Source organism: Streptomyces speibonae (assembly GCF_984686075.1).
Map to the genome: position 1 here is coordinate 7,656,596 of NZ_OZ480260.1, position 56,793 is coordinate 7,713,388.

General features: G+C 73.9%; 47 protein-coding genes, 1 tRNA gene and 1 pseudogene (1 of these 49 running past the window's edge). 25 read left to right on the plus strand and 24 right to left on the minus strand.

What is annotated here, in order from left to right; genetic code table 11:
* The first annotated feature begins 34 nt into the window (after positions 1–34).
* Positions 35–823 carry a putative protein N(5)-glutamine methyltransferase gene (locus tag AC5L3C_RS34130; RefSeq protein WP_493652964.1) on the plus strand — a complete coding sequence of 263 codons (789 nt, stop codon included), beginning with the start codon at positions 35–37 and terminating at the stop codon, positions 821–823.
* Between the two features lie 51 nt (positions 824–874).
* Here the strand turns inward: AC5L3C_RS34130 and AC5L3C_RS34135 are convergent, their stop codons facing one another.
* Positions 875–2,956 (minus strand): SpoIIE family protein phosphatase, encoded by a 2,082-nt coding sequence (locus tag AC5L3C_RS34135; RefSeq protein WP_493652965.1) that lies wholly within the window; start codon positions 2,954–2,956, stop codon positions 875–877.
* Positions 2,957–3,212: 256 nt separating this feature from the next.
* Between AC5L3C_RS34135 and AC5L3C_RS34140 the strand changes: the two genes are divergently transcribed.
* The 3 genes from AC5L3C_RS34140 (at position 3,213) to AC5L3C_RS34150 (ending at position 6,321) form a co-directional block, all read left to right on the plus strand.
* Positions 3,213–3,584 (plus strand): hypothetical protein, encoded by a 372-nt coding sequence (locus AC5L3C_RS34140; RefSeq protein WP_493652966.1) that lies wholly within the window; start codon positions 3,213–3,215, stop codon positions 3,582–3,584.
* 114 nt (positions 3,585–3,698) lie between these two features.
* Positions 3,699–5,714: an FAD-dependent oxidoreductase gene (locus AC5L3C_RS34145; RefSeq protein ID WP_493652967.1), complete on the plus strand. Its 2,016-nt coding sequence runs from the start codon at positions 3,699–3,701 to the stop codon at positions 5,712–5,714.
* Positions 5,715–5,745: 31 nt separating this feature from the next.
* A complete protein-coding gene (locus tag AC5L3C_RS34150; protein WP_493652968.1) occupies positions 5,746–6,321 on the plus strand; it encodes a PadR family transcriptional regulator in 576 nt (191 codons plus the stop codon).
* Positions 6,322–6,410: 89 nt separating this feature from the next.
* On the opposite strand, the gene AC5L3C_RS34155 is transcribed toward AC5L3C_RS34150, so the two are convergent.
* Together AC5L3C_RS34155 and AC5L3C_RS34160 are read right to left on the minus strand one after the other, a co-directional pair.
* The gene (locus AC5L3C_RS34155; protein ID WP_493652969.1) at positions 6,411–6,941 is read right to left on the minus strand and encodes a hypothetical protein; all 531 of its coding nucleotides are present in this window, start codon (positions 6,939–6,941) and stop codon (positions 6,411–6,413) included.
* Between the two features lie 214 nt (positions 6,942–7,155).
* Positions 7,156–8,169, minus strand: a complete 1,014-nt coding sequence (locus AC5L3C_RS34160) for a fibronectin type III domain-containing protein (protein WP_493652970.1) — start codon at positions 8,167–8,169, stop codon at positions 7,156–7,158.
* 420 nt (positions 8,170–8,589) lie between these two features.
* On the opposite strand from AC5L3C_RS34160, the gene AC5L3C_RS34165 reads away from it, so the two are divergent.
* Positions 8,590–9,354 carry a glycoside hydrolase family 75 protein gene (locus tag AC5L3C_RS34165; protein ID WP_493654143.1) on the plus strand — a complete coding sequence of 255 codons (765 nt, stop codon included), beginning with the start codon at positions 8,590–8,592 and terminating at the stop codon, positions 9,352–9,354.
* A 30-nt stretch (positions 9,355–9,384) separates the two neighbouring features.
* On the opposite strand, the gene AC5L3C_RS34170 is transcribed toward AC5L3C_RS34165, so the two are convergent.
* The 3 genes from AC5L3C_RS34170 to dhaK are packed head-to-tail and all read right to left on the minus strand — an operon-like array spanning position 9,385 to position 11,452.
* A complete protein-coding gene (locus tag AC5L3C_RS34170) occupies positions 9,385–9,795 on the minus strand; it encodes a PTS-dependent dihydroxyacetone kinase phosphotransferase subunit DhaM (RefSeq protein WP_493652971.1) in 411 nt (136 codons plus the stop codon).
* Positions 9,788–10,405 carry a dihydroxyacetone kinase subunit DhaL gene (gene dhaL, locus AC5L3C_RS34175; protein WP_493652972.1) on the minus strand — a complete coding sequence of 206 codons (618 nt, stop codon included), beginning with the start codon at positions 10,403–10,405 and terminating at the stop codon, positions 9,788–9,790. Before dhaL ends, AC5L3C_RS34170 begins: the two co-directional genes overlap by 8 nt.
* A 54-nt stretch (positions 10,406–10,459) precedes the next feature.
* Positions 10,460–11,452 carry a dihydroxyacetone kinase subunit DhaK gene (gene dhaK, locus AC5L3C_RS34180; protein WP_493652973.1) on the minus strand — a complete coding sequence of 331 codons (993 nt, stop codon included), beginning with the start codon at positions 11,450–11,452 and terminating at the stop codon, positions 10,460–10,462.
* A 407-nt stretch (positions 11,453–11,859) separates the two neighbouring features.
* Between dhaK and AC5L3C_RS34185 the strand changes: the two genes are divergently transcribed.
* Both AC5L3C_RS34185 and AC5L3C_RS34190 read left to right on the plus strand, forming a co-directional pair.
* On the plus strand, positions 11,860–12,246 hold the full coding sequence (locus tag AC5L3C_RS34185) for a BlaI/MecI/CopY family transcriptional regulator (protein WP_493652974.1): 387 nt from the start codon (positions 11,860–11,862) through the stop codon (positions 12,244–12,246).
* A 6-nt stretch (positions 12,247–12,252) separates the two neighbouring features.
* Positions 12,253–13,185: a M56 family metallopeptidase gene (locus AC5L3C_RS34190; protein WP_493652975.1), complete on the plus strand. Its 933-nt coding sequence runs from the start codon at positions 12,253–12,255 to the stop codon at positions 13,183–13,185.
* A gap of 66 nt (positions 13,186–13,251) precedes the next feature.
* Here AC5L3C_RS34190 and AC5L3C_RS34195 read toward each other — a convergent pair whose 3' ends face one another.
* A complete protein-coding gene (locus AC5L3C_RS34195; RefSeq protein WP_493652976.1) occupies positions 13,252–13,707 on the minus strand; it encodes a tellurite resistance TerB family protein in 456 nt (151 codons plus the stop codon).
* 258 nt (positions 13,708–13,965) lie between these two features.
* Between AC5L3C_RS34195 and putP the strand changes: the two genes are divergently transcribed.
* The 4 genes from putP (at position 13,966) to AC5L3C_RS34215 (ending at position 21,165) form a co-directional block, all read left to right on the plus strand.
* A complete protein-coding gene (putP, locus tag AC5L3C_RS34200) occupies positions 13,966–17,529 on the plus strand; it encodes a sodium/proline symporter PutP (protein ID WP_493652977.1) in 3,564 nt (1,187 codons plus the stop codon).
* A gap of 85 nt (positions 17,530–17,614) precedes the next feature.
* Positions 17,615–18,610, plus strand: coding sequence for an Acg family FMN-binding oxidoreductase (locus AC5L3C_RS34205; RefSeq protein WP_493652978.1), 996 nt, complete (start codon positions 17,615–17,617; stop codon positions 18,608–18,610).
* 195 nt (positions 18,611–18,805) lie between these two features.
* Positions 18,806–20,143, plus strand: a complete 1,338-nt coding sequence (locus AC5L3C_RS34210) for a hemolysin family protein (protein ID WP_493652979.1) — start codon at positions 18,806–18,808, stop codon at positions 20,141–20,143.
* Entirely contained in the window at positions 20,140–21,165 is a 1,026-nt protein-coding gene (locus tag AC5L3C_RS34215; RefSeq protein ID WP_125509138.1) for a hemolysin family protein, read from the plus strand. The genes AC5L3C_RS34210 and AC5L3C_RS34215 overlap by 4 nt, the downstream gene beginning before the upstream one ends.
* A gap of 5 nt (positions 21,166–21,170) precedes the next feature.
* On the opposite strand, the gene AC5L3C_RS34220 is transcribed toward AC5L3C_RS34215, so the two are convergent.
* On the minus strand, positions 21,171–21,557 hold the full coding sequence (locus AC5L3C_RS34220) for a hypothetical protein (RefSeq protein WP_493652980.1): 387 nt from the start codon (positions 21,555–21,557) through the stop codon (positions 21,171–21,173).
* Positions 21,558–21,904: 347 nt separating this feature from the next.
* Here AC5L3C_RS34220 and selA point away from each other — a divergent pair, with 347 nt between their 5' ends.
* Both selA and AC5L3C_RS34230 read left to right on the plus strand, forming a co-directional pair.
* Positions 21,905–23,224 (plus strand): L-seryl-tRNA(Sec) selenium transferase, encoded by a 1,320-nt coding sequence (gene selA, locus AC5L3C_RS34225; protein WP_493652981.1) that lies wholly within the window; start codon positions 21,905–21,907, stop codon positions 23,222–23,224.
* 4 nt (positions 23,225–23,228) lie between these two features.
* Positions 23,229–24,983: pseudogene (locus tag AC5L3C_RS34230) on the plus strand (SelB domain-containing protein); the annotation flags it as partial.
* 38 nt (positions 24,984–25,021) lie between these two features.
* Here the strand turns inward: AC5L3C_RS34230 and AC5L3C_RS34235 are convergent.
* Positions 25,022–25,114, minus strand: a tRNA-Sec gene (locus AC5L3C_RS34235).
* A 55-nt stretch (positions 25,115–25,169) separates the two neighbouring features.
* On the opposite strand from AC5L3C_RS34235, the gene selD reads away from it, so the two are divergent.
* Positions 25,170–26,195 (plus strand): selenide, water dikinase SelD, encoded by a 1,026-nt coding sequence (selD, locus tag AC5L3C_RS34240; protein ID WP_493652982.1) that lies wholly within the window; start codon positions 25,170–25,172, stop codon positions 26,193–26,195.
* Between the two features lie 3 nt (positions 26,196–26,198).
* On the opposite strand, the gene fdh is transcribed toward selD, so the two are convergent.
* From fdh to AC5L3C_RS34270, 6 genes are all read right to left on the minus strand, one after another.
* Positions 26,199–29,456: a formate dehydrogenase gene (gene fdh, locus AC5L3C_RS34245; RefSeq protein WP_493652983.1), complete on the minus strand. Its 3,258-nt coding sequence runs from the start codon at positions 29,454–29,456 to the stop codon at positions 26,199–26,201.
* Positions 29,457–29,522: 66 nt separating this feature from the next.
* Complete coding sequence (gene nrfD, locus AC5L3C_RS34250) at positions 29,523–30,524, minus strand: NrfD/PsrC family molybdoenzyme membrane anchor subunit (protein WP_493652984.1); 1,002 nt, start codon at positions 30,522–30,524, stop codon at positions 29,523–29,525.
* Positions 30,521–31,420 carry a 4Fe-4S dicluster domain-containing protein gene (locus AC5L3C_RS34255; protein ID WP_125509153.1) on the minus strand — a complete coding sequence of 300 codons (900 nt, stop codon included), beginning with the start codon at positions 31,418–31,420 and terminating at the stop codon, positions 30,521–30,523. Before AC5L3C_RS34255 ends, nrfD begins: the two co-directional genes overlap by 4 nt.
* 60 nt (positions 31,421–31,480) lie before the next feature.
* Positions 31,481–32,587 (minus strand): CapA family protein, encoded by a 1,107-nt coding sequence (locus tag AC5L3C_RS34260; RefSeq protein WP_493652985.1) that lies wholly within the window; start codon positions 32,585–32,587, stop codon positions 31,481–31,483.
* A gap of 444 nt (positions 32,588–33,031) precedes the next feature.
* Positions 33,032–33,382, minus strand: a complete 351-nt coding sequence (locus AC5L3C_RS34265) for a DUF8129 domain-containing protein (RefSeq protein WP_493652986.1) — start codon at positions 33,380–33,382, stop codon at positions 33,032–33,034.
* Positions 33,383–33,454: 72 nt separating this feature from the next.
* Positions 33,455–33,817, minus strand: a complete 363-nt coding sequence (locus tag AC5L3C_RS34270) for a DUF6479 family protein (RefSeq protein WP_493654145.1) — start codon at positions 33,815–33,817, stop codon at positions 33,455–33,457.
* 127 nt (positions 33,818–33,944) lie between these two features.
* On the opposite strand from AC5L3C_RS34270, the gene AC5L3C_RS34275 reads away from it, so the two are divergent.
* Both AC5L3C_RS34275 and AC5L3C_RS34280 read left to right on the plus strand, forming a co-directional pair.
* The gene (locus AC5L3C_RS34275) at positions 33,945–34,316 is read left to right on the plus strand and encodes a four-helix bundle copper-binding protein (protein WP_493654147.1); all 372 of its coding nucleotides are present in this window, start codon (positions 33,945–33,947) and stop codon (positions 34,314–34,316) included.
* A gap of 47 nt (positions 34,317–34,363) precedes the next feature.
* Positions 34,364–35,929, plus strand: coding sequence for a phytoene desaturase family protein (locus tag AC5L3C_RS34280; RefSeq protein ID WP_493652987.1), 1,566 nt, complete (start codon positions 34,364–34,366; stop codon positions 35,927–35,929).
* 43 nt (positions 35,930–35,972) lie between these two features.
* On the opposite strand, the gene AC5L3C_RS34285 is transcribed toward AC5L3C_RS34280, so the two are convergent.
* Positions 35,973–37,778: a serine hydrolase domain-containing protein gene (locus AC5L3C_RS34285; RefSeq protein ID WP_493652988.1), complete on the minus strand. Its 1,806-nt coding sequence runs from the start codon at positions 37,776–37,778 to the stop codon at positions 35,973–35,975.
* Between the two features lie 182 nt (positions 37,779–37,960).
* On the opposite strand from AC5L3C_RS34285, the gene AC5L3C_RS34290 reads away from it, so the two are divergent.
* Positions 37,961–38,551 (plus strand): TetR/AcrR family transcriptional regulator, encoded by a 591-nt coding sequence (locus AC5L3C_RS34290; RefSeq protein WP_493652989.1) that lies wholly within the window; start codon positions 37,961–37,963, stop codon positions 38,549–38,551.
* 13 nt (positions 38,552–38,564) lie between these two features.
* Here the strand turns inward: AC5L3C_RS34290 and paaK are convergent, their stop codons facing one another.
* Both paaK and AC5L3C_RS34300 read right to left on the minus strand, forming a co-directional pair.
* The gene (gene paaK, locus AC5L3C_RS34295) at positions 38,565–39,848 is read right to left on the minus strand and encodes a phenylacetate--CoA ligase PaaK (RefSeq protein ID WP_493652990.1); all 1,284 of its coding nucleotides are present in this window, start codon (positions 39,846–39,848) and stop codon (positions 38,565–38,567) included.
* A 167-nt stretch (positions 39,849–40,015) separates the two neighbouring features.
* Positions 40,016–41,821, minus strand: coding sequence for an alkaline phosphatase family protein (locus tag AC5L3C_RS34300; RefSeq protein WP_493652991.1), 1,806 nt, complete (start codon positions 41,819–41,821; stop codon positions 40,016–40,018).
* Positions 41,822–42,076: 255 nt separating this feature from the next.
* Here AC5L3C_RS34300 and AC5L3C_RS34305 point away from each other — a divergent pair, with 255 nt between their 5' ends.
* The 4 genes from AC5L3C_RS34305 (at position 42,077) to AC5L3C_RS34320 (ending at position 44,613) form a co-directional block, all read left to right on the plus strand.
* The gene (locus AC5L3C_RS34305; protein WP_004991796.1) at positions 42,077–42,319 is read left to right on the plus strand and encodes a DUF397 domain-containing protein; all 243 of its coding nucleotides are present in this window, start codon (positions 42,077–42,079) and stop codon (positions 42,317–42,319) included.
* Between the two features lie 152 nt (positions 42,320–42,471).
* Positions 42,472–43,371, plus strand: a complete 900-nt coding sequence (locus AC5L3C_RS34310; RefSeq protein ID WP_125509168.1) for a universal stress protein — start codon at positions 42,472–42,474, stop codon at positions 43,369–43,371.
* An 84-nt stretch (positions 43,372–43,455) separates the two neighbouring features.
* Positions 43,456–44,058 carry a CGNR zinc finger domain-containing protein gene (locus AC5L3C_RS34315; RefSeq protein WP_493652992.1) on the plus strand — a complete coding sequence of 201 codons (603 nt, stop codon included), beginning with the start codon at positions 43,456–43,458 and terminating at the stop codon, positions 44,056–44,058.
* 57 nt (positions 44,059–44,115) lie between these two features.
* Positions 44,116–44,613, plus strand: coding sequence for a hypothetical protein (locus tag AC5L3C_RS34320; protein WP_125509172.1), 498 nt, complete (start codon positions 44,116–44,118; stop codon positions 44,611–44,613).
* A gap of 56 nt (positions 44,614–44,669) precedes the next feature.
* Here the strand turns inward: AC5L3C_RS34320 and AC5L3C_RS34325 are convergent, their stop codons facing one another.
* Both AC5L3C_RS34325 and AC5L3C_RS34330 read right to left on the minus strand, forming a co-directional pair.
* Positions 44,670–46,595: an N-acetylmuramoyl-L-alanine amidase gene (locus AC5L3C_RS34325; protein ID WP_493652993.1), complete on the minus strand. Its 1,926-nt coding sequence runs from the start codon at positions 46,593–46,595 to the stop codon at positions 44,670–44,672.
* 202 nt (positions 46,596–46,797) lie between these two features.
* Positions 46,798–47,931: an aminoglycoside phosphotransferase family protein gene (locus AC5L3C_RS34330; RefSeq protein ID WP_493652994.1), complete on the minus strand. Its 1,134-nt coding sequence runs from the start codon at positions 47,929–47,931 to the stop codon at positions 46,798–46,800.
* 234 nt (positions 47,932–48,165) lie between these two features.
* Between AC5L3C_RS34330 and AC5L3C_RS34335 the strand changes: the two genes are divergently transcribed.
* Positions 48,166–49,656: a DNA-binding protein NsdB gene (locus AC5L3C_RS34335; RefSeq protein WP_493652995.1), complete on the plus strand. Its 1,491-nt coding sequence runs from the start codon at positions 48,166–48,168 to the stop codon at positions 49,654–49,656.
* Between the two features lie 30 nt (positions 49,657–49,686).
* Here AC5L3C_RS34335 and AC5L3C_RS34340 read toward each other — a convergent pair whose 3' ends face one another.
* Both AC5L3C_RS34340 and AC5L3C_RS34345 read right to left on the minus strand, forming a co-directional pair.
* Entirely contained in the window at positions 49,687–51,096 is a 1,410-nt protein-coding gene (locus AC5L3C_RS34340) for a PP2C family protein-serine/threonine phosphatase (protein ID WP_493652996.1), read from the minus strand.
* Between the two features lie 295 nt (positions 51,097–51,391).
* Positions 51,392–52,486: a baeRF3 domain-containing protein gene (locus AC5L3C_RS34345; RefSeq protein ID WP_493652997.1), complete on the minus strand. Its 1,095-nt coding sequence runs from the start codon at positions 52,484–52,486 to the stop codon at positions 51,392–51,394.
* Between the two features lie 110 nt (positions 52,487–52,596).
* Between AC5L3C_RS34345 and AC5L3C_RS34350 the strand changes: the two genes are divergently transcribed.
* Positions 52,597–53,001: a hypothetical protein gene (locus AC5L3C_RS34350; RefSeq protein ID WP_493652998.1), complete on the plus strand. Its 405-nt coding sequence runs from the start codon at positions 52,597–52,599 to the stop codon at positions 52,999–53,001.
* Between the two features lie 4 nt (positions 53,002–53,005).
* Here AC5L3C_RS34350 and AC5L3C_RS34355 read toward each other — a convergent pair whose 3' ends face one another.
* On the minus strand, positions 53,006–54,613 hold the full coding sequence (locus AC5L3C_RS34355; RefSeq protein ID WP_493652999.1) for an alpha/beta fold hydrolase: 1,608 nt from the start codon (positions 54,611–54,613) through the stop codon (positions 53,006–53,008).
* Positions 54,614–54,868: 255 nt separating this feature from the next.
* Here AC5L3C_RS34355 and AC5L3C_RS34360 point away from each other — a divergent pair, with 255 nt between their 5' ends.
* The gene (locus AC5L3C_RS34360; RefSeq protein ID WP_493653000.1) at positions 54,869–55,501 is read left to right on the plus strand and encodes a chaplin; all 633 of its coding nucleotides are present in this window, start codon (positions 54,869–54,871) and stop codon (positions 55,499–55,501) included.
* 63 nt (positions 55,502–55,564) lie between these two features.
* On the opposite strand, the gene AC5L3C_RS34365 is transcribed toward AC5L3C_RS34360, so the two are convergent.
* Positions 55,565–56,050, minus strand: a complete 486-nt coding sequence (locus AC5L3C_RS34365; RefSeq protein WP_493653001.1) for a nucleoside deaminase — start codon at positions 56,048–56,050, stop codon at positions 55,565–55,567.
* A gap of 82 nt (positions 56,051–56,132) precedes the next feature.
* Between AC5L3C_RS34365 and AC5L3C_RS34370 the strand changes: the two genes are divergently transcribed.
* On the plus strand, positions 56,133–56,793 hold the 5' portion of the coding sequence (locus AC5L3C_RS34370) for a GNAT family N-acetyltransferase (protein WP_493653002.1). It continues 128 nt past the right edge of the window; the window shows 661 of its 789 coding nt (coding positions 1–661); it begins with the start codon at positions 56,133–56,135; its stop codon lies off the right edge, out of view.

Here is a 56,793-nt window from a genome sequence, read left to right on the forward strand (position 1 = left end):
CCACCCCTCCGCACCGCCCTCCCGGGACGCCGTGGTGACCGCACTCCGGTCCGCCGGATGCGTCTTCGCCGAGGACGAGGCAGAACTGATCATCGCCGCCGCGCCGACCCCGCGTGACATCGCCGCGCTGGTCGAACGCCGGGCAGCCGGGCTGCCCCTCGAGCTCGTCGTCGGCTGGGCGGAGTTCCGCGGCCTGCGGATCACCGTGGAACCGGGTGTCTTCGTACCCCGCCGGCGCACCGAGTTCCTCGTCGAACAGGCCCTGGCCGAGACACGGCCCCAGTCCCAACCCAGGGCCGGAACCCGAAGCCGAACCCGGGCGACCGTCGTCGTGGACCTGTGCTGCGGCTCGGGCGCGGTCGGCGTGGCCCTGGCGGCCGGACTCGGCCGGGCGGAGCTGCACGCGGCGGACATCGACCCGGCCGCCGTGCGCTGCGCCCGCCGCAATGTCGCCGCGCTCGGCGGACAGGTCCACACCGGCGACCTGTTCGACGCGCTCCCCGGCGGTCTGCGGGGCCGCGTCGACATCCTCGCGGCGAACGTGCCGTACGTGCCGAGCGACGAGATCGGTCTGCTGCCCCCGGAGGCCCGCGACCACGAGCCGCGCGTCGCGCTCGACGGCGGGGCGGACGGCCTCGACGTGCTGCGCCGGGTCGCCGCGGGGGCGCCCGGATGGCTGGCGCCCGGCGGCTGTCTCCTGGTGGAGACGAGCAGCGGTCAGGCCCCCGCCGCGGTCGCCGCCTTCACGGACGCCGGCCTGCGCACCCGCCTGGCCGTGTGCGAGGAGCGCCACGCGCACGTCGTGATCGGAGTCAGGACGTAGAACAAGAGGGACACCAGGCCGTACACCAGGCCGTCCCCCCGCCCCCGCCGCTCAGCCCCCCGGCATGATCGCCCGGGCGATCAGCAGAGCGACGTCGTCGAAGTTGTCGGGTTCGTGCAGCGTGCGCAGCAGCAGGTCGCAGACCTCCTCGAGGGAGCGACCGGGGCTGTCCAGCAGCGTGAGCAGCTGGTCCAGGCGCTCGTCCAGCGGATCCCGGCGCGTCTCGACGAGGCCGTCGGTGTAGAACACCAGCCGGTCGCCCGGCGCCAGCTCGACGACGGTCGTGGAGAACGCGACCCCGCCCACTCCGAGCGGCACCCCGGTGGGCAGATCGAGCAGTTCGGGCGCGTGACCGGCCCGCACCCGGGCGGGCGGCAGATGCCCGGCGTTGGCGATGACGCACTGCCGCTCGCGCGGGTCGTGCACGGCGTAGACGCACGTGGCGATCGCCTGGTCCAGCCCGCAGGTGATCCGGTCCAGGTGGTCCAGGAGGACGGCCGGGTCGAGGCCGAGGGAGGCGAGGGTGTGGGTCGCCGTGCGCAGCCGGCCCATGGTGGCCGCGGCGGGGATGCCGCTGCCCATCACGTCGCCCACGACGAGGGCGGTCCTGTCCTCCCCCAGCGGGATCACGTCGAACCAGTCCCCGCCCACCTCGCTGGTGGCTCCGGCCGGCTGGTAGCGGGAGGCGACCTCCAGCCCGCCGGTCACCGGCGGGTGGCTCGGCAGCAGGCTCCGCTGCAGGGTGAGGGCGGTGTCGCGGGCGTTCTGGTACCAGCGGGCGTTGTCGATCTGCACGGCCGCGCGGGAGGCCAGCTCCCGGGCGAGCAGCAGGTCGTCCTCGTCGAAGGGACGGGGGTTGCGGGTGCGGGTGAGGTCGAGGGCGCCGAGCACCTCGCCGCGGGCGATCAGCGGCACGGCGAGATACGAGTGGACACCCGAGCGGGCCAGCACTTCGGCCGCCTCCGGGGAACGGGCGATTCGCGCCAGGTCCTCGTCCTTCGTCTGCGGAACCATCACAGGCAGCCCGGTCCGTACGCACTGGGTGATCAGGCGGTCCGGCGCGTACCGGGTCACCTGCCCCGGCGGGTCGGCCGCCGGCAGGACGCCGGAGACGTCCACCGAGCGCACGGCCAGTGCCCGGATCAGCGCGGGCTCGGCGGGGCCGAGGGTGCTGCGACGGCCCCGCACCACCGCGTCGAGGAGATCCACCGCGGCCGCGTCGGCCAGTTCCGGCACGGCGACGTCGGCGAGCTCGCCGGCCGTCCGGTCCAGCTCCAGGGTGGTGCCGATCCGGGCGGAGGCGTCGGCGATCACGGCGAGCCTGCGCCGTGCCGTCTCGGCCTCCAGGTTGACCCGGTGCTGCTCGGTGATGTCGACCACCGAGACGGCCACCCCCAGTACCGTGCCGAGCGCGTTCTCCAGCCGGTACAGCGAGACCGACCAGGCGTGGTCCTGGTCGGGATCGGCCGGGGTACGGCCGGTGGTGGCCCGCGCGACGGAGGGCCGGCCGGTGTCGAGGACCTGGCGCGCGGCCTCCTCGATCGCGTCGGCGTCGACCAGGGGCAGCACCTCCCGGATGGTGCGGCCCAGGTGCTCCTCGGCCGGGATGCCGTTGATCTGCTCCAGCGCCGGGTTCACCGATACGTACCGCAGATTGCTGTCGAGGACGGCGAGTCCGATGGGGGACTGGGTGACGATCCGGGTGGACAGGGCCACGTCCTGCTCCAGCCGGCGCACGGTCGACTGGTCCACGGCGAGGCCGAGGGCGTACACCTCGCCCCGTTCGTCCAGCAGCCGCATGTTGCGGAACTCCACCAGACGGGTGCCGCCGTCCTTGCGGCGGATCGGGAAGGCGCCGGCCCAGCTGCGGCCGGTGCGCATGACATCGGCGAACAGCTTCACCACGAGGTCGAGATGCTGTTCGTGGACCATGATCCGGGCGGCGTACTGGCCGAGCGCCTCCTGCGCGCTGTACCCGAACAGTTCCTCGGCCTGCGGGCTCCACAGCATCACCCGCCCCTCGGTGTCCAGGACCACCGAGGCCACGCGCAGCACGTCGAGCAGCCCGCTGGGACGCACCGGCCCGCGTACCGGCCCGTCACCGCCGGCCGGGGCCGGCCCCGCTGCATTCATCCCACGCCCCGCCTTCGCCGATTCCACGGCACGCCGTCACCGTGCCGTCACCCCTTGTTCTACCGCGTGCGAGGGCTGATTTCCGCCGCTCCTGCTGTCCGGTTCCAGCTTCTCCCACCATCGTGGCGGGTACCCCGGGACGGTGTCACCGCCGCAGCGGTGCGCGGGTAGTGCTCCGGCGCGTGTGGTGCTTTGCTGATGAGGAGCGGAGGGCCGGGGGAGGGGACGGCAGGGGGCCACGAAAGGAGCGATCACGATGGGCACCCGGCAACCGCATCCGGAATCCGTCTCGGTCGAGATCAGCGGATGCAGCAAGGACGACGCCCGGATCGTCTTCGACACGCTGCGCGCGTGCTTCGCGTCCGACCGGTGCGCGGACGACGTACCCGAGGAGTTCCACGAGACGCGGCCCACGGTGTGGCTCGGCACGTTCGACGTCGCCGACGCGCACGAGGGCGGTGCGGGACCGGTCAGGCTGTCGTCGTCGGTCGACGCCGACGTGCACGGCGGCTACTGGGCGATCGACCGGTTCCGCGACACCCTGGACTCCTTGTTCACCGTGCACGACCTGAGCACGGTCCCCGGTGACCAGGAGGAGGAACTGCACGTCCGCCTGGAAAGCCGGTGACGCCCCTGGCACCTCGTCGGCCCCTGTGCCCTCCGTCCCGCTTATGCAACTAGTTGCATAAAACCGTGCGCGTGCCTTACAACTACAGGCACGACACCGCGCACGGAGGGCCCGATGAGCCGTTACCCCCACCTGCTGACCCCGCTGGACCTGGGCTTCACCACGCTGCCCAACAGGGTCCTCATGGGCTCCATGCACGTCGGTCTCGAGGAGGCCGCGAACGGGTTCTCCCGCATGGCCGAGTTCTACGCCGCCCGCGCCCGCGGCGGCGTCGGCCTCATCGTCACGGGCGGCATCGCCCCCAACGACGAGGGGCGGCCGTACGAGGGCGGCGCCCGGCTCACCACCGAGGCGGAGGCCGAGCGGCACCGGACCGTCACCGAGGCCGTGCACCGCGAGGGCGGCCGCATCGCGATGCAGATCCTGCACTTCGGCCGGTACGCCTACCACCAGGACCTGGTCGCCCCCAGCCCCCTCCAGGCGCCGATCAGCCCCTTCCCGCCCCGCGAGCTCACCGACGCCGAGGTGGAGCGCACCATCGACGACTACGTCCGCGCCGCCCGCCTCGCCCGGCAGGCCGGCTACGACGGCGTGGAGATCATGGGCTCCGAGGGCTATCTGATCAACGAGTTCACCGCGGCACCGACCAACCGCCGCACCGACCGCTGGGGCGGCTCCTACGAGAACCGGATGCGCTTCCCGGTCGAGATCGTCCGCCGGGTGCGCGAGGCGGTCGGCGAGGACTTCATCGTCATCTACCGGCTCTCCATGCTCGACCTGGTCCCCGGCGGTTCCACCCTGGACGAGGTGATCACCCTCGCCAAGGCCGTCGAGGCGGCCGGCGCCACCCTCATCAACACCGGCATCGGCTGGCACGAGGCCCGCATCCCCACCATCGCCACCTCCGTACCGCGCGGCGCCTACACCTGGGTCACCAAGCGCCTCATGGGCGAGGTCTCCGTCCCGCTCGTCACCACCAACCGCATCAACACCCCCGAACTCGCCGAGCAACTGCTCGCCGACGGCACCGCGGACATGGTGTCCATGGCCCGCCCGATGCTCGCCGACCCCGACTTCGTCGCCAAGGCCGCCGACGGCCGCCCCGAGGCGATCAACACCTGCATCGGGTGCAACCAGGCCTGCCTCGACCACACCTTCAGCGGGCAGATCACCTCCTGCCTGGTCAACCCGCGCGCCTGCCACGAGACCGAACTGGTGCTCTCCCCGACCCGCCGCCGCAAGCGCCTCGCCGTCGTCGGCGCCGGGCCGGCCGGCCTCGCCTGCGCGGTCTCCGCCGCCGAACGCGGCCACGACGTCACCCTGTTCGACGCCTCGAGCGAGATCGGCGGTCAGCTCAACGTCGCCCGCAAGGTCCCCGGCAAGCAGGAGTTCGACGAGACCCTGCGCTACTTCCGCACCCGCCTCGCCGACCTCGCCGTCGACGTACGCCTGGACACCCGGGTCACCGCCGACGACGTCACCGGCTACGACGAGGTCGTGGTCGCCACCGGCGTCACCCCGCGCGTCCCCGAGATACCCGGTGTCGACCACCCGAGCGTCCTCGGCTACCTCGACGTGCTCCGCGACGGCGCGCCCGTCGGCGACCGGGTCGCCGTCCTCGGCGCGGGCGGCATCGGCTTCGACGTCGCCGAGTTCCTCACCGACGGCGGCGACAAGGCGCACGAAGACCCGGCCACGTACTTCCGGCAGTGGGGCGTCGACCTCGACTACCGCGGCCCCGGCGGCCTCGCCGCACCCGAGCGGCCCGCCCCGCCGCGCACCGTCCACCTGCTCCAGCGCAAGACGTCCAAGGTCGGCGCCGGACTGGGCAGGACCACCGGCTGGATCCACCGCACCGAACTCAGGCACCGCGGGGTCACCATGGTCCCCGGCGCGCGCTACGACCGGATCGACGACGCCGGGCTGCACCTCACGGTCAACGGCGAGAGCACCGTCCTCGAGGTGGACACGATCGTCCTGTGCACCGGTCAGGAACCGCGCCGCGACCTGTACGACGCCCTCGTCGCCGCCGGACGGCCCGTCCACCTGATCGGCGGCGCCGACGTGGCCGCCGAACTGGACGCCAATCGCGCCGTCAAGCAGGGCACGGAGCTGGCGGCGGCGCTGTAGGGCAGGCGCGGCCCGTCCCTAGGATGAGCCCATGTCACTCCCGCACGCGATCCTCACCGCCCTGCTCGAGAAGCCGTCGTCGGGGCTGGAGCTGACCCGCCGGTTCGACAGGTCGATCGGCTACTTCTGGTCCGCCACGCACCAGCAGATCTATCGCGAGCTCGGGAAACTGGAGGCCGAGGGCCTGATCAGAGCCCTGGCCCCCGAGCAGCCGGCCAGGGGCCAGAAGAAGGCGTACGAGGTACTGCCGGCGGGACGGCGGGAGCTGGCCCGCTGGACCGCGGCGTCCCAGGACCCCAAGCCGCTCCGCGACGCGATGCTGCTGCGGCTCAGGGCGGCGGCCGTGGTGGGGACCGAGGGCCTGGAGACGGATCTGCGCCGCCACCGGGAGCTGCACGCACGGCAGCTGGAGACCTACCGGGAGATCGAGCGGCGCGACTTCCCGCCCGGCAGGGACGAACCCCAGGACCGGCTGCGACACCTGGTGCTGCGGGCCGGTATCGACCTGGAGACCTTCTGGACCCAGTGGCTCGACCACGCGCTGTCGGAGTTCTCCCGCCTGCCCGGCGAGGGGGAGCCGGAGCGGCCCGGCGCCCGGGAGACGTGACCGCCGCACAGGGGGGCGCCGCACGGAGACGGGGTGGCGCCGGCCGCCCGACCGGAGCGCATCGGACGTGATGGCGGCCGGCGCCCGCTCTAGAGGCGGCGCGGCTTGGCGCGCCGGCGCAGGTACCAGGCCGTGGCGAGCAGGCCGGTGCCGACCAGCGAGCCACCCGCGATCAGGGTGAGCGTGCCGTAGTCCGTCGAGCCGCCGCCGAGGCCGCCCATCACTCCGCGGGTCGGGGACGCGGTGGGGGTGACCGACGGGCTGGGCGCGGGCGTGACGACGACGGCCTGGGTGCCGGCGGTGCTGCCGTTCGAGCACACCACGATCACCGTGTAGGTGCCCGCGCCGACGTTCGACCAGGCCGCGGACTGTCCTGCGGTGGTTCCCGACAGCGCCACCTGCCGGCCCTGCGAGAAGTCCGTCTGGCTGCTGTTGAGCAGCGATGCGGTGCCCCAGTTGCTGTTGATCTGGGTGCACGCACTGGTGGTGACCGAGACCGTCGACCCGCTGGTGCTGACGGAGATCCCGGCCGCCGCGGCCGGGACGGCCGAGGTCAGGGCGAGCGTGGCGGCGGCTGCCACGACCGGCCCGGAGCGGAGCAGGGGCTTCGAGATGCGCATGTGGACTGCCTTCCGGCGGCACGGCCGGCGGTACATCCCTTGCGCCGCCGAGGTCGGGGAGCGCCCGTGCTGCCACGAGGCAAGCCAACGGGCAGCCGGAGCCGGGCGCACTCCGGCGGCATCCGGGCAGGTGACGGCGTCCTCCGTGCGGCCGAGGGCGCGGGGGATCCGGCCGGTCGAACCGGTCGGGCCGGCACGAGACCCTGAGGGCCCGTCAGCCGCCGGAGCCCGTCGTCACCGTGCGCTCCGCCGAGAAGCCGCCCCAGGTTCCGTCCGGCAGCTTCGCCCGGATCCGCACCCGGTGCGTGACCCCCGCCTCCCGGCCCAGGTAGCAGCGGTACGTCGCCCGGTCGCGCGGTGGCTCGCCGCCGTACACGAGGGAGGTGGCGTTACGGCCGTCCAGGTGCACCTCGTACTCGGTGACCGCGCCGTCCACGCGCGGGGGCGCCCAGGTGAGCACCAGATGGTGGGCGCCGTCGGACCACTCGGTCGTGGCCCGGAAGCCGGTGGGCGCGGTGCCGGTGCCGGTGCCTGCGCCGGCCGCCGCGTCGCCCGCGGTGGTGAGACGGACGGCGGCGCCGGGCGGGGAGAGATGGCCGGCCGCGTCCCGGGCCCGGACGGTGAAGACATAGCGGGTGCCCGGACGCAGACCGGTGACCACGGCGGAGGTCTGGTTCCCGCCCACACTGTGGATCTTCGTGCCGCCCTGATGGATGTCGTACGACACCACGTCCCGGTCGTCCTTCGCGGCGGACCACGACAGCTGGACCGTCCGGCTCCCGAGCACCCGGCCCCGCGACCTCTCCGGCCGCGTGGGCGGGGAGCCGTCGGCGGCGGCCGCCGGGGGCGTCGTCGCCCGGACCTGCCGGCTGGGCGGGCCGAGCCGCCCGTCCGTGTCCCGGGCCCGCACCGTGAACACATGGGAGGCCGCGGGCTCGAGCCCGGTCACATCCACCATGTGCGCGGAGCCGGGTACGTCCTTGACCTTGGTGGTGCCCCGGTACACCTCGTACCGGCCCACCTCCGCGCCGGCGGCGGCGACCGCGTTCCACATGACGTGCACGCTGGTGGCGCTGCCGGCCTGGGCCGTGACACCGGTGGGTGCTCCGGGCGGCCGCTCGCCGCCCGCGTCGTCCTGCCCTCCCCAGCGGCAGGAGACGGCCAGCAGGAGGACGGCGCAGAGCGCGAGGAGGCGGCGCGGGGACACGGCTGGGGGAACGCCACGCACGACTCTGCCTCCCGGGGTGGAGCACGGACCGGTCCGCACAATGGTCTGTACCAATATGCGGCGCCGGCACGGTCGCATCAAGAGGAGCGGGTGGTCGGAGCATTGCCGCGCATTACGTATGCTGAAGCTCTGAACGGGTCGAACCGCCTTACGTCGCAAGGGAGTTCGATCTACGGGCGCGGACCGCTGTCGTCGCAGATCCCGTGCCGGTGCGGGCGGCCGGGCGGCCCGAGCGGAGCAGAGCTCGGGCCCCGGCCCCCTGTCGCCCTCACTGGTGCGATCGTGCGCCGTCCGGCCCTGTCGAGACCGTCAATCCGTCCCATTCTGCGTATATCGGGCAAAGTGCCCGTGAGTGTGCGTCAGTGTCCCCGACGGAAGGCCCCCTTGAACGTGTCCCGTGTCCAGTCGATCACCCTGGCCATGGCCGGTGTCGCCCTGCTGGCCCCGCCGGCACCCCCCGCCGCGCCCCAGCCGCGCACCGAACCGGTCGCACGCCGTGCCGAGCCCGTCTCCGTGCGACGCCCCGCCCCCGCACTCGTACGCCGCCCGGATCCCGCCCCCACCCGGCAGGCGGACCGCGGGACACCCCGGCACGCGGAGCCGGTCACCGCCGCCGAACTGCTGGCCGAGGTGAGCGCGTGCACGCCCGTCTCGCGCGGCCGCTACCGCAAGGACCAGAGCTCCCGGGCCACCGTACGCGTGTGCGGCACCCCTGACGCCGTCTTCTGGAAGGCCGACATGGACATCGACTGCGACGGCCGCCCCGGCCGCCGCTGCAATGCCTCCACCGACCCGTACTTCTCCGCCTCCACCGCCTTCGCCCAGTCCGACGGCCGGCCGCTGAGCTCGGAGCGGCTGCCCTATGTGGTGGTGCCCGCCCCCAGCACCGTGTGGAACCACCGCGCCCACGGCGTGCGCGGCGGATCGGTCGCGGCGATGGTGTACCGCGACCGGGTCCGCTACGCGGTCGTCGGCGACACCGGACCCGCCGGCATCATCGGCGAGGCGTCGTACGCCGCCGCCGAGTCGCTCGGCATCGACCCGGACCCGCGCTCCGGCGGCACCCCTTCCGGGGTCACCTACATCGTGTTCAAGAACAGCAGGGCGACCCCCATCGAGGACCCCGGGGCCGCGGTCGCGCAGGGCGAGCGGCTGGCCCGCGAGTTCGTCGGCGGTGACGGCTGACCGGGAACGGCACGGCCGCACCCGCTCCCCTCACACCTTCCGGTACGCGTACGCCTCCGTCGCGGCCGCCTCCACCGCGGCCAGGTCCGCCCCCGTCGATGCCGTGACCACCGCGGCCACCGCGCCCTCGACGAACGGCGCGTCCACCAGCCGGGTGTGCGCGGGCAGTTCGTCCCCCTCGGCGAGCAGCGCCTTCACGGTGAGCACCGCACTGCCCAGATCGGCCAGCACCGCGACCCCGGCCCCGCGGTCGGCCGACGCCGCCGCCGCGGAGATCAGCTCGGCACTGGTGCCGAAGCCGCCGCTCTCCGTGCCGCCCGCGGGGACCACCGGCACCTCGCTGCCGGCGCCTGCCAGCCCCTTGGCCAGCTCCGCCACCGAGGCCGCGACCGTCGCGCTGTGCGACACCAGCACGACCCCCACCCGTTTCCCGTCACTCACCACCGGCCTCCGGGGCCGCCGCGGCGTCGACGAGCGCGGCGATCAGCAGCGCCGCCGAGGTGGCGCCCGGGTCCTGGTGCCCGATACTGCGCTCGCCCAGATAGCTCGCCCTGCCCTTGCGCGCCCGCAGCGGCGTGGTCGCCACCGCACCCGCCGCCGCGGCGTCCCGGGCCGCGGTGAAGGAGTCGCCGAGCGCGTCCACCGCGGGCATCAGCGCGTCGATCATCGTCTTGTCGCCCGGCGCGGCGCCGCCGAGCTGCATCACCGCGTCCACCCCGGCGCGCAGCGCCTCGGCCAGGCTGCGCTCGTCCACCTCGGACGCGTCCCCGAGCGCCTTCCCGGTGCGGCGCAGCAGCGTGCCGTACAAGGGACCGGAGGCGCCGCCCACCGTCGAGACGAGCAGACGTCCCGCCTGGATCAGCACCGTCCCCGGGGTGGCCGGCGGCTCCTTCTCCAGCGCGTCGCGCACCGCCCGGAACCCCCGCTGGAGGTTGCTGCCGTGGTCCGCGTCCCCGATCGGCGAGTCCAGGGCGGTGAGCCGCCCCGCCTCCCGGTCCACGGCAGCGGCGGTGACCGTCATCCAGCGGCGGAAGAAGTCGGCATCGAGCAACGGGAACTCCTTGCGTGGTAGGGGTATGTCCGAACGGCGCGGTGCCCGCTTCCCTCACATGCCCCAGCGCAGCCCCGGAGTGCGCACCGGCGCGTCCCACAGCCCCAGCAGCTCCTCGTCGACCTGACACAGGGTGACCGAGGCGCCCGCCATGTCGAGGGACGTGACGTAGTTGCCGACGAGGACGCGGGCCACCGGGACGCCGCGCTCACCGAGCACCCGCTGCACCTCGGCGTTGAAGCCGTACAGCTCCAGCAGCGGGGTGGCGCCCATCCCGTTGACCAGCACCAGGACGGGGTTGCGCGGAGTGAGGTCGTCCAGGATCGCGTCCAGGGCGGCCTCGGCGATCTCGCCGGACGTCATCATCGGCCGCCGCTCCCGGCCGGGCTCGCCGTGAATGCCGATGCCCAGCTCCAGCTCGCCTTCGGGGAGGTCGAAGGTGGGGCTGCCCTTGGACGGAGTGGTACAGGCGCTCAGCGCCACGCCGAAGGTGCGGGAGTTCTCGTTGACCTGCCGGGCGATCGCCTCCACCCGCTCCAGCGGCATGCCCGCGTCGGCCGCGGCGCCCGCGATCTTCTCCACGAACAGCGTGGCACCGGTGCCGCGGCGGCCCGCCGTGTACAGGCTGTCGGTCACCGCCACGTCGTCGTTGACCAGCACCTTGGCGACCTGGATGCCCTCGTCCTCGGCCAGCTCCGCGGCCATGTCGAAGTTGAGCACGTCACCGGTGTAGTTCTTCACGATGAACAGCACCCCGGCGCCGCTGTCCACGGCCGCAGCGGCGCGCACCATCTGGTCGGGCACGGGGGAGGTGAACACCTCGCCGGGACAGGCCGCCGACAGCATCCCCGGCCCGACGAACCCGCCGTGCAGCGGCTCGTGACCGGAGCCCCCGCCGGACACCAGGCCCACCTTTCCGGCGACCGGGGCGTCCTTGCGGACGATCACGCGGTTCTCCACGTCCACCGCCAGTTCGGGATGCGCCGCCGCCATTCCGCGCAACGCGTCCGCGACCACGGTCTCCGGAACGTTGATCAGCATCTTCATCGATACCTCCTGGTGAGACGAGCGGGCGGCCCCCAACCGGTATTTTACCTGGTCAGAGTAGGTACTGCTCGGTTGTCGATCCTGGTCGTCCCGGGGCTGGTCGGCCGGATTCCCGGGGTGTCGATGCCGATGTCGGGGACGGGGCGTCCGTGGTGGCCGGTCACGCACTCATCATGGGACGCGCCGGCGCCGATGAGAAGTCGGCCGACCCGTCGGGCCGGCCGTCCCGCGCAGCCCGTCGCTCCTCCTCATCCACCTTCACCGCCTTCCCGAATGTCCGATTCATTACGCTCCCCTCGGAGAGTGACGAGTCCCGCCCGGGTTCCCGGGGCCCGCGCGGACCGTGCCGGCGGGCGTCTATACGATGACCGCCCGGGTGACCGGAGGTGACGGAAGGGAGGCACGGAGTGGCGGAGCGGCAGCGTTCCCGGCGCCGGGGGCAGGGCGAGCTGGAGTCGCTCGTCCTGGCGGCGCTGCGGGAGGCGGACGGCCCGGCGACGGCCGGCTGGGTGCGGCAGCGCCTCGGCGGGGATCTCGCCCATACGACCGTGATCACCATCCTGACCAGGCTGCTGGCCAAGGGCGCGGTCACCCGGGAGCGCACCGGCCGGTCCTTCGCCTGGACCTCCGCGTCGGACCGGGCGGGCCTGGCCGCCCACCGGATGCGCAGGGTCCTCGACGCCGAGAGCGACCGGGAGGCCGTGCTGGCCAGCTTCGTCACCGGCCTCTCGCCCGACGACGAACGCCTCCTGCGGGACCTGCTGACCCGGCAGGGCGACGAAGGGGACGACTGAGCCGTCATGGGCGTGTTCGTCTTTCTGCCGCTCGTGCTGCCCCTGACGGCGTGGCCGATCGCCCGCCTCGCGGAGCACCGGCTGCACCCGCGCACCGCGACCCGGCTGCTGACCGGGGTGGCGGCGGTGATGGCGGTGTGCAGCACGGTCTGCCTGGCGCTGGTGATGGTGGTCGGCACCGCCCAACTGCCCGGGAACCCGCTGCCCGACGGCTGGTCGGACCCCGAGGTGCGCGCCGCGGTCCCCTGGGACGAGGTCGTCGGCAAAGCCGCGATCCCCGCCTTGGGCGCGGTGCTGGGGGCGTGCGGCCGGACGCTGTGGCGGCACGCCCGGGTGCGCCGCCGCGCCCACCGGGCCCTGGCCGGGCTGCGGGGGACACGGGTGGCGGTCCTGCCGGACGCCGAGCCCTACGCCTATGCGCTGCCGGGCCGGCGCGGGGGCCGCGTGGTGGTCACCACCGGGATGCTGCGGAGCCTCGCACCGGCCGAGCGCCGGGCGCTGTTCGCGCACGAACGGGCCCATCTCGCGGCCGGCCACCACCGCTTCCTCCTCGCCGTCCGGCTGGCCGCGCGGGTCAACCCCTTCCTGCGGCCGCTGCGCACGGCGGTGGCCTACACGGCGGAGCGGTGGGCGGATGAGGACGCGGCACGGAGCGTCGGCAGCCGCCGCACCGTGGCGCAGGCGATCGGCAGGGCGGCCCTGGTGTCGCGGGGCACCCCGGTCGCCACCCTGGCGTGCTTCGCCGCCCCCGGGCCGGTGCCGCGCCGGGTGGCGGCGCTGCTCGCGCCCGCCCCGGCGGTACGGCGCTGGCCGCCCTTGTTCACCCTGGTGGGGCTGGCCGCGTGGGGCGCGGCCGCGGGGGCGGCCCTGTCGGCGATGGCGTCGGCGAACTCCACGGTGACGATGGTCCGCATCCTCTACGCGGCGACCCCGCTGTGACCCGGGCGGCGGCGGTCCACGGCCGGGGCGGACCGCCGGCGGCCCGCCGCGCGCGCCCCGGGACGGTCAGAGGTCGAACTCGTGCGGCGGCAGGTCGAGGGCGTAGCACGCCTCGCGGACCACGGCGCGCTCGTTCTTGTCGAAGTCGCCGTCGGCGCCGCCGATGACGATGCCGATCTGGATCACGGCCCGCGCCTCCGCGGGCTTCTTCTTCGCCTTGGCGACCTCCTGAAGGACGCTCACCTTGCCGAAGGCGAAGTCGGCGGTGAGCTTGCCGAGGTTCTCCTCGAAGCGGCGGCGCAGGTCGTCGGCGGGGAAGTTCTGCAGCACCTCGTTGGTGGCGATGAGCTGGGCCACGCGCTGCCGCTCGGACGGGTCGACCGTACCGTCCGCGGCCGCCACCAGCGCGCACATCGCCATGCTCGCGTCGCGGAACGCACCGCTCTTGAGGTCGTTCTTCTTCGCCGTCAGCTGGGTCTGCATCTGGGACGCAGACTCCTTGAGGCGGTCCCACAGGGCCATGAGAACTCCGTACGTGTCGGGAGGGGCGCCCGGGGCGTGCCGCTCCGGACTCCCGCCGTTTCTACAGTGATGTAGAAGCTATCAGGAGGTGGTGCGAGAAATGGTTCCGGGCCGTCGTCCTGTGGTCAGGAAACCCGTGAACCGGGCATCCACGTGGTTGTAGATGTTCTCTATCTGTAGATTTGACGCCAAAGTGCGGAACCGCCGGCCCGACCGATGGGTGTGCCCCTGATCGGGGACAGCCCGGGCGAGGACCCTATGCTCAACTTGAGTGCGCCGATCGTCACCATGTTCGCGCTGTACGTGGTCGTCATGGTCGCCACGGGTGTCTGGGCCTGCACCCGCACGCGCACGTTCTCCGACTTCGCCCTCGGCGGGCGCCGCCTCCGGCCGCCCGTCGCCGCCCTGTCCGCGGGGGCCAGCGACATGTCCGGCTGGCTGTTCCTGGCCCTGCCCGGCGCCGTCTACGCGGCGGGCATCGGCTCCGCGTGGATCGCGCTCGGTCTGGCCGCCGGCACCTATCTGAACTGGCTCTTCGTCGCGCCCAGGCTGCGCACCTACACCGAGCGGGCCAGGAACGCGGTCAGTCTGTCGGCCTATCTGGAGGAGCGGTTCGAGGACCGCACCCGGACGCTCAGACTCGTCTCGGCCGCGGTGACGCTGGTCTTCTTCACCCTCTACGTCAGCAGCGGTCTGGTGGCGGGCGGGCTGCTGTTCAACACCGTCTTCGACGTGCGTTTCGGGCTGGGCGTCACCGTCACCGCCCTGGTCATCGTCATCTATTCGGCCCTGGGCGGCTTCCTGGCGGTGAGCCTGACCCACGTCCTGCAGGCGACGCTCATGTTCGTCGCCCTGGTCGTGCTGCCCGCGACCGCCATCGCGTCCCTCGGCGGCTTCGGCGGCCTGGGCAAGGCCCTCGACAGCAGGGAACCGGCCCTGCGGGACCCCGGAGCCCTGGTCGACTACGGGGGCGGTCTCTGGTCGGCCGACGGCGCCCTGGGTGCCGTGGCGATCGTCTCGCTGCTCGCCTGGGGCCTCGGATACTTCGGGCAGCCCCACATCCTGGCCCGCTTCATGAGCATCCGCAGCGTCCGCGACGTTCCCGCCGCTCGCCGCATCGGCACCGCGTGGGTCGTGGTGGTGCTCGCCGGCGCCACCCTCGTCGGCCTGACCGGGATCGGGGAGCTGGTCCCGTCGCTGTCCGACCCCGACACCGTGTACATCGAACTGGCGCGGACGCTGCTCAACCCGTGGGTCGCCGGCGTGATGCTGATCGCCGTGCTCGCCGCCGTCATCTCCACCGCCGACAGCCAGCTCCTGGTGTCGTCCGTGGCCCTGACCGAGGACTTCTACCGGGCCTTCCTCAATCGCCGCGCCGACGACCGGACACTGGTGTGGGTGGGGCGCGGCACGGTGGTCCTGGTGATCGTCGTGGCCTTCGCCATCGCCTTCAGAGGTGACGCCGTGCTGAGTCTCGTCGCCCACGCCTGGGCCGGCTTCGGGGCCGCCTTCGGCCCGGTGGTCCTGCTGTCGCTGTACTGGCCCCGCATGACCTGGGCCGGAGCCATGGCCGGCATCGTGTCCGGCGCCGGCACGGTGCTGCTGTGGGGCCGGATCAACCCGCTGCTCGGACCGCTGGAATCGGGGGTCTACGAAATGGTCCCGGGCGTCCTGGTCGCCACGGTCGCCGCCCTCCTGTTCGGCCGGTACGTCGGCCGGCCGCCGAAACGGGCCTTCTGGCGCATGCCCGGGGGAGGCATGAGCCAGCTGATGCTCACCTCGTTCCTCGCCCACGCCCCGGTCGGCCTCGCGGTCCTCGACACCGACCTGCGCTACGTCTGGGTCAACGAGCCCCTGGACCGTCTGGTCCCCCTGGGGGACCGGCTGGGACGTCAGGTGCACGAGGTACTGCCGCCCGCGGAGGCCGCCCTCTTCCAGGAGAAGATGCGGACCGTCCTCCAGACGGGGCGCCCCGTGATGGACTGCGAGTTCGTCACCACCATCAGCGAAGAAGGCGAGCACGCCCGTGCCATGTCCGCGTCCTTCTTCGGGATGCGGGACCGCCGCGACCGCACCGTGGGCATCCTGTACATGCTCATCGACGTCACCGAACGCCGGCGGGCACAGCAGCGGCTGGCGCTGCTCAACGACGCCGGCGCCCGCATCGGCAGCACCCTGGACGTGCGCCGGACCGCGCAGGAACTGGCCGACGAGGCCGTGCCGGCCCTCGCCGACTTCGTCGCGGTCGACCTGCTGGACTCCGTGATGCGGGGCGAGGAGCCCGCCCCCGGGCCGGTCGGCCTCGCGCCGGTGATCCGCCGCGCGGGCCAGGCGTCCGTGCGCCCGGGGTGCCCCGAGGGCAGCCTGGCCGTCGGCGAGGCCGTACGCCGCGCCCCGTCCTCGCCCGTGACCCACTGCCTGCTGGAGAGCAGGACCCTGGTGGAACGCACCCTGGACCGCACCGCCAGCCCGTGGGTGACCGAGGACCCCTCGCTGGGCGCCTCCCTGCTGAAGTACGACTTCCGCTCGCTGATGGTGGTGCCGGTGCGGGCACGCGGCGTCACCCTGGGCGTGGCGACCTTCGCCCGCTCCCGCGGCTCCGCCCCCTTCGAGGACGACGACGTGCGCCTCGCCGAGGAGATCGTCTCCCGCGCGGCGGTGTGCGTCGACAACGCCCGCCGCTTCACCCGCGAGCGCAGCGCCTCCCGCGCCATGCAGCAGTTCCTGCTGCCGCAGGCCCTGTCCGGGGGATCGGCGCTCGACGTCGCCTCGTGGTACCAGCCCGCCGGTGTCCCCAGCGGCGTGGGCGGCGACTGGTTCGACGTCATCCCGCTCTCCGGGGCCCGGGTCGCCCTCGTCGTCGGCGACGTCGTCGGCCACGGCATGAACGCCGCGGCCACCATGGGACGCCTGCGCGCCGCGGTGCGCACGCTCGCCAACCTCGACCTGCCTCCCGACGAACTGCTCGCCCACCTCGACGACCTGGTCATCGGTCTCATGGGAGCGCACGACGCCCACGAGCCGGACGCCGCCGAGGGCGCCGGGTTCATGGGGGCGACCTGCCTGTACGCCGTGTACGACCCCGTCGGCAGCCGGTGCACCCTGGCCCGCGCGGGGCACCTCCCACCGGTCCTGGTGACGCCCGGCCGCCCCGCCGAGGTACTGGACCTGCCCGCGGGCCCGCCGCTCGGTCTGGGATACCTGCCGTTCGAGTCCGTCGAACTGGAGATCGCCGAGGGCAGCCTGCTGGCCTTCTACACCGACGGCCTCGTCGAATCGGCCGGCCGGGACATCGACGACGGGATCTCCCAGCTGGGGCAGGCGCTCACGCGGCCCGCACAGACGCTGGAGGAGATCGGCCGGGGCGCGGTCGACACGCTGCTGACGGGCCCGCCGCCCGACGACGCCGCCCTGCTCCTCGCCCGGACCAAGGTCCTCCCGCCCCGTCAGGTCGCCTCCTGGGACCTGCCCAGCGATCCGGCCGCCGTCGGCGACGCCCGCGCCGCCGTGGTGCGGCAGCTGACGGAGTGGGGCCTGGACAGCCTCGAGTTCACCACGGAGCTCATCGTCAGCGAACTGGTCACCAACGCCATCCGTTACGCCTCCGGACCGATCGGCCTGCGCCTGATCCGCGACCGCGGCCTCGTCTGCGAGGTCCGCGACGCCAGCGGCACCTCACCGCGGCCGCGCCACGCGCGCACCACCGACGAGGGCGGACGGGGACTGATGATCGTGGCCCAGCTCGCCCACCGGTGGGGCACCCGGCACACCTCGGCCGGCAAGGTCATCTGGACCGAACAGCCCTTCACCGCCGACGTCTGAGCCCGGGCGGACCCGGTTCCCGGGGAGCGGAACGGGGAACCCGCCCGAGAGGAGCCGGGTGCCGGAAGGGCGCGAGGAGGACGGCATGGCATCGCGACCACTCGACGACAGCACGGTGACCACGCTGGTGGCCGAGGCCATCACGGCACCGTCCATGCACAACGCCCAGCCATGGCGCTTCCGCTACCTCGGCGCCGAGCATCTCGTGCTGCTGCGGGCCGATCCCGAACGGGCCATGCCCCACTCCGACCCCGACAACCGGGCCCTGCACATCGGCTGCGGGGCGGCCCTGTTCAACCTGCGGGTCGGCGCCGCGTACGCGGACCTCGTCACGGAGACCACCCTCCTGCCCGAGCCCGGCGACCCGCTGCTGCTCGCCGCCGTACGGCTGTCCGCCCCGCTTCCGCACAGCCCCGCGGACGTGGAACTGGCCCGGCTGCACCCCGCCGTGCGCGAGCGGCACACCAGCCGCCATCCGTTCAGCGACGAGGACATCCCCGACGACGTACGGGACACCCTGCGCGACGCCGCGGCCCGGGAGGGCGCCGAGCTGCTCTTCCCCGGACCCTGGCACACCGACAGCCTGCTCGACCTGATCCGCGACGCGGAGAGCAGGGACGCCCTGGACCCCGGCGCCGCCGAGGACGTGCTCCGCTGGACACGGCTGGGCGCCGAGGCGGAGACCGCCGTCGACGGCATCCCCGACTACGCCTTCGGCCCCCGCAAGGAGGACGGCAGGGCACCCGTCCGCGACTTCGCGGGCCGCCGCACGGTGCCAGGCCGCGGCACCACCGCGTTCGAGGACCGCCCGCACCTGGCCCTGCTCAGCACCCGCGGCGACGGCCCCGCCGACTGGCTGCGCGCCGGGCAGGCCCTCGAACGCGTCCTGCTGGAGGCCACCCTGGCGGGCCTGGCCACGTCCCTCACCTCCCACGCCATCGAAGAGCCCGCGCTGCGCCCGCTGGCCCGCGACCCGGCCGAGGGCGTCGGACAGGTGCACATGGTGCTGCGCCTCGGCTACGGTCCCCCGGGCCCCGCAACCCCCCGGCGCCCCGTGCGGGAGGTCCTGGAGATCGTCTGACGCCGCCTGGCACCACGACAACTTTGCGGCTCCTTTACAGTTGGCGTGGGAACAGGCCATCCTGCTTTCCCACCACAAGTCGTCCACATGTCCGAGAAGGAGCGACGGTCTCCCGATGGGTGATCCTCCCAGTAGCAGCCGTGCCACCCCCGTTCGTCCCGGCCGAACGGCCCGTGAGGGAGCGGGGGTGGCACGGTGACCGAGGTCCTGCTGCTCCTGCTCGCGCTGGCGCTGACCCTGGCCTGCGCGGTGTTCGTCGCGGCCGAGTTCTCCCTGACCACCGTCGAGCGCGGTGAGCTGGAACGCGCCGCCGAGGCCGGCGAGCGCGGCGCCGCGAGCGCCCTGCGCGCCGTACGGCATCTGACGCTCCAGCTGTCCGGCGCCCAGCTCGGCATCACCGTCACCTCCCTGGTGATCGGCATGCTCGCCGAGCCGTCCCTGGCCGCCCTGCTGCGCGGACCGCTGCGGGCCGCCGGGCTGGGCGGCGCCGCTCCGACGGCGGCGACCGTACTGGGCGTGACGGTGTCCACCGTCGTGCTGATGGTGGTCGGCGAGCTGGTCCCGAAGAACTGGGCGATCTCCCGGCCGACCGCCGTCGCCAAGGTGGTCGCCGGACCGCAGCGCGCGTTCACCGCCGCCTTCGGCCCCTTCATCGGGCATCTGAACGGCACCGCGAACCGGTTCGTACGCCGCCTCGGCCTGGAGCCCGCCGAGGAACTGGCCTCCGCGCGCACCCCCGAGGAACTGGGCGCGCTGGCCCGGCGCTCCGCCGCCGAGGGCGCCCTGGAGGCGGACTCCGCGGAACTCTTCGTCCGCACCCTGCACCTGAGCGAACTCACCGCCGAGAACGTGATGACCCCGAGGGTCGACGTCCGGGCCCTGGAGGTGCACGCCACCGCCGCCGACGCCGCCGCCCTCAGCCACGCCACCGGGCTGTCCCGCTTCCCCGTCTACCGCGACAGCCTCGACGAGGTCGTCGGCACCGTCCACATCCGCGACGTGCTCGCCCTGGAACCGCGGCGGCGGCCCGGCACGCCCGTCACCGACCTGACCACCCCGCCCCTGCTCGTCCCCGACTCCCTGACCGCCGACCGGCTGCTGGAGCGGATGCGCGCGCACCGCACCATGGCCGTGGTCATCGACGAGTACGGCGGCACGGCGGGCGTGGCCACCGTGGAGGACATCGTCGAGGAGGTCGTCGGCGAGGTCCGCGACGAGCACGACCCCGTCGAGGTCCCCGACCTGGCCCCCGCCCCCGCCACCGACGACGGCCGCGGCGTGTGGGAGGCCGACGGCAGCGTCCGCCTCGACCGGCTCTCCGGCATCGGGCTCACCGCGCCGGACGGCCCCTACGAGACCGTCGCCGGACTGATCGCCACCCGCCTGGCCCGCATCCCCGTCAAGGGGGACGCCGTGGACCTCGACGGCTGGCGGCTCGAGGTGCTGGAGATCGAGCACCACCGCGCCGACCGCATACGCGTCACCGCACCGGCCGCCGACCCGGCCGACCACGTCACGGAGGGAGCCCGATGACCGCCCTGCAGCTCGCCATCGGCGCCCTGACCCTGCTCACCAACGCGTTCTTCGTCGGCGCGGAGTTCGCCCTGATCTCGGTGCGCCGCAGCCAGATCGAACCCCGCGCCCAGGCGGGCGAGAAACGCGCCCGGATGACGCTGTGGGCGCTGGAACACCTGTCGGCGATGATGGCCACCGCCCAGCTCGGCATCACCGTCTCCTCCCTGGTGCTCGGCGCCGTCGCCGAACCCGCCATCGCGCACCTGATGGAGCCCGCCTTCGAGGCGGTGCACGTCCCGCACGGCCTGGTGCACCCCATCGCATTCGTCATCGCCCTGACCCTCGCCACCTATCTGCACATGCTGATCGGCGAGATGGTGCCCAAGAACCTCGCGCTGGCCGCGCCCGTATCGGGCGCCCTGCTGCTCGGCCCGCCGCTGGTCGCGCTGACCCGGGCGCTGCGGCCGGTCGTGTTCGGCATCAACGCCTTCGCCAACGTGCTGCTGCGGCTGCTGCGCGTCGAGCCCAAGGACGAGGTCGAGTCGGTCTTCACCGACGACCAGCTCGCCCGGATGGTCGTCGACTCCAGCGAGGCCGGCCTGCTCGCCCCCGCCGACGGCGAGCGGCTGCGGGACGCGCTGGAACTCGGTACCAGGCCGGTCGGCGAGATCCTCGTGCCCGGGCCGCGGATGCGCACCGTCGACCACACCGTCACCCCCGCCCGGCTGGAGAGGCTGGCCGCCGAGGCGGGTCTGTCCCGCTTCCCGGTCACCGGCCCCGACGGCACCGTCCTGGGCTATCTGCACGTCAAGGACACCCTCGGCGCCGCCGACCGCGACCGGCCCTTCCCGCGCACCGCCCTGCACCGCATCACCCGGGTGCGCATCGACACCCCGCTGGACGACACGCTCACCGCCCTGCGCGCCGAAGGCAGCCATCTCGCCGCGGCCGTGGGGGAGAACGGCAGGGTCATCGGCTTCGTGACCATGGAGGACGTCCTGACCGAACTGGTCGGCCCGGCGGCCCCGGCCACCGCCTGACGCGGCTACTGCGGCATCCGGCGGCAGCGCGCGTTGTGCCAGGCGATCGCCCGCCGGATGTCGGGCTCGTGCAGCCCGGTCCGGCAGGCGAGCTGGGTCATCGACAGGGCCGGCGGGCCCGACGTCAGCACCCGGGTGATCTTGCCCGCCCAGAGCTCCTCGTCCACGAAAGGCCGGCACCGGTACTCCCGGCGGATCGCCTCGAGATGGGCCTCACCGCAGGCGGTGACCGGGCGCAGACCGTCGTGCCGCTCGTCGGTGGGGTGGACGGACGAGGAGTCCGCGACATAGCCGCGCACCGCCTCCTGCGCCGGGAACGTGCGCGCGCACAGATCGCACAGCTCCAGCGGGAGTGTTTCCGGACGCCGTACGTGCTTCCTGCGCTTCCACATCGTCAGCTCCCCGCGGGCCGGATGCGATCAGCGTACTGCGCCCACCGTCCCCCGCCCACCCGGTGAACGGCCCGCTTGCCCGCACCCGGACCGCGATCCGCGGCGCACCGGCGCGAGCCCCGATCACCGGTCTCCGCCCGCCGTGACCGCGCGCGTGCCGCGCAACGGGCGCTCGCCGCCACGTTCGCCGTCCGGCGGGTGCTCCGCCGCCGCGACCATGCCCGGGCCCACCACGGGAACGCCGGCGCCCGGTCGCCCGCCGCGCTTCGGCGTGTCGTGTTCGCCGTCCGGGGCACTGGTGGACGATGAAGGACCGGCCGGCAACCGGGCGTGAACGGAGGAGTCGGGTGGATCCCACGGGCGCAGGCGTCGACACGGACGTACGACGGCGGATTCCGCGCACCGACGCCGTGCTGCGCGATCCGCGGCTGCTCCGGGCGGCTCACCGGCTGGGCGCGGCGCGGGTGAAGGCGGCCGTCCACCGGGCGCAGCAGCGGGCGCGGGAAGGCGCCGTCCCGCCGGACGCGGTCGCCGACACGGCCGTGGCCCTGCTGCCGCCGTCGGCCGGCGGACTGCGGCCGGTGATCAACGCCACCGGCGTGCTGCTGCACACCAACCTCGGCCGCGCCCCGCTGTCGGCGGCGGCCCGGCAGGCCGTGCAGGAGGCCGCCGGACCCACCGACGTCGAACTCGACCTGCACACCGGCGTCCGGGCCCGCCGGGGCCGTACCGCCCTGGCCGCCCTGCGCGCCGCCGTACCGGCCGCAGGGGCCGCGCACGTCGTCAACAACGGGGCCGCCGCCCTGGTCCTGGCCGCCACCGCGCTCGCCGCCGGCCGGGAGATCGTCGTCAGCCGGGGCGAGATGGTGGAGATCGGCGACGGCTTCCGCCTGCCCGACCTGCTGGTCTCCACCGGCGCCCGGCTGCGCGAGGTGGGCACCACCAACCGCACGACGGCGGCCGACTACGCCGAGGCCGTCGGCCCGGACACCGCCTTCGTGCTGAAGGTGCACCCCTCCAACTTCCGCATCACCGGGTTCACCCGCGCCGCGACCGTCGCCGAACTCGCCCCCCTGGGTGTCCCCGTCGTCGTCGACATCGGCTCCGGGCTGCTCGCCCCGCACCCTGTCCTGCCCGAGGAACCCGACGCCCGCACCCAGCTGGCGGCGGGCGCGGCGCTCGTCACGGCCAGCGGCGACAAACTCCTGGGCGGACCCCAGTGCGGACTGCTCCTGGGCCGCGAGGACCTGATCCGCACCCTGTCCCGGCATCCGCTGGCCCGCGCCCTGCGCGTGGACAAACTGACGCTGGCCGCCCTGGAGGCCACCCTGACCGGCCCCGCGACCCCGACCGCCGAGGCGCTCGCCGCCGCACCGGAACCGCTGCGGCGGCGCGCCGAACGGCTCGCGGCCCTGCTGGCCGCCGACGGCGTGGACGCGCGGGCCGTCCCCAGCGAGGCCACCGTCGGCGGCGGCGGAGCACCCGGTGTGACCCTGCCCAGCGCCGCGCTGTCGCTGCCCGAGCGGTACGCCCCGCCGCTGCGCACCGGACCGGTGCCCGTGGTGGGCCGCCTGGAGGACGGGCGGTGCCTGTTCGACCTGCGGGCCGTGCCGGAGGCGGACGACGAACGGCTCGCGGCGGCCGCACGAGCCGTGGAGAGGAGGTAGCGGCATGCGGGTGCTGGCCACCGCCGGCCATGTCGACCACGGGAAGTCCGCCCTGGCCAGGGCGCTGACCGGGATGGAACCCGACCGGTTCGAGGAGGAGCGGCGCCGGGGCCTGACCCTGGACCTCGGCTTCGTGTGGACCCGGCTCGACCCGCCGGACGGCGAGCACCTGGCCCTCGTCGACGTGCCGGGCCACGAACGGTTCGTCGCCACCATGCTGGCCGGTGTCGGACCGGTGCCGGCCGTGCTGTTCGTGGTGGCCGCCGACCAGGGCTGGCAGGAGCAGTCGCAGGAGCACCTGGAGATCCTCGACGCGCTCGGCGTGCGTCACGCCGTGCTCGCGGTGACCCGCAGCGACCTGGCCGACCCCGAACCCGTGCGCGCCGACGCCGTCGCCCGCATGGCCGCCACCTCCCTCGGCACCGTGCCCTCCGTCGCGGTGAGCGCGGTGACGGGCGAGGGCGTCGGACAACTGCGCAAGGAACTGGCCCGGCTGGCCGGCGCGCTGCCCGTCCCACCCGCCGACGCGGACGTACGGCTCTGGCTCGACCGGGCGTTCACCGTGCGCGGTCACGGGACGGTCGTCACCGGCACCCTGGCCGCGGGCACCCTGCGCACCGGCGACCGGCTGGCGACCGGGGACGGCACGACCGCGCTGCGGGTGCGCGGACTGCAATGCCTGCGCCAGGACCGCTGCGCCGTCCGCGGCGTGGCACGGGTGGCCGTCAACGTCCACGGCGCCCCCGACGCCGTACTCGGCCGGGGCCAGGTGCTGTGGACGCCCGACCGCTGGCTGCTCACCGGCACGTTCGACGTCCGGGTCACCCCCACGCCCGCCGCCGACCTCCCCCGTGAGACCACCCTGCACCTGGGCACCGCAGCCGTCCCCGTGACCGTGCGGCCGCTCGGCGCGGACACGGCCCGCCTCACCGCCGCCCGGGACCTCCCCCTGAGGATCGGCGACCGGGCGGTGCTGCGGGAGCCCGGCGGGCGGCGCCGCACCCCCTGCGGGGTGACCGTGCTGGACGTCCGTCCCCCGCCCCTGACCCGGCGGGGCGCGGCCCGGGCCCGAGCCGCCGAACTGGCGGACATGACCGGCCGTCCGGACGGCACCGGCGAACTGCGACGGCGCCGCATCGTCCGCCGGACCGAACTGGAGGCCATGGGCGCCGCCGCCCCCGCGCCGCCCGTCGCCGGTGACTGGCTCGCCGATCCCGGGCACTGGGCGGCGCTGCGGGACCGCCTCGGCACCGAGACCCGGCGCCACGCGGCGGACCACCCGCTCGATCCCGGCCTGCCCACCGAGGCGGCCCGGCGACTGCTCGGCCTGCCGGACCGGGCCCTGGTCGACGCCCTCGCCGGCACCCCGGGCACGGTGCCGCTGCGCCGCGCCGGCGGGCGGCTGCACGCCCCCGGAGCGGAGGGGCCCTCGCTCCCGCCGCGGGTGCGGGCCGCCGTCGACGCCCTGCGGGCCGACCTCGAGACGTCACCCTTCCGCGCCCCGGAGGCCGGACGGCTGGCCGAACTGCGGCTCGGCCGCCGGGAACTGGCCGCCGCGGTCACCGCCGGCGCGCTGCTGCGGATCGCCGACGGCATCGTCCTGCTGCCGGGCGCCGACGCCCGCGCCGTCGCCGTCCTGCGCGCTCTTGCGCAGCCGTTCACCCTCAGTGAGGCCCGCCGGGCCCTGGACACCACCCGCCGGGTCGCCGTACCGCTGCTGGAGTTCCTGGACGCACGGGGCCTGACCGAGCGGGTGGACGAGCTGCGCCGGCGCTGTCCCGCCGCCGGCGCGGAGAACGGAGGCGGACGGGAATCGAACCCGCCTGCCCGAGATCCTCGGGCACCTCGGTTTTGAAGACCGGGAGGGCCACCAGGCACCCACACGCCTCCACCGCCCGCCAGGCTACCGGCTCACCCGCCCGAAACCCGACAAGGAGCCAGCCCCATGCACGCCCCGACCGGAACATCCGTACGCCTCACGCAGTTCGCGCACGGCGGCGGCTGCGCCTGCAAGATCCCGCCCGGTGAGCTGGAGGACGTCCTCGCCGGCCTCACCCCGCCGCCGACCGCCGGCGGCGACACCCCGCTGCTGGTGGGGACGGCCACGGGGGACGACGCGGCGGTGGCCGCCCTCCCGGCACGGGACGGCGGCGCGCCCCTGGCGGTCGTGTCCACCGCCGACTTCTTCACCCCCGTCGTCGACGACCCCTACGACTGGGGCCGCATCGCCGCCGCCAACGCCCTGTCCGACGTCTACGCGATGGGCGGACGGCCCGTCCTGGCCGTCAACCTCCTGGCCTGGCCCCGCGAGGTGCTGCCGATGGAGCTGGCCCGCGAAGTGCTGCGCGGCGGGCTGGACGTGGCCACCGAGGCGGGCTGCCACGTGGGCGGCGGACACAGCGTGGACGACCCGGAGCCCAAGTACGGCATGGCCGTCACCGGTCTGGCGGACCCCGCCCGGCTGCTGCGCAACGACACCGGCCGCCCCGGCATGCCGCTGTCGCTCACCAAACCACTCGGGCTGGGCGTCCTCAACAACCGGCACAAGGCGACCGGCGAGCGCTTCGCCCAGGCGGTGGCCACCATGACGTCCCTCAACCGGGACGCCTCCGCCGCCGCCCTGGCAGCCGGGGCGACCTGCGCCACCGACGTCACCGGCTTCGGACTCCTCGGCCATCTGCACAAACTCGCCCGCGCCTCCGGCGTCACCGCCATGCTCGACACCGCCGCCGTGCCCTACCTCGACGGAGCCCGCGAAGCGGTCCGGGACGGCTACGTCAGCGGCGGCACCCGGCGCAACCTGGACTGGGTGACCCCCTTCACCGACTTCGGCCCCGCCGGCCAGGACACCCGGCTGCTGCTCGCCGACGCCCAGACCTCGGGCGGGCTGCTGGTGGCGGGCGAGGTGCCGGGCGCCCCCGTGATCGGGGAGCTGGTCCCGCAGGGCGCCCACACCGTCGTCCTCAGGTGAGCGTCACAGCCCGGTGCCCGTCCCGGCGTCGATGCCCGCCCGCGCCCGGTAGCGCAGCACCAGCTCCCGGGCGGCCGGACCCCGCGGCCGGCGCCCCGGCCGGATGTCCACGGCGAACGCCTTCGCCTCCTGGATGTGGGTGTTGGGGTCGAGGGACAGATGCAGCAGCTCGTTGGCCGCGTCCCCGGTGCTGTAGCCGTTCGGACCCCAGTGGTAGGGCAGCCCCACCTGGTGCAGCGGGCGGCCGTGCACCGTCAGCGTCGCCATGCGGTCGGTGACCAGCACCCGCGCCTCGATCACCGCGCGGGCGCTGACGATCGTCGCCCAGCCGGTGTGCGTCAGGCCCCGCTCGGCGGCGAGCTCCGGCGACACCTCGCAGAAGAACTCCGGCTGAAGCTCCGCCAGATAGGGCTGCCAGCGCGACATGCCGCCGGCCGTGTGATGCTCCGTCAGCCGGTAGGTCGTGGCGACGTACGGGAACACCTCCGTCCCCGGCTCGCCCGCGCTGGGCTGGTAGCGGTTGTCCGGGTGCGGCGGCAGCAGATGCCGTACGGGATTGCGCTGACGGCCGTACAGCAGGTTCGGGAACGGCGAGTCCTGCGGCTCGTAGTGCGTCGGCAGCGGGCCGTCGGTGAGGCCCGCAGGCACGTACAGCCACGCCTTGCCGTCGGCCTGCATGATGAACGCGTCGGTCCCGGACAGCGCCTCCGGGCCGGTCGCGCCCTCGGGCGGCACATGACCGGGCGACTTGTCCTTCTTGAAGTCGGGCACGTCGTGCCCGGTCCACTCGCCCCGCTCGGCGTCCCACCACACCAGCGCTTTGCGGGCGCTCCACGGCCTGCCGTCCGGGTCCGCCGAGGCCCGGTTGTACAGCACCCGGCGGTTGGCGGGCCAGGCCCAGCCCCAGGCGGGCGCGACCCAGTTCTGCTCCCCGCCCGGGGTGCGCCGGTCGGCCTGGTTGACGCCGTCGGCCCGCACCCCGCAGTAGATCCAGCAGCCGCAGGAGGTGGAGCCGTCGTCCGCCAGCTGGTCGTAGCCCGACAGCGGGGCGCCCTGCGCGTCACGGCCGTTGATCTCGGCCAGCACCGCCTCGGCGTCCGGTTCGTCGAGGTCACCGGCCGTCGGGTAGTCCCAGGTCAGGTCGAGCAGCGGCCGGTCCATCGGATCGGTGGACGCGGCGAGCTTCTCCCGGATGATCCGCCCCAGGTGGTAGGTGAACCACAGATCGCTGCGCGCCTCGCCGGGCGGCGGCACCGCCTGGTGGTGCCACTGCAGCAGCCGCTGGGTGTTGGTGAAGCTGCCGTCCTTCTCGGTGTGCGCGGCGGCCGGCAGGAAGAACACCTCCGTGCCGATGTCCTCGGTGCGCAGCTCACCCGTGTCGATCTCGGGGCCGTCCTTCCACCAGGTGGCCGACTCGATGAGGGAGAAGTCCCGTACGACGAGCCAGTCCAGGGCGGCCATGCCCAGGCGCTGCAGTTTGGCGTTGGCGGAGCCGACCGCCGGGTTCTCGCCCATGAGGAAGTAGCCCTTGCAGGTGCCGTCCAGCTGGGCCATGACCGTCTCGTACGTGGAGTGGGAGCCGGTCAGCCGCGGCAGGTAGTCGAAGCAGAAGCCGTTCTCCGCGCGCGCCGCGTCGCCCCAGTACGCCTTGAGCAGACTGACCAGGTAGGCGCTCATGTTGCCCCAGTAGCCCTTGGGCGCGGCGTCCGCCCGCACGAACGCGTCCAGATCCTGGTGCTGGTGGGCGTGCGGCATCGGGATGTAGCCCGGCAGCAGGTTGAACAGGGTGGGAATGTCCGTCGAGCCCTGGATGGAGGCGTGCCCGCGCAGCGCGAGGATGCCTCCGCCGGGCCGGCCGATGTTGCCGAGCAGGCTCTGCAGCACGGACGCCGCGCGGATGTACTGCACCCCGACCGTGTGCTGGGTCCAGCCGACCGCATAGGCGAAGGCGGTGGTGCGGTCCCGTCCGGAGTTCTCCGTGACCAGCTCGCACACCTGGCGGAACGTCTCCTGCGGGACCCCGCAGACCCGCTCGACCACCTCGGGCGTGTAGCGGGCGTAGTGCCGCTTGAGGACCTGGAAGACGCAGCGGGGATGGGTCATCGTCTCGTCGCGTTCCGGCTCGCCCTCGGGGATCGTGGGGCCGCCGGAGCCGTGGGACTCGCCGCGCGCCGCCTCCGTGACGTCCTCGGACTCGTTGAGCCGGTCGAACTGCCGGTCCCGCTGCCCGGAGGCCGGCTGCACGTCGACGCCCCGGTACTGCCAGGTGGCCGGGTCGTAGCTGCGGCTGTCGGGGTCGAGCCCGGAGAACACGCCGTCCAGGTCCTCGGTGTCCCGGAAGTCCTCCCGCAGGATCACCGGCCCGTTGGTGTAGGCGACCACGTAGTCACGGAAGTACGCGTCCGTGCTCAGGACGTGGTTGATGATCCCGCCGAGGAAGGCGATGTCCGAACCGGCCCGCAGCGGTACGTGCACGTCCGCCATCGCGCTGGTGCGGGTGAACCGGGGGTCGACGTGGACCACCTTCGCCCCACGGGCCTTGGCCTCCATCACCCACTGGAACCCGACCGGATGGCACTCGGCCATGTTCGAGCCCTGGATGACGATGCAGTCGGAGTTCTGCAGATCCTGCTGGAAGGTGGTCGCGCCGCCGCGGCCGAACGAGGTTCCCAGACCGGGAACGGTGGAGGAGTGTCAAATACGGGCCTGGTTCTCGATCTGGACGGCGCCGAGGGCGGTGAACAGCTTCTTGATGAGGTAGTTCTCCTCGTTGTCCAGCGTGGCCCCGCCGAGGCTCGCGATGCCGAGGGTGCGCCGGGTGCGGGCCTGGTCGACCTCCCACTGCCAGCCCGCCCGGCGGGCCTCGATCACCCGGTCGGCGATCATGTCCATCGCCGTGCCGAGGTCGAGGCGCTCCCACTCGGTGCCGTGCGGACGCCGGTACAGCACGCGGTGCTCGCGCGCGCCTCCGGTGGTCAGCTGCAGGCTGGCCGAGCCCTTGGGACACAGCCGGCCGCGCGAGATGGGGGAGTCGGGGTCGCCCTCGATCTGGGTGACGCGCCCGTCCTCCACGTACACGTTCTGGCCGCAGCCGACGGCGCAGTACGGGCAGACCGACTTCACGACCCGGTCCGCCGAGGCGACCCGGGGCGTCAGCCGCTCGGTCGGCCCGCTCTTCGCGGCGGCACCGCGGCCCAGCGGGTCGCTCCCGGTGAGCTGGCGGTAGACCGGCCAGGATTCGATCCACGTGCGTACGCCCATGACGCCTGCCCTTTCCGCACTGCGCGCGCTCGGCCCCGGCGGAGTACCCAGAACCGCGCGCGTCAATCAGCGGGACCGCGGATCCGCGGTCCGTTCCCGGGCCGTCAGCCGCTCCCGCTGCGGTACGACCGTGTACCGGGGGTCCTCGGCCGAGGCCACGCCGGCGTGGAACACCCCGAGCCGCAGGGCCGCGGACCCGGCCAGCAGGGCCGTACCGGCGAGCGCGCCGAGCGCCCGGTGGCGGCCCGCACCGGCCGCCAGCGCGGCGCCGCCGGCCGTGAGCACCTCCGCCGCGCGCAGCCAGGTCCGCGGCCGGCCCCGCTCGTACGCCTCGGCCGCGAGCCCCAGGTTCCGCTTCATCAGCCGGAAGGCGCCCAGTTCGAGCACCGCGCCCAGGACGGCCGCGCGGCGGGCCGGACCGGTCTGCTCCGGCGGTACCGCGGCCAGGGCCAGACCGGCCGCCGCGGTGGCCCCCGAACCGGCGAAGGCGAACGGCATCTCGCGGTACCCCTCGTGCCACGACGGCACGGCGGTGTCGCAGATCAGCACGGCGGTGTACGTCGCCACCGCCGGGCCCAGGGCGGCCGCGGAGGCGGTCGCGGCGGCACCCACCATCCGGTACCGGCCCGCGACGTCGGCGGCGGCCGCGGCCATCGTGAGCGGCGCGTAGCCGGCCAGCAGCCACGAACCCACGCTCATCGGCGACGTCGGCTTGAAGACGCGGAGCATGTAGAGGAAGCGCCCGGGGCGGCCCAGGTCGTGCACGAGCGCCGCCAGCGACAGCGAGACCGCTCCCGCCGCCCCCAGTTTCGCCGTGCGGGCCAGCGCGGGCCGCGCGGTGACCTGCGCGCCGGCGGCCAGCAGCGACGACGCCCCGGCCAGCCCGCCCATCCAGAGATAGCCCGCGACGTCCAGCGGCTTCCACTCCGGCCGCTTCAGCACCGGCCTGCCGTAGTACGACGCGAACTCGGCGTCCGGGACCATGGCCCGCTCACCGCGCCCCCGGCGGCGACGGCGGCGCCCGGAGTGCCCGGCGTCCGGGGTCCCGTCCCGGGGCACCCCGCTCATCGCCGCCTCCCGGCGAACCCGGCGACGGCCAGCGCCGCGAGCGAGACGGCGGCCGCCGCCGCGTGCCGCCACATGTCCGGCAGATCGCGGGTCGTGACGACCGGGTCGGGCGGCAGTCCGTACACCTCCGGCTCGTCCAGCAGCAGGAAGAACGCGCCGTCGCCGCCGACGCCGTCGCCCGGGTCCTCGCCGTACAGACGGGCGCTGCCGGCCCCGGCCGCGTGCAACTGCCGCACCCGGTCCGCCGCGCGCTCCCGCAGTTCCTCCAGCGGGCCGAACTGGATGGACTCGGTGGGGCAGGCCTTGGCGCAGGCCGGTTCCATGCCGGCGCCGAGCCGGTCGTAGCACAGGGTGCACTTCCAGGCGCGTCCGTCCTCGGGCCGCCGCTCGATGACCCCGTACGGGCAGGCGGACACGCAGTAGCCGCAGCCGTTGCAGATGTCCTCCTGCACGACGACGGAGCCGAACTCGGTACGGAACAGCGAGCCCGTCGGGCACACGTCGAGGCAGGCGGCGTGGGTGCAGTGCTTGCACACGTCGGACGACATCAGCCAGCGCATCTCCCCGCCGTCGGGGGAGGCCCCGGGGGAGTCGGCGAGGCCGCGGGCGGCGTCGAAGACGTCGACGTCCTCCATGCCGGCGGCACCCGGCACCGCGGCGGGGGCGGGCGCGCGCTGCTCGATGAACGCGACGTGCCGCCAGGTGCTCGCGCCCAGGGCCTGGGTGTTGTCGTAGGACATGCCGGTGAGGTCGAGGCCGTCCTCCGGGATCGCGTTCCACTCCTTGCAGGCCACCTCGCACGCCTTGCAGCCGATGCACACCGACGTGTCGGTGAAGAAGCCCATGCGCGGCGGCGGATCGGCGTGCCCGGCCGCGCGCACGATGTCGTCCGTCATACGGGACCTCCTCCTGGCTCGGCCGGGCACGGGTGCCCCCGCCGGAACCGGCCGAAACGGTCACCGCCCGGCGAGGGCGAGGGCGAGGGTGCCGTCGGCGTCCAGGGCGACGTCCACACCGCTGATCCGTTCGAGGGTCTCCCGCAGCCAGGCCCGCTCCTCCGGCGCGGCGGGTTCGAGCCGCATCCGCCGCGCCCTGAACGGCGCCATCCGCAGCCCGGTCAGGCGCCCGGTGCCGGCGTCGAGCGTCGGCAGATACGCGAGCCGCAGCTCGTCGCGGAACTCCTCGTAGCCCAAGATGCCCTCGTAGTCGTCGACGAAGTCGCCGCAGCCGTACAGGACGAGGCGGTCCCGGTACACCTCGACGGGGCGGGGGTGGTGCGAGGAGTGGCCGTGGACGACGTCGACCCCGCCGTCCACGAGAGCGTGGGCGAAGCGGACGTGCCGCGGCGGGACGCGGTGTCCCCAGTTCGACCCCCAGTGCACGGACACCACCGCGAGGTCCGCGGGACCCTTCGCCCGCCGTACCCGCCGGGCGATCTCCTCGGCGGCCGCCGCCGACGGCTCCGCGAGGTACGCCACGCCGGACCGGTCGCCCGTCGCCGCCCAGCTCGGCGGGATGCCGCTCGACATCGTCCCCAGCGCGAACACCAGCACCCGGCCGCTTCCGGAGGGGACGACGGCCGGGGCGCGGGCCGCGTCGGTGTCCCGGCCGGCGCCCGCGGTCCTCAGGCCGGCCCCGTCCAGCACGGCCAGCGTCTCGGCGAGCCCAGGGCGGCCGAAGTCCAGCACGTGGTTGTTGGCCAGGACGCACACGTCCGGACGTGCCACCGTGAGCGCGGGCACGTTGGCCGGGTGCATCCGGTAGTGCACGGCCTTGCCGGGCGCGAAGGCGTCACTGCGGGTGACGGACGTCTCCAGATTCACGATCCGCACGTCCGGCGCGGCCTCGTCGAGCACCCGCAGGGCGTCGCTCCACGGCCACGAGAACGGCACCGGGCGGGGAACGGTTCCGCTGACGGCTTCCACGAGCCCCACGTAGTCGCGGGCGTCGCGGATGTACTCCTCCCGCAATGCGGGGTCACCCGGATGCGGAAGGATCTGATCGACCCCACGCCCGAGCATGACGTCACCGCACAGGAACAGCGTCACCGCGCCGGCATCCATGCCTCCACGGTAGGACCGGGACGCGTCGAGTTCGACCAGGACGCCGCCCGCGACGCCCGGAGGCGGGACCGCGGACGGCGCACACCGACGGCGAGGAGACAAGGCCGCCCGTCCGGTGGCCGACCCGGCCCGGACGGCTGACCGCGTGGCGGTCGGCGAGGCGCGCGCCGCCGACCGCGACCGGGCGTGCGCCTCCGGGGCCTTACCACGATGTCCGCCGGTCGGGCCGACGGCGCGCCACGTGCGGCAGCCCGGCGCGGTAGTCCGTCAGCAGGCCGTCATCGCCCTTGGCCCGCTCCCGGTGCGGCCGGCATCAGCCCAGCCCCGTGAGCTCCCGCACTCCGCCGTGCCGGCGCTCACACGAAGGGGCGGGCCGCGCGGCCACGTCCGCGTGCGATGACGGGTGGGCCCACGCCCCGCCCCCGAAGGGCGCCCGGTGGATGGCTACGTGCGGTCGCCCCCCGGCTTGCCCCGCTGGCCCGGGGTGCCGTGCGGCGGCGGACTGGACGGCTCCGGTGAGGTGGCGGGCGAGAACGGAAATCCGCCCCGGCCAGTGCTCTGCTCGGGGCGTACCGCGTCCGGGGCGCCGGACGTCGGCTCGGCGCCCGCGCGCAGTTGCTCCAGCCGGGCTGTCAGCACCTCGGTCGCCGGGAGCCGGTCGGCGTGCGACCGCTCGTAGGACAGCAGCTCCTCGACCTCACCCGCTGTCTGCGAGCGGATCCTCCTCTCCAGGCCGCCGAGGGGCAGTTGGTGGTAGTCGGGCAGCGGCAGGGTGTTGCGGGCGGGATCCGCCATGGTTTTCACTCCCCTGTACGACGGAGCGAGGGGGTGGCGGCGCCAACGCCTGTCGGTGGGTCCGGGACGGGCTCAGTGGCCGCCCGGTCCGCCGCTGCCGAACGCCCCGCCGCCGCCCTCGTCCCAACGGGGCCGCTCCTGCGACCCGGCCGTGCCCCCGCCGTTCAGGTCGTGCGGGGTGAGACGCTCGTCGCCCCGGGGCACCTCGCCCGGCTCACGCCGCTCCCGTACCTCGTGGACCGGGCCGCCCTCGGGCACCCGCGGCTGCTCCTCGGGCCGGGGCCTGCGCGTCCTGTCGTTCCTGACCCGGCGGCTGCCGAGGGCGAACATGCCGATCAGCAGGGCCAGCACCACCACCGCCGCGACCGCCAGCCCGGCGCCCAGGGCACCACGGCCCGCCGCGAGGCCGGCCGTCTCCATCCATGAGGTGTTCATCATGGCTCGCGGGTACCCCCGGACCCCGGCACGAACCCGGCCCGCCGCGCCGCGGGACGCGCACCCCGTCGTCGTACGCCTGCCGCCGCCCGCGTTTGACCGCCGCGGCGGCGGCTACCCGCGCGGTGTGACGACGACATCGCAGAAGGAGCTGTTCCGGTTCCTGGAGGACCGGTTCGCCTGTGCCCAGGCCTGCACCGAGTGCGCACGGGCATGCGCGACGCGGGCCGGCCTGGTGGACCCGGACGGGACCGAGAACCAGGAACGCGTACGACGCAAGGGCATCATGTGCGCGGAGGTCTGCGACGCGACCTGCCGCATGCTGTCCGAGCAGAACCAGGTGGACGAGGCGACCCTCAGGATCCAGGTGGAGTGGTGCCGGCAGGTGTGCCTGGAGAGCGCCCATGCGTTCGACGGCCACCCGGGGGCGGAGGAGACGGCCGCGGCGTGCCGCGCCTGCGCACGGGCCTGCACGGAGTTCCTGGTCACCCTGGACTGACCGGCCCGCGTCTGGCCGGTGCGGATCTTCGCGTGTTACGAAGAACCATGACCGCATCCGTGGGATCTGGGACGTACGACGCCGTCATCGTCGGCGGGGGCCACAACGGCCTCGTCGCCGCCGCCTACCTCGCCCGGGCCGGGCGCTCCGTGCTGGTGCTGGAGCGTCTTGACCACACCGGCGGGGCGGCGGTCTCCACCCGCCCGTTCGCCGGAGTCGACGCACGGCTGTCCCGGTACTCGTACCTGGTCAGCCTGCTGCCCCGGAAGATCGTCAAGGATCTGGGGCTGGACTTCCGGCTCAGCACCCGCACCATCTCCTCGTACACCCCCACCGAACGCGGCGGACGGCCCACCGGGCTGCTCGTCGGCGGAGGCGAACAGCGCACCCGCGAGGCGTTCGCCCGGCTCACCGGCTCCGACGACGAGTACCGGGCCTGGCAGCGCTTCTACGACATGACCGGCCGCGTCGCAGAGCGCGTCTTCCCCACCCTCACCGAACCGCTGCCCACCCGCGAGGAGCTGCGGCGCGCGGTCGACGACGACGAGGCATGGCGGACTCTCTTCGAGGAGCCCATCGGCGTCGCCGTGGAACGGACCTTCGCGGACGACCTGGTGCGCGGTGTCGTCCTCACCGACGCCCTCATCGGCACCTTCGCCGACGCCCACGACCCCTCCCTCAAGCAGAACCGCTGCTTCCTCTACCACGTCATCGGCGGCGGCACCGGCGCCTGGGACGTACCCGTCGGCGGCATGGGCGCCCTCACCGACGCGCTCGCGGGCGCCGCCCGCGCCGCCGGCGCGGTCATCGCCACGGGCCACCGCGCCGTGCGCATCGACACCGACGGCCGCACGGCCGAGGTCACCCACCGCACCGCCGCCGGCGAGGGCGTCGCCACCGCACGGCACGTCCTGGTCAACGCCTCCCCGCAGGAACTCGCCGCCCTCACCGACGGCACCCCGCCGCCCTCGGCCGAGGGCGCCCAGCTCAAGGTGAACATGCTGCTCGAGCGGCTGCCCCGGCTGCGCGACCCCGACGTCGACCCGCGTGAGGCGTTCGCCGGCACCTTCCACATCGCCGAGGGGTACGGCCAGCTGGCCGCCGCGCACGCCCAGGCCGCCGCCGGCGAGCTGCCCGCCGCACCGCCGTCGGAGATCTACTGCCACTCGCTCACCGACCCGACGATCCTCGGCCCGGACCTGGCCGCCCGCGGCTGCCACACGCTCACCCTGTTCGGACTGCACACCCCCGCCCAGCTGTTCGAGCGGGACAACGACGCCGTACGCGAGGAGCTGCTGAAGTCGACCCTCGCCCAGCTCGACGCCCATCTCGCCGAGCCCCTCGCCGACTGCCTGGCCACCGACGCCGAAGGACGCCCGTGCCTGGAGGCCAGGTCCCCGCTGGACCTGGAACGCGATCTCGGGCTGCCCGGCGGCAACATCTTCCACCGTGAACTGTCCTGGCCCCACGCCCAGGAGGGCACCGGCCGCTGGGGCGTGGAGACCCCGCACCCCAACGTCCTGCTGTGCGGGGCGGGCGCCGTGCGGGGCGGCGGCGTGAGCGGAGTGCCGGGCCATAACGCGGCGATGGCGGTCCTGGAGGCCGGCGACTGACCCGCGGGCTCAGTCGACCTGCGGGCTCAGTCGACCCGCGGGCTCAGTCGGCCGACCGGGTCCAGCCCTCCGCCCGGATCCGTGCCGCGTCCGCCCGGCGCGCCTCGTCGAAGAGCCGGCCGCCGGGCGCCTCGACCCGCAGCGCGTCGGCATAGGCGCCGCGCCCGACGTACAGCCGGTCCGTGGTGTACCGCCAGCGCAGGGTGAGGCCCCGCGCGGCGGGCAGGGCGGCGGTGACGTCGTGCCAGACCCGTCCGGACCAGCCGGTGACCGAGCCCGAGGGATGCGGCTGCGGATCCGTGCCCCGGCGCCGGGTGGTGAACGGCACCGGCTGCCAGCTCGTGCCGCCGTCCGCGGAGGCTTCCAGGACCAGGACGTCGGCCCGCGGCTCGGTGTCCCACCACAGCGAGCAGTGCAGGCGGGCCGCGCCGGAGGAGGTGTCCAGCGCGGGCAGGGCGAGGGTCGCCGTCGCGGAGCCCGCCGTCCCGGAGAACCACGCCGTACGGCCCCGGACCGGCCGCACCGGCACCGCGCGGGCCAGCTGGTTGGCGGCGGCCACGCGCGGAGCGGACCCGGAACGCCAGCTGCGCACGGGATGGACGGAGTTGCCCAGCACTACGAGGAACGAGTCGGTGGTCGGGTCGAGCACCAGACAGGTGCCGGTGAAGCCGGTGTGGCCCGCCGTGCGCGGGGTGGCCATCGCGCCCATGTACCAGTGCTGGTAGAGCTCGAAGCCCAGCCCGTGCTCGTCCCCGGGGAAAGCGGTGTTGAAGTCGGTGAACATCAGCTCCACCGACTCCGGCGTGAGGATCCGCCGCCGGCCGTACACGCCGCCGTTGAGCAGCGTACGGCCGAGGACCGCCAGGTCCCACGCGTCCGAGAACACCCCGGCGTGCCCCGCGACGCCGCCGAGGCTGAACGCGTTCTCGTCGTGCACCTCGCCCCACACCAGCCCCCGGTCGAGGCCGGACCACGGCCGGCGGGCGTCCTCCGTGGCCGCGATCCGCGGCTTCCAGGAGGCGGAAGGGTTGTAGCGGGTGCTGCGCATGCCCAGCGGGCCGGTGATCCCCTCGTGCAGGAGGACGTCCAGCGTGCGGCCGGTGATCCGCTCCAGGACCAGCTGCAGCGAGATCAGGTTCAGGTCCGAGTAGCGGTACGCGGTCCCGGGCGCATCGACCGGCGCCTCGTCGAGGAGGAGCCGGATCCTCTCCTCGTACGTGGGCGCCTCGTACAGCGGGATCCAGGCGCGGAACCCCGAGGTGTGGGTGAGCAGCTGGCGGATCGTCATGTCCTGCTTGCCCGCACGGGCGAAGTCCGGCAGATACGACGCGACGGGCGCCGCCAGCTCCAGCCGGCCCCGCTCGATCTGCTGCACGGCGAGGACGGAGGTGAACAGCTTCGACACCGAGGCCAGGTCGAAGACGGTGTCCGCGCGCATGGGGAGCTGCCGGTCCGGCGGGAACTCGACGCCGGTGTCGGTCTCCTCGTCGTACGCCCGGTAGCGGACCGCCATGCCGATGGGGCGGTGCAGCGCCACCGTGTCGCCGCGTCCGGCCAGCAGCACGGCCCCCGCGTACCAGGGGTGGGTGGGCGACGGGCCGAGGAACGCCTCGGCGTCGGTGACGAGTTGACGCAGCGGCGCGGAGAGCAGCCCGGCGCGCCGGGCGGAGCCGTGCCGCAGGGTCCGGGCGCCGCCGTGCGCCGTACCGGCGGCCGGGGCGGGGGCGGCCGGAAGAGGGGCGAAGGCCAGCGCCCCGCCCAACGCCACCGTGCCCCGGCCCAGTTGACCCGGGTGATGCCGCTCGCCCCTGCCTCCGTCATGAGGTCCTCCCGTGTCGTGACCCCGCATGCGGGGCTGAAAGAATTTTTCGGGAAACGTCGCGCGGAGTGAAACTTTCCTGTCAGGTGCGGGATGTGTCAATGGGGCGTGCGCGACCCGGGGGCGTCCCCCGAGGCTGAAGGCTGACGACTCCGGACGCAGTACTCTGGGTGAAGTGGTGTGGTGGTGTACGGCGAGGCGGGAGTGAGGCAGTGGTACGACGGAACGAGCAGCGGCGGGCCGCGCTGGTGGACGCGGCGATCGAGGTACTGGCCCGTGACGGCGCCCGGGGACTGACCTTCCGCGCGGTCGACACCGAGGCCGCCGTGCCCGTGGGCACCGCGTCGAACTACTTCAGCTCGCGCGACGACCTGCTCACCCAGGCCGGCGCCCGGGTCTACGAACGGCTCCAGCCGGACGAGGAGACCATCGCCCGGCAGCGGGCCGCCGGGCACGACCGCGAGGTCTACGCCGCGCTGATGCGCGAACTGGTCGGCCGTATCGCCTCGTTCCGCACCGGCTACCTCGCCCTGCTCGAACTGCGCCTTGAGGCCACCCGCCGGCCGGCGTTGCGCACGGTGCTCACCGAACGGGTGCGCGCGGATGTGGAGGCGAACGTCGCCTATCACGAGGCGTCCGGCCTCCCCGGCGACGCGACGGCGGTCAAGCTCCTCTATCTCGCACTGAACTGGCTGATCGTCGAACAGCTCACCCTGCCGGACGTCTTCACCCCCGAGGAACGGGAGCGTCTGGTGACGGCCGCGGTCGAGCGGATCGTGGCCGACGGTCAACGGGCCTGCTGACGGGCCCTCGCGTTCAGGCGCGCCGCTCCCGCAGATCCACGATCCGCCGGATCTTGCCCACGGAACGCTCCAGCGTCTCCGGGGCGACGATCTCCACGTCCGCCGAGACCCCGATGCCGTCCTTCACGGCCGCCACGATCGACTGCGCGGCCGCGTCCCGCGTCGCCGCGTCCGCGTCCGGGCGGGCCTCCGCGCGCACGGTGAGCGCGTCCAGGCGGCCCTCGGTGGTCAGCCGGAGCTGGAAGTGGGGGGCCACGCCCGGGGTGCGCAGCACGATCTCCTCGATCTGCGTGGGGAAGAGGTTCACCCCGCGCAGGATCACCATGTCGTCGCTGCGCCCGGTGACCTTCTCCATCCGCCGGAACACCCGGGCGGTGCCCGGCAGCAGCCGGGTCAGATCCCGCGTCCGGTACCGCACGACGGGCATTGCCTCCTTGGTGAGCGAGGTGAAGACCAGCTCACCCCGCTCGCCCTCCGGGAGGACCTCACCGGTGAGCGGGTCGACGACTTCCGGAAGAAAGTGATCTTCCCAGATGTGCAAGCCGTCCTTGGTCTCCACGCACTCCTGCGCCACGCCCGGGCCGATCACCTCCGACAGCCCGTAGATGTCCACGGCGTCGATCGCGCAGCGCTCCTCGATCTCCTGGCGCATCCCCTCGGTCCACGGCTCCGCGCCGAAGATCCCCACGTGCAGCGACGTGGAGCGCGGATCGATGCCCTGCCGCTCGAACTCGTCGAGCAGGGTGAGCATGTAGGACGGTGTCACCATGACGACCGAGGGCTCCAGGTCCTGGATCAGCGTCACCTGCCGGGACGTCATGCCGCCGGACGCCGGGATCACCGTGCAGCCGAGCCGCTCCGCGCCGTAGTGCGCGCCCAGGCCGCCGGTGAACAGGCCGTAGCCGTACGCCACGTGCACCGTGTCCCCGGGCCGGCCGCCTGCCGCGCGGATCGAGCGGGCCACCATCTCGGCCCACATCGACAGGTCAGCCTCCGTGTAGCCGACGACGGTGGGGCGTCCGGTGGTGCCGCTGGAGGCGTGCAGGCGGCGGATGCGGTCGCGGGGTACGGCGAACATGCCGTACGGGTAGTTCTCGCGCAGGTCCGCCTTGGTGGTGAACGGGAAGTGTGCCAGGTCGGACAGGGAGCGGCAGTCGTCCGGGTGGACGCCGGCCTTGTCGAAGGCGGTGCGGTAGTGCGGCACGTTGGCGTAGGCGTGGCGGAGGGTGCTGCGCAGGCGTTCGAGCTGGAGGGCGCGGAGTTCCTCTCGGCCGAGCCGTTCGCCCGCGTCCATCATGGCGCTCCCGCCTCCCTCGCACGTCACGAACGCAGTAAGCCACCCGAAGCCGCCCGGGGCAAGAGCCCGACATCCGTTTCTCGCCCCCGCCGCCCCTTCCCTTCCCGTCCCTGGGGCGCAGCCCCCAGGGACGGGAAGGGAAGGGGCGGCGGGGGCGCAATACCCCCTCAGCCGCCCGCCGGGCCGTACGCCGTCATGAAGCGGTCGCGGAACTTGTCCATGCCCCAGCGCGGAGCGCCCGCCGCCGGCTTGAGCCCGTCCGTCCACCCCCACCCCTCGACCCGCTCCAGCACCTTCGGATCCTTCGCGACGATCGTCACCGGCACATCCTTGTTCGTGCTCCCCGCCAGCACCGTCGGCACCGGCTGATGGTCGCCGAGGAACACCAGCACCGTGTCCTCGTCGCCGTACCGCTCGACCCACTCGGTCAGACTCCGCAGCGAGTACTCGATGGCCCGCCGGTACTCGGTGCGCACCTTCTCGGGGTCCTTCCAGACCTCCTTCGGGTCCTTGCCCTCCTTCTTGATCCCGTGGAAGACCGAACCGTCACCGAGGTCCTCCCAGTCGATCATGCGTGCGATCGGCGACCAGGGATTGTGGCTGGAGGCCAGAATGATCTCCGCCATGATCGGCTCGCGGTCCTTCCTGCCGTGCTCCAGTCGCTCGAAGGCCTCCAGCGAGAACTGGTCCGGCACCGGGGTCCAGCTGAAGTACGGGCCGTGGTAGCCGAGATGCTCGGAGTCGTAGATGTGGTCGAGGCCGAAGAACTTGCCCTCCGGCCAGGCCCGCCGCACCCCGGGCACGATTCCGACGGTGCGCCAGTCGCCCGTCTTGCGGAAGTACTTGGTCAGGGTCATGCGGTCACTGGTGGTGAGGCTGCGGTAGCGCTGCTGGTTCTTGATCCACAGCCCGGACAGGAACGTCGAGTGGGCCAGCCAGCTGCCCGCGCCCGTCACCGGCGACTTCAGCCAGCCGCTGCGGGAGGCGAAACCGGCGTCCTGCAGCCGCTGGGTGCCGTCCTTCAGGGCCGCGTCGATCGGCTCCGCCATCGCCGGGTCGTCGATCGCCACCCGGCCGTAGCTCTCGATGAACGTGAACAGCACGTCCTTGCCGCGCAGCCCGGTGAGCAGCTGGTCCGGCGGCGTCCGGGCGAAGGCGTCGACGGCGGCCTGCTTCTCGAAGACCCGCGCGTCGCGCAGCCCCGCGCGCACCTGCTCCACCCGGTTCCCCACGATGTCCGCGTCGACCTTGGCCGCGACCGGCAGACCGGAGTGCTGCACACCCAGCGTCACGCAGGTCATCCACGCCACGCCCAGGACCAGGGTGGTGCGGGTGGCGACGGGACGGTGGCGGACCATCAGACCGGTCAGCCGGACCGTCGCCAGGGTCATGAGCACCAGCACCGCCAGGAAGAGCACGATCACGCCGATCACGGCGAGCACCTGTCCGGCGCGTCCGAACGACTCCCGGACGAAGCTGGTGGCGTCGTCGAGCAGGATCCAGTCCAGCACCAGGTCGAAGGGCCGGGCCAGCACCTGGTAGAAGCCCATGTCCACGAGTTTCAGCACGGTGATCAGGCCCAGCAGCAGCCCCGCCACCACCGCCGTGATCCGCCGCGGCCGCGGCGGCAGCGCCAGCAGCAGCGCGGCGAGGAGGATGCCCTCGGAGGGCAGCCGCAGGAACGCGGTGACGTTCAGTCGGTCCAGTTGGTTCGGCAGGAGCAGCGCGCCCACCACCAGCACCCCGGCGAGCACGGTGACCCCGACGGTCACCCCGCGGGCGGTACGGGGCCAGCGCCGGCGCCAGCCGAACCAGCCCGGCGGCGCGGCGTCCGGTGTGCTGCCGGCTGCCTTGTTGGCTTCCTCGGCCTCGTTGGCCGCCTCGGCCGCCTCGGCCTTCGCCGGACCGGGGTCCCGGTCCGCTTCGCCCTCGGTGGTGTCCGTCGTCCGGCGGGGGCGAGTGAAGAGCGACACCCGGGGGGTCCTTCCGTGCGGTACTGCGATGGCATGGCGAACAGGACCCGCCGAGCGGGCCTGCCCCCACCAGTACGGACGCCGGCCGCGCGGGGTTCAACCCGGGCCCCGCCTCTTTCACCCGTCCACCGGGACCGCCGCCCCTCCGCCCGCCGGGACGGCCCGGGACCCACCGGTACTTCTCCCGCGGCCTGTCGGGCACCGGACCCGGTCGCTAGGCTGACCGCGGACGACGAAACCGGGAGGAGCACGGACGTGGCCGAGAGCACCACCCAGCAGCGCCCCCTCATGGGCTGGGACAAGCCGGACCTGGACCTGAGCAACGCACAGTGGCAGTCCAGCAGCCGAGGCCTGGGCGATGTCCAGATCGCCTTCGTGGAGGGATTCATCGCCATGCGCAACAGTGGCCGCCCGGAGAGCCCTTCCCTGATCTTCACCCCCGCCGAGTGGGGCGCGTTCGTGTCGGGAGCCCGGGAGGGCGAGTTCGACCTGACGTGAGCGGTGCCGTCGCCGTGTCACGGCCCGCCCGCCCCCGAGGAGTGTTCCCGGCGAATTTCCGGACACGCGAGCCGAAGAGCCGTCGCCGGGCCCTGCCTGAGTAAGGCTGGCCCGGGGAAGGCAGAAGAGCGTATTCCCGGAAGCGAGGAACCATGAGCACCCAGCCGGTCGTCGCGGCGGTCGACGGTTCGCAGGAGAGTCTGCACGCCCTGGACTGGGCCCTCGACGCCGCCCGCCGGCGCGAGGCCCCGCTGCGGATCGTGCACGTACGCCAGTACACGCAGTGGACGCGGTCCCAGGTGCTGGCCGCCGGGCCGCCCGCACCCGAGGAGGACCCGGTCCTCGACCAGGTCCGCCGCCACATGGAACTGCACGCCGCCCTCCCGGACGTCGAGTACGTCACGCTGGAGGGCGCGCCCGGCGCACTGCTGCCGGAGATGGGGGCGGCGGCGCGGCTGCTGGTGCTGGGCTCCCGCGGCCGCGGAGGGTTCGCCAGTCTGCTACTCGGCTCCAATTCGCTCGCGGCGGCACGCGACGCCGAATGCCCCGTCGTGGTGGTGCCCCGCCCCAAGGACGACGGCGGCGCGCCGTCCCGGTCCGGCGGGACGGTGGTCGTCGGCCTGAAGTCCGACAGCCCCGACGAGGCCACGCTCGCCTTCGCCTTCGCCGAGGCCGCTCTGCGCGGGGCCCGGCTGCGGATCGTCACCGCGTACCCGTGGCCGCTGCAGACCTGGCTGCTGCCGGGGGAGATGCCGCCGGCGGACATCGACCAGGACGCCGTCGAGCACGAGACCCGTGTCCTGGCCGAGGGCCTCCTGACCGCACACCGGGAACGGCACCCGGAGGTCGCCACCGAGACCGACGTGCTCCCGGGGGACGCGGCCGGTCACCTGGTCGAGGCCTCGCGGGAGGCGCAGTTGGTCGTCGTGGGCCGGCACCGCCGCCGGCTGCTGGCACCCGCGCGCATGATGGGTTCGGTCACCCAGGCGGTCCTGCTCCACGCCGGGAGCCCGGTGGCCGTGGTGCCGCAGGGCCCTCCGGAGGAGGCGTAGCCCGAAGCCTCGCTTCACGCCGCCCGAAGCCCAGCCCCACGTACCCGGTCCACCGGCCGGGGCGCGGTCCCTATCATCGACCGCATGCGGGACTCGACCACCAGGGACACCCGGCTCGCGCTGGACCTCGCCCTCACCATCCGCCACGACGGCGACGGCGGCGTCGCCGACGACCTGACCGATCCCGCCGCCCTCAGCGCCTGGGTCCAGGCCCACCGCGACACACTCCCCGGCGCGGAGCGCCTCCTCGCTTACGACGGCTGCCTCGCCGCCGTCCGCGACGTGCGCACCGCCCTGCGCGCCCTCTTCGCCCACGCCGTCCGGCCCGCACGGCCGAGCCCGGCGGACGCGACCCGCCTGCTGTCCGTCCCCGAGGCGCTGCGCCGGCTGAACGAGGCCGCCGCCCGCACCCCCACCGTGCCCATCCTGACCTGGGACGAGGGTGGCGACCCCGTACTGCGGCGGCGGCCCGTGCCGGACCGCGCGGACGACCCGGCCGCCGTCCTCGCCCAGGCCGCCATCGGCTTCCTCACCGGCCCCGACCGGGAGCGGCTGCGCGCCTGCCACGCCCCTCGCTGTGTGCGCTACTTCCTGAAGGACCACCCCCGCCAGGAGTGGTGCAAGCCCTCCTGCGGCAACCGTGCCCGGGTGGCCCGTCACCACGAGCGGCAGCGGCGGGCCGGGTAGCCCCGGTGGGCGTCGCCCGAGCGCCCGGACGCCGTTGCGGGCACGTACCATGGCCGCATGTCGTTCCTCCGCCGCCGCAGTGCCACCCCCGCCGGGCCCGACTTCGACGTATTGGCCATGGACCCGGGCGACTGGCCCGGGAACCTGGGCGCCGGGCTGCTGCCCGCCCCCGACGGCAGCTGCCAGGGTGTGTTCCTGCGGTACGACCTGTTCGGCGGACGCGGCCCGGCGATGATCATCGGCAATCTGCCCGAGGGCTCCCCGGCCCGCGACGTCGCCGAGGACGAGGTCCCCTTCGAGGTCGGACAGCTGCTGCTGGCGCTGGAGAACGACGAGGAGGTGACGGTCGTCGGCACCGAGGACGTGCCGGTGATGCAGGGCGACAACCTGCTGATCGTGCGGCGCGTCAAGCTGTCCGAGGGCCGGATCTCCTGCGTGCAGTTCGACCGCAGTGACAACGTCCTGGTGACCATCGCCGCCTGGGACCGCCCCATCACCGACGACCTGTACGCCCTGCTCAAGCCGCTGCCCGCGGAACTGTTCCAGCAGGGCTGACACTGAGGGGGCCGGGTCCCGAAGGAACCCGGCCCCGCACCTCGCTCACGGCGCCGCTACGACGACTTCACCGTCACGTCCGCCGCCCGCACGAACCCGACCCGGTGACCGAACTGGATCTCGTAGTACAGGTCCTTGCCCCGCACCACCCGGTGCGAGGCCTCGTCGAAGGTCACCGCGTAGTAGTACTCGCCGGGGACCTTCCCGCCGGTCACGTACTTCTGCCCCGCGAGCACCGTGTACGGCAGCGGCGACACCGCCTGCACCGGCACGCCCTCCGGGTAGGCCTCCGCCTCCGGGTACGCCCTGCCGTAGACCGGCACGGAGTCAAGGCCCTTGCGCGGGGTCACGACCCTGCCCTTCACGGGCACGGCGGCCGGGTGCTTCTTCGGGTTCTTGAACCAGGCCTTCTGGCCGAGGTACCAGATGGCGGTCCAGTCGCCCCACCGGTCGGCGACCGCGTAGCTCTGGCCCGTGGAGACCCGCGAGGACAGGTCGTTCACCCCGGTGGTCGGGGCCTGGCCGAGGCCGATGTCCCGGACCAGCGGGGAGCTCTCGTCGTGGTCGGAGTACAGCCGCACGGCGCTGGACCCGTGGGTCGCGCAGGGCTCGCCCGCCCGCTCGCAGCCGGTGAAGACCGGCCGGTTGGCCGCGTAGTCGGGCCGGATCGTCACCACACCGGAGTGCGGTCCTGCCGTCGCTTCGAGGGGGCGGCCGAGCAGCTCGAAGTAGTGCCGCCAGTCCCAGTAGGGGCCCGGGTCGGTGTGCATGCCGGGGACGTACGCCGTGGTCGGCCCGGGCACGGTGTCATGGCCGAGGATGTGCTGCCGGTCCAGCGGAATGTCGTACTTCTTGGCGAGGTACTTCACCAGCCGCGCCGACGACCGGTACATCGCCTCCGTGTACCAGGCGTCCGGCTCCGCCAGGAAGCCCTCGTGCTCCAGGCCGATCGACCCCGCGTTGACGTACCAGTTGCCGGCGTGCCAGGCCACGTCCTTCGCCTTCACGTGCTGGGCGATGTGGCCGTCCGTGGAGCGCAGACTGTACTGCCAGGACACATAGGTGGGGTCCTGCACCATGTTCAGGACGCCCTCCCAGGCGCCCTCCGTGTCATGGACGACGATGTACCGGATGTCCTGCGAGGCGGGCCGGTTCCCCCGGTCGTGGTTGCCGTAGTCACCGTCCCCGAACTCCTCGTACGGCGCCGGGATCCACTCGCAGGACACCGTCCTCGGGCACTCCGTCCCGGCGGCGGAGGAGGGGCGCAGTCCGGCGCGGCGCAGCGCGGAGGTGTCCGGAGCGAGACCGGGACGGGCGGTCAGGGCGACCTGCTGCCCGGCGTCCGTGACCCGCCGTTCACCGGCGCGGATCACCTCGTACACGTCGTCGGCGTACGCCGTCGCCGACGCGGTGTCGTCCGCGCCGGAGAACAGCGCCACCGCCGCGTACCAGTCCGCGGGGTCCTGGCTCGTCGGTTCGCCCAGCCGCCGCTGCGCCTCGGCCAGCAGCGCGGCACCGCCCGCGACGTTCGCGGCCGGGTCCTCGCGCAGCCGCTCGGGGCTGATCCCGGTCAGCCGCGCCGCCTCCGTCAGGGTGGTGAGCCGGTCCGGCAGCTCGGCGGTCTCCGGCGTGCGCGCCCCGGGGCGCAGCGGCGGACGGGCGTCGTCGCCTCGGGGGTCCTCCGCGCCCTCGCCGTGGTGCTCGGTCGCGGCGAGCGCGGCCCGCGCGTCCGTGAGGTGCATCGGCCCGTAGCCGCCGGTCACGCTCGCGGCGCCGCCGTGCGCGTCCCAGCGGGACTGCAGATAGGAGACGCCGAGCAGCACGCTCTGCGGCACGTCGTACGCGGTGGACGCGGCGGCGAAGGCCTGTTGCAGCCGGGCGGTGGGCGGCTGGGCCGGAGTGGGTGCGGCGCCCAGCAGCGGCAGCGTCAGGGCGGCCACTGCGAGGGTGCACAGGGCGCCGCGGGTGGGGGGTCTTGGCAAGGCAGCCTCCTGGGACGGGCGGGACGTGACGGACCGAGCGGTGCGTGTCAGTGCTACCGGTCGGCTGATAATCCGTCAATCATGCCCAGGAAGGCCGCAATTCCCTCGTCAATCGGGGTGCGGGGGTGGTCGTGGCGGCGATGAGGCCCCGCTCGCGCGAAGCAGAGAGTGGGGGGCTACCCACTCTCGCCCGCACCGATCCTCAGCGCGTACCCACCGCCGCGCGGACCGCCCGGCGGGCGAGCTGACAGTCGTCGTGCAGCCGCCGCAGCAGCAGCCGCTGCTCCTCGCCGGACGGCACCGCCCCCGGATGCCCCGTCGGCACCGGCACCGCCTCGTGCATCGAGCGCTGCACCGCCGTCTCGCACGTGCGGATCTCCCGCGTCAGCACCAGCATCAGGTTCACCAGGAACGCGTCCCGCGACGCGGGACCCGACGACTGGGCGATCTGGCTGATCTGACGCCGGGCCACCGGCGCGTCCCCGAGCACCGACCACAGCGTCGCCAGGTCGTAGCCCGGCAGGTACCAGCCCGCGTGCTCCCAGTCCACCAGCACCGGACCGGTCGGAGAGATCAGGATGTTCGACAGCAGCGCGTCACCGTGGCAGAACTGGCCCATGCCCTGCCGCCCGGTCGCCAGCGCGATCCCGTGCAGCAGCTTCTGCAGATCGCCCAGGTCACGGTCGGTGAGCAGGCCCAGCTCGTGGTACCGGGAGATACGGGCCGCGTAGTCCAGGGGCGCGTCGAACGTCCCGGCCGGCGGCCGCCAGGAGTTCAGCCGGCAGATCGCGCCGAGTGCCGCCCTGATGTCCGCCCGCGGAGGTGCCTCGGCCGGGTGCCGTTGCAGCGCCGCGACCCGGCCCGGCAGCCGCTCGATCACCAGCGTGCAGTTGTCCGGATCCGCCGCGATCAGCCGGGGCGCCCGTACGGGTGGGCGGTGCCGGACGAACGAGCGGTAGGCCGCTATTTCGTGCCGGATCCGCTCGCTCCAGGCGGGGGAGTGGTCCAGTAAGCACTTGGCGACCGCGGTGTTGCGGCCGGTGGTGCCGACCAGGAGGACGGACCGGCCGGTGCGGCGCAGCACCTGGACCGGGGTGAACTCCGGGCAGATGCGGTGCACGGAGGCGATCGCCGTGCGCAGCTGGGCACCCTGCGGACCGGACAGGTCGAGCCTCCCGCTCAGCGGCTGGGTGCCCGGTCCCGCGGTGCGCCGTGCGCCGCCCGCGCCGAGCACCGGCGCCGCCGGCCGCGCGGGGGAGAGGTAGGGGCCGCTGTCCGACGGACGCGGACGCAGCGGCCGGGGCGGGGCGGACACGGAGGACGATGCTGCGTACATGGGTGATACAGATCCCTTCGTGTGCCTGCGACGTCAAGGCACCACCCGGCCCGGCCGCCCGGCGCACCCTGGGGGAATGTCCCTGCGGCGACGGGGTCGTGGTGGCGCGTTCCTACTCGACACCCGATGGCCCCTGGCACACCATCTGGCGCACCCTGGCGAACCCTGGCGAATAGTCGCCCGGCAACCCGCACCGGGCTACTGTCAACTCAGCCGAGAACCTGGGGGCTTGACGTGAGCGGACAACCCAACACCCGGCTCGCGGACCTGTTCGGCCTGGCCGGCTGGTCCAAGGGCGAACTCGCGAGGCTGGTCAACCGGCAGGCGGCGGCCATGGGCCACCCCCAGCTGGCGACCGACACCTCCCGGGTGCGGCGGTGGATCGACATGGGAGAGATCCCGCGCGATCCCGTGCCGCGGGTGCTGGCGGCTCTGTTCACCGAGCGTCTCGGCCGTGTCGTGACCATCGAGGATCTCGGTCTGGTCCGGCACGGGCGTACGGGGAAACGGCCACGCCCCGGGAGTGCGGAACATCCCGACGGAGTGCCGTGGGCGCCCGAGCGGACAGCCGAGGTCCTCACCGAATTCACGGGAATGGACCTCATGCTCAACCGACGCGGCTTGGTGGGCGCGGGTGCCGCGCTCACCGCGGGCTCCGCACTCAGCAGCGCCATGCACGACTGGCTCCACACCGATCCGGCCCTGACCGCCGACGCTCCCCGACTCGACCAGCCCCTGCGCGCCGACCCCGCCGGGTTCGACCGGTATGAGGCCGCCCCCATCGGGTCGCAGGAGATCGAGGAACTGGAACGCTCCGTGGAGGTGTTCCGCGCCTGGGACGCCGCCCGGGGCGGCGGCCTCCAGCGCAAGGCGGTGGTCGGTCAGCTCAACGAGGTGGGCGGCATGCTCGCCTACCACCACCCACCCCATCTCCAGCGGCGCCTGTGGGGCGTCGCCGCCAACCTCGCCGTCCTCGCCGGCTGGATGTCGCACGACGTCGGGATGGAACCCACGGCCCAGAAGTACTTCGTCATCGCCGCCCACGCGGCCAGGGAGGGCGGTGACCGGCCGCGCGCCGGCGAGGCGCTGTCCCGGGCCGCCCGCCAGATGGTGCACCTCGGGCGCCCCGACGAGGCGATGGACCTGATGAAGCTCGCCCAGTCCGGCTCCGGCGAGGAGGTGCTGCCGCGCACCCGCGCCATGTTCCACACCATCGAGGCGTGGGCGCAGGCGTCCATGGGCAAGGGGCAGGCGATGCGCCGCACCCTGGGCCGGGCCGAGGACCTGTTCGTCTCCGACAAGGGCGACGTGCCCCCGCCGAACTGGATGCAACTGTTCAACGAGGCGGACCTGTACGGCATGCAGGCCCTGGCGTACCGGACGCTCGCGGAGTTCGAGCCGGACGCGGCCACGCACGCCCAGCACTACGCGGACAAGGCGCTGGCGCTGCGGGTCGACGCACAGCAGCGGTCGAAGATCTTCGACTTCCTGTCCATGGCGTCGGCGTGCTTCATCGCGGACGATCCCGAGCAGGCGGACCGGTTCGCCCGCCTCGCCCTGGTGTCCATGGGGCAGAACTCCTCGCGCCGCACCTGGGACCGGCTGCGCGAGATGTACCGGCTCACCGCCCAGTACGCGTCGTACCCGAGGATCCAGGAGCTCAGGGAGGAGATCGAACTGGCGCTGCCCCGGCCCCGGGGCAAGGGCGCCGGCGCCCAGGTGTGAGAGCCGCCCGCTTCCGCGGGGGCCGTCAGGTCAGGAGGCCACCCGGGCCACCAGCACGCAGGCGTGTTCCTCGCGCTCACCTTCGCCGAACTCCCGTACGACCGCTTGGACGCAGTCCTGCGCGGTGCGGGCTCCGGCGAGACCGGGGGCCAGGTCGAGAAGCCGGTGGACCGCGGTCGCTCCGGCGTGCCCGGGCACCAGCCCGTCGGTGTGCAGCAGCACCAGGTCGCCGGATTCGAGGGTCTCCTCGGCCTGTTCGTAGGAGGAACCCGAGGCGGCGCCGAGCAGTACGCCCCGCGGTGCGTCCAGCGCGCGCCCCGTCCCGCCGCGGAACAGCAGCGGGGCGGGGTGTCCGGCCTGCGCCCACAGCAGGGAGCGGGTCGTGGGCCGGTAGCGCAGACAGACGGCGCTGCCCAGGACCGGCTGGACGGTCTCGTCCAGTAAGCGGTTCAGACAGGCGAGCAGCGGGCCGGGATCGGTGCCGGTCATGGCCATGCCGCGCACGGCGCCGAGGAGCATCGCCATGCCGGACGCCGCCTGGACCCCGCGGCCGGTGAGGTCGCCGGCGCTCAGCAGCGTGCTGCCGTCGGACAGTTCCAGGGCGTCGTACCAGTCGCCGCCGACGGGGGTGTGCACCGACGGCGGCAGGTGCGCGGCGGCGACGTCCAGGCCGCGGGGCCCCTGGTGCGGGAGCCGCAGGGCGCCGTGCCACGGTGGCAGCACGGCTTCCTGCAACTCGACCGCGAGCCGGTGCTCGGTCCGCGCGACGGCGTGCCGCTGGCGGTGCAGCGAGTCACGGGTCTCGCTCACCGCCCGCCGGCAGCGGCGCAGTTCGCTGACGTCGCGCAGCACCGCCCACATCGAGACGGTGCTGCCGTCGGCACCGAGAACCGGTTCGCCCATCATGTGCACGGTGCGTACGCCGTCGTCCGGTCCCAGCACCCGGAACTCCCCGTCGATGGGCCGGGCGTCGACCAGACAGCCCGTGACCATCGCGGTCAGTCCGGGCCGGTCCTCGTCGAGCACCAGCGACGGCAGTTCGTCGAGGGTGAGCGGGGGAGCGGCCGGATCTCGGCCCAGGATGCGGTAGAGCTCGGCGGACCAGCTCACCTCGTCCGTCAGCAGGTTCCACTCCGCGCTGCCGACCCGGCTGAGCAGCGGGGCGCGCTCCGCCGTGTGCGGGCCGGACCCGGCGGACGCGGACGGCGGGTCCTCCCGCAGCTCCGCCAGATGGCGGTCGAGGTCGTCGAGGTGGTGCAGCGCCAGGTCGTACAGCGCGCGCCGCCAGCGCTCCCGCGGGTCCGCCGCGTCGTCCGGCGTGTCGCGGCGTACGGCGTCCACGTCGCCCTTGAGCCGCCGGGTCTGCGAGATGAGCGCGTCGACCGGGCCGCGTCCTGGCGGCTGGGCGGCTGGACGGTCCGCGGAGAGGTGGGACGGCATGACGCACTCCGATGCGGGGACGGTACGGCCTTCAGGCGGACGGAGGGACCGCTACGACTGTCGCACAGCCCGCGACGGCCTGTAAGGGATTCGGCCACACACGATAAGGCGGTGCCTACGGCATATGCCACCGTCTTCACGGGGTTACCGGGAGATATACGTCAGAGGCGCGACCGGTGCATCAACTCCCATGATACGCAAGTGATATGACGTCCCGTCGGCGGACGGGACGTCACTCACTCAGATGTTCGACGCTCAGGTGTTTGTTCGCGGGTCATGTGCCCGGGGGCCGCCCTCAGTAGCGCAGCACCGCCGCCATCCCGTCCGCGTCCGCGAGCGTGCCGTCCGGGACGAAGCGGACCTCGGCGCCGGTCTCCAGGCACTGCTCGACGATCTCGTCCACGATGTCCTCGCGGGCGTCCAGGTCCTCGTCCTCGGCGATGATCAGATGGTCGCCGGCGTCCCGCACCGTGACCTGGTAGTTCTCCTCGACGGCCAGCAGCCGGACCCGCCCCTCCCGGGCGCTCTGCCACAGCTCGTCGACGCCGGCCGCGAACTCCTTGCGCCCGCGGGCGGACTGCAGGGACCGGGCCACATCCTGGGTCTCCTTGCGCGCCTCCTCCTCGAGCACCGGCCGCACCGCCTGCCACACCTGCTCGTGCGTGCCGTGTGCCAGCCCGCCGTGCTGGATGTGCACGGCGTCCTTCGTCACCGTGCCGGACTCGCACAGCAGGGAGAGCGCGGCGGGCTCACCGGTGACGTACAGCGGGCGCGGGTGCCGGCGCAGCAGCGCGGCCATCGCCGTGTCGGCCTCGCGCAGGAACCGCCGGGTGTCCTCGTCGCGGAAGTTGCTCGGCTGGTCGCCGACCCGCTCCAGCCGCTCCGGGTCGAAGTTTTGCTCCTCACGGACCATCGGGAAGCCACCGGCACGCTCCTCGGTGACCCGGTCCACCCCGCCGCTCCACAGGGTGACCCGGTCGGCGGACACGGACAGCACCCAGAACGGCCGCTCCGCGGTGTGGGCGGAGACGAGATTGCGGGTCAGGAACGTGTCGGAGAGGACCACACGCTCGGGCACGCTGCGGGCCAGGGACCACACCTGGTGCTCGCCCGGGGCCGCGAAGATGGCCAGACCGTCCTCGGTGTGCGTCAGGTCGACCTCCTCCAGGGCCTGGTCGAGCTGCCGGGACACGTCGACGCGCCGGTCCCGGGTGACCGCGGGATCGGACTCCAGTCGCTTCTTGGCCTCGGCCACCATGTTGCGCAGCCGGACCCCGTCCTCGTTGTTGAAGGGCTGGCCCCGGTGCGTCGGCGTCAGCACGGACACCGCGGGATAGGGGCGCGGGCGACGCAGCTCGGCAAGGGCCGCGGGACTCAGATCGTGCTCCATGACAGCACCATAGGGCGGATTCCGCGGTACGGCATTTGGGGCAAAGCGCCCGGCCCGCGAGTGGGGCCCGGCCGGTCGCGGGTGCACGCTGGTGGGGGAGGTGACCGCTGATGGCGCACCTGGACGTGGAAGGGCCGGCGCGGGAGCGGACCCTCGTCGTCCGCCTGTCGTGGTGGGAGGCGCTCCTGGCCCGCCGGCGCGCGGTGCGCGTGCCCCTGTCCGAGGTGCGGGCGGCGGACGTGGAACCCGACTGGTGGCGCGCGCTGCGCGGCACTCCCGTCACCGGACGCTGCCGGCCCGGCCGGTTCTGCGTGGGGGAGCGGGAGCACCCGGCCGGACGGGACTTCGTGGCCGTGCGCGCGGGGCTGCCGACCGTGCTCGTGGACCTGTGGCACCCGGTGCCGTACGTCCGCCTGGCCGTCTCCGTGCCGGACGCGGAGGAGACGGCTCGGGCGCTGCGCCGGGCGCTCGGCCGGGACGGGGACGAGGAGTACGGGTTCGTGGCGTCCGGGTAGCCGGTCAGAGGCGGTCGTCGTCCTCGGCGCCGCAGGAACTGCCGCTCGGGGGCAGCGAACCGTACAGCAGGAAGTCGTCGACCTTGCGGTGGACGCACTCGGACGAGCCGTAGCCGGTGTGGCCCTCGTCCCGGTTGTCGAGCACCACGGCCGCGGAGCCGAGCCGTTCGGCGGTCTGCACCGTCCAGCGGTACGGCGTGGCCGGGTCGCCCCGGGTGCCGACCAGCAGGATCTCCGGCGTGTCCAGGTCCTTGACCTGCTCCCGGATGTAGTCGGTGCCCTTGGGCCGCCCGTAGCAGAGCATCAGCTGGGCCAGCCGGTAGGGGCCGAAGACGGGCGAGGCCTCCTCGTACGCGGACCGCAGCCGGGACAGGTCCCGGGTCAGCCGCTCGGCGTCCGGGCGGTCGGGGTCGTCCGCGCAGTTCACCGCCATCAGCGCGGCCGGCAGATTGTCCACCGGGACGTCCTCGGGGTCGACGACGGGGTCGTCGGCCCGCGCCGGCGCGGGCGCCGCCCCGCCGGTCGCCAGCGCCTCCACGCCGCTGGTGTCCCCGTCCTCCATCAGCTGGGCGAGCGCGCGTTGCAGCAGCGGCCACATCTCCTTGGCGTAGAGGCCCTGGGCGATGGCGCCGGCCAGGTCCTGACCGGTGAACTGGTAACCGAAGTCGGTCGGCACCGGATTCTCGTCGAGCGAGTGGACCAGCTCCACCACCTGCGCACGGGCGTCCCGCGCGTCCTGCCCGAACGGACAGGCGAGTTCCCCCGTGCACCAGGTGAGGAAGTTCTCCAGCGCCGTCTGCTGCCCCCGCGCGCTCGCCAGCCCCTGCTCGGCCAGCGGCTCCGTCAGGGTGTCCACACCGTCCAGCGCCATGCGCCCCACCTTCCCGGGGAAGCGCGCCGCGTACACCGCGCCCAGCCGGGTGCCGTAGGAGAATCCCAGGTAGTTGAGCTTCTCGTCGCCGAGCGCCTGGCGCAGGACGTCGAGGTCGCGGGCGACGTCCACGGTGCCGATGTGCTCCAGGACGGGGCCCGAGTGCTCGGTGCACTCGGCGGCCACCTTGCGCAACTGCCGCAGCACCTGGCGCGGATCGGCCATCTCCTCCCCGTCGGTCGCCTCCAGCGCCCGGCTGGTGGCGTCGGTGCCGCAGCTGACCGGTGAGGAGAGGCCGACGCCGCGCGGGTCGAAGGAGACCACGTCGTAATCGTCCGTCAGGCCCAGGAAGTCCTTGCGCCCGTGGGCGAGGCCCAGGATCCCCGAACCGCCCGGGCCGCCGAAGTTGAGCACCACCGAGCCCCGGGGACCGTCGGTGGCCCGGTAGCGGGCCAGGGCCAGCTCCAGGGTGCCGGCCCCGGGGTCCGCGTAGTCGAGGGGGACGGTGACCGTCCCGCACTGCAGGTCCTTCGGCAGGTCCACGGCCTCGCAGGCTCCCCAGGTGATCTCCTGGTCGTAGAACCGGCCGAGGTCCGGCCCGGTGCGGCCGATGGCCGTGAGCCCGGTGCCCAGCAGGGCCAGGCCCACCGTCCCGGCGGCCGCGCAGCGCCGGACCGAGGGGCGCGTCGCGCAGCTCCTCGTCCCGGCTCGCCCGGACCACTTGGACAGCTTGGCCAGCATCGATGCCTCCAAGGACGCCCCGACCGGCGCCCTCGCCCACGATAAGCGGGCCCCGCGGCAGCCGCCCGTCGGCCGCGAGTTCGACGGCCTTTGCCCGCGGTTCGAGTGACGGGACCCCCGATGGGGTGAACCGGCTGCGGCATCCGGATGAGCCATAACCCGGATGCCGCAGCCGCGTTCTCCCCGGTGCGGGCGAACGCTCGCGACCACGTCTGGAAGGGCAGGGAACCGATGAGACGGGTTACCCGAAACGGTGTGATCGCCGTCGCCGCCGCCTCGGGCGCGATGGCCATGGCGATGCCGGCGCACGCCGACGCCGGGGCGGAGGGCGTCGCGGCCGGTTCACCCGGAGCGGTGTCCGGCAACACCGTCCAGCTCCCGGTGCACCTCCCGGTGAACGCGTGCGGGAACACGGTGAACGCGGCGGGCTTCCTCAACCCCGCCGCGGGCAACACCTGTGTCAACGAGGACACGCGCGAGGAGAACGCCGGCGTGAACACCGACACCGCGGACACCGGCACCGCGGCGGGGGCGGACGCCGTGAGCGGGACGCAGGACTCCCCGGGCGTGCTGTCCGGCAACGGCGTGCAACTGCCCGTGGACCTCCCGGTCAACATCAGCGGGAACAGCGTGACCGTGGCCGGCGCCGGCAACGCGTCGACGGACAACACCTCCACGAACACCTCCGGCGAGCGCCCCGACCGCCCGGCGGAACCGGAGCCCGAGCCGTCCACGCCGCCGCGCACGCTCCCCGACCCGGCGCCGGACCACGCCGCCCTCGCCGACACGGGCGCCGACCGGACGCTGCCGGTCCTCGCGACCGGCGCCGCGCTCTTCCTCGGCGGAGTGGCCCTGTACCGCCGGGCCCGGCCGCGGACGGACGGCTGACCGCCCCGAAAAAACGATTGGCCTACGGGTCCCCCCGCCCGTACCACCCGGCGGCCCCGTGGGTCAGCCGCGCCCGCGGTGGAAGCGCCGGTGCAGCTCCCGGACCTCCTCGGCCAGTTGGGGGACGGGTCCGGCCACGGCCACGCCTGGCGCGATCTCCCGGACGGGCAGCGTCCGCACGGGCGGGGCGGGCACCCCCAGCTCCGACAGCCACGCCGTCAGCTGCACGGAGGAGGCGACGTACACGATGCGTCCGAGGCCCACCCAGGCGTGGGCGGCGGCGCACATCGGGCAGTGCTCCCCCGAGGTGTACACGGTGGCCGCGGCCCGGTCGGCGGGGGACATGTGCGCCGCCGACCAGCGCGCCAGCTCGAACTCCGGATGCCGGGTACGGTCCCCGGACGCCACCCGGTTGCGGTCCTCGGCGAGCACCGTGCCCGCGGCGTCCGCCAGGACGGAGCCGAACGGCTCGTCACCGGCCTCCAGCGCCTCGGCCGCCAGCTCGACGCAGCGCCGCAGGTGGGGCAGTTCGTCATCCTTCACGCCCATGCTCCGGCCTCCTCACGACGACGTGATCAACCGTCACCCTAATCCTGTTGCCCTCCGCGTCGGCCCCTGGTCGACTCGTGGCATGGACCGAGCTGCCGTACTCGCCCTGTTCGACCGTGAGATGAGTGAGAGCGGGCGCCCCGACGGGCCCGGTGCCCGCGTCGAACGCGTGGGCCGGGTGGTGCGTCAGACGGCCCCCGCGCACGGCTGGAACGGCGTCGTCTGGTCCGCTTTGGGCGAGGCGGACGCGGACGCGGCGATCGCGGAGCAGATCGCGCACTTCACCGGACTCGGCCGTGCGTTCGAATGGAAATTGTACGGCCACGACCGCCCGGCGGACCTCGGGCCGCGGCTCGTGGCCGCCGGGTTCACGCCCGAGCCGGACGAGACGCTGATGATCGGCGAGGTGGCCGGCCTCGACCTCGAGGCCGAGCCGCCCGAGGGTGTCCGCGTCGTCCCCGTCACCGACCGGGCCGGCGTCGACCTGGTCGCCGAGGTGCACGCGAAGGCGTTCGGAACCGACGCCTCCTGGCTCCGCCGTCAGTTGCTCGACCGGCTGACCACCGCCCCGGACACGGTCGTCGCGGTTGTCGCACTGGACGGCGGGGAGCCGGTGAGCGCCGCCCGCATGGAGCTGGTGCCGGGGGTCCGGTTCGCCGGACTGTGGGGCGGCGGCACCGTGCGGGACTGGCGCGGACGCGGTATCTACCGGGCCCTGGTGGCCCACCGGGCCCGGATCGCCG

What these genes read in the sequence shown, in the direction of transcription:
- AC5L3C_RS34135 (WP_493652965.1), bottom strand. Translation starts at nt 2,956, where the DNA reads ATGAATGCAGCGGGGCCGGCCCCGGCCGGCGGTGACGGGCCGGTACGC.
- AC5L3C_RS34140 (WP_493652966.1), top strand. Translation starts at nt 3,213, where the DNA reads ATGGGCACCCGGCAACCGCATCCGGAATCCGTCTCGGTCGAGATCAGC.
- AC5L3C_RS34145 (WP_493652967.1), top strand. Translation starts at nt 3,699, where the DNA reads ATGAGCCGTTACCCCCACCTGCTGACCCCGCTGGACCTGGGCTTCACC.
- AC5L3C_RS34150 (WP_493652968.1), top strand. Translation starts at nt 5,746, where the DNA reads ATGTCACTCCCGCACGCGATCCTCACCGCCCTGCTCGAGAAGCCGTCG.
- AC5L3C_RS34155 (WP_493652969.1), bottom strand. Translation starts at nt 6,941, where the DNA reads ATGCGCATCTCGAAGCCCCTGCTCCGCTCCGGGCCGGTCGTGGCAGCC.
- AC5L3C_RS34165 (WP_493654143.1), top strand. Translation starts at nt 8,590, where the DNA reads ATGGCCGGTGTCGCCCTGCTGGCCCCGCCGGCACCCCCCGCCGCGCCC.
- dhaK (WP_493652973.1), bottom strand. Translation starts at nt 11,452, where the DNA reads ATGAAGATGCTGATCAACGTTCCGGAGACCGTGGTCGCGGACGCGTTG.
- AC5L3C_RS34190 (WP_493652975.1), top strand. Translation starts at nt 12,253, where the DNA reads ATGGGCGTGTTCGTCTTTCTGCCGCTCGTGCTGCCCCTGACGGCGTGG.
- AC5L3C_RS34195 (WP_493652976.1), bottom strand. Translation starts at nt 13,707, where the DNA reads ATGGCCCTGTGGGACCGCCTCAAGGAGTCTGCGTCCCAGATGCAGACC.
- putP (WP_493652977.1), top strand. Translation starts at nt 13,966, where the DNA reads ATGCTCAACTTGAGTGCGCCGATCGTCACCATGTTCGCGCTGTACGTG.
- AC5L3C_RS34205 (WP_493652978.1), top strand. Translation starts at nt 17,615, where the DNA reads ATGGCATCGCGACCACTCGACGACAGCACGGTGACCACGCTGGTGGCC.
- AC5L3C_RS34215 (WP_125509138.1), top strand. Translation starts at nt 20,140, where the DNA reads ATGACCGCCCTGCAGCTCGCCATCGGCGCCCTGACCCTGCTCACCAAC.
- AC5L3C_RS34220 (WP_493652980.1), bottom strand. Translation starts at nt 21,557, where the DNA reads ATGTGGAAGCGCAGGAAGCACGTACGGCGTCCGGAAACACTCCCGCTG.
- selD (WP_493652982.1), top strand. Translation starts at nt 25,170, where the DNA reads ATGCACGCCCCGACCGGAACATCCGTACGCCTCACGCAGTTCGCGCAC.
- nrfD (WP_493652984.1), bottom strand. Translation starts at nt 30,524, where the DNA reads ATGAGCGGGGTGCCCCGGGACGGGACCCCGGACGCCGGGCACTCCGGG.
- AC5L3C_RS34255 (WP_125509153.1), bottom strand. Translation starts at nt 31,420, where the DNA reads ATGACGGACGACATCGTGCGCGCGGCCGGGCACGCCGATCCGCCGCCG.
- AC5L3C_RS34260 (WP_493652985.1), bottom strand. Translation starts at nt 32,587, where the DNA reads ATGGATGCCGGCGCGGTGACGCTGTTCCTGTGCGGTGACGTCATGCTC.
- AC5L3C_RS34265 (WP_493652986.1), bottom strand. Translation starts at nt 33,382, where the DNA reads ATGGCGGATCCCGCCCGCAACACCCTGCCGCTGCCCGACTACCACCAA.
- AC5L3C_RS34270 (WP_493654145.1), bottom strand. Translation starts at nt 33,817, where the DNA reads ATGAACACCTCATGGATGGAGACGGCCGGCCTCGCGGCGGGCCGTGGT.
- AC5L3C_RS34280 (WP_493652987.1), top strand. Translation starts at nt 34,364, where the DNA reads ATGACCGCATCCGTGGGATCTGGGACGTACGACGCCGTCATCGTCGGC.
- AC5L3C_RS34285 (WP_493652988.1), bottom strand. Translation starts at nt 37,778, where the DNA reads ATGCGGGGTCACGACACGGGAGGACCTCATGACGGAGGCAGGGGCGAG.
- paaK (WP_493652990.1), bottom strand. Translation starts at nt 39,848, where the DNA reads ATGATGGACGCGGGCGAACGGCTCGGCCGAGAGGAACTCCGCGCCCTC.
- AC5L3C_RS34310 (WP_125509168.1), top strand. Translation starts at nt 42,472, where the DNA reads ATGAGCACCCAGCCGGTCGTCGCGGCGGTCGACGGTTCGCAGGAGAGT.
- AC5L3C_RS34315 (WP_493652992.1), top strand. Translation starts at nt 43,456, where the DNA reads ATGCGGGACTCGACCACCAGGGACACCCGGCTCGCGCTGGACCTCGCC.
- AC5L3C_RS34320 (WP_125509172.1), top strand. Translation starts at nt 44,116, where the DNA reads ATGTCGTTCCTCCGCCGCCGCAGTGCCACCCCCGCCGGGCCCGACTTC.
- AC5L3C_RS34330 (WP_493652994.1), bottom strand. Translation starts at nt 47,931, where the DNA reads ATGTACGCAGCATCGTCCTCCGTGTCCGCCCCGCCCCGGCCGCTGCGT.
- AC5L3C_RS34340 (WP_493652996.1), bottom strand. Translation starts at nt 51,096, where the DNA reads ATGCCGTCCCACCTCTCCGCGGACCGTCCAGCCGCCCAGCCGCCAGGA.
- AC5L3C_RS34345 (WP_493652997.1), bottom strand. Translation starts at nt 52,486, where the DNA reads ATGGAGCACGATCTGAGTCCCGCGGCCCTTGCCGAGCTGCGTCGCCCG.
- AC5L3C_RS34350 (WP_493652998.1), top strand. Translation starts at nt 52,597, where the DNA reads ATGGCGCACCTGGACGTGGAAGGGCCGGCGCGGGAGCGGACCCTCGTC.
- AC5L3C_RS34355 (WP_493652999.1), bottom strand. Translation starts at nt 54,613, where the DNA reads ATGCTGGCCAAGCTGTCCAAGTGGTCCGGGCGAGCCGGGACGAGGAGC.
- AC5L3C_RS34365 (WP_493653001.1), bottom strand. Translation starts at nt 56,050, where the DNA reads ATGGGCGTGAAGGATGACGAACTGCCCCACCTGCGGCGCTGCGTCGAG.